We start from the raw sequence: 53,490 nt of genomic DNA on the forward strand, positions 1-53,490 counted from the left end.
GTTGGCCTGCAGCATTCCAAACGGAATCCTTTGTTCAAATCTTCATTTAAAGTCCCCACGGTAAGAAATGCTGCTATTACAGCGCCATACATGCACAATGGAATTTACCAGACGCTGGATCAGGTGGTCAACTTTTATAATCATGGAGCAGGTAACAAATTCGGATTTCGGGGTCTCTTTTTGTCGATTCTTCCTGACTCTTTAAACCTGAGCGCCACAGAAAAGAAAGACCTCATTTCGTTCGTCCACGCACTTACGGACACCTCAGGGACAAGTGCAAGGCCGAGGCATTTGCCAGAAATAAAAGGCAAGCATGCGGCCCTTAACGATCGGATCATCGGTGGAAAATTTTAATACCGCTATGTCATAAGAAACGGAGTGCATATGATCATTAAAATGGACAAGGTAAGAGCAATCGTAGTTATTTTTTACGGGCTATTTCCGCTTGCGATAAAATAAAGCTCTGTAAATCTTTCACATCTTGTTCACCCAAACGACGTCCGAAGTTGGGCATACCATTCCCTGTCAGAAGCCCATTTCGGACAATGGCCTGAAAATTTTCGTGGATATGATCTGGCGACCGCGCTAGATCTGGTAAAACACCGCCACCCCCTCCCACACCGCCATGGCATCGGTCGCAATATTGTTTGTAGAGTGTTTCACCATGTTTTATTTCTGCCTTACTTCCCTTGGGTTGGAGGCGAGTCAATGTCCGTTCCGGAACTGGTTCGTAGGATGGCATGGCTTGATTAGCTCCCAATGCAAACGTGTAAATCGTTCCGGGATGCAAAGTTGGGGTGAATTTATAACCCAGTCCAATCACTCCACCCCAACCAACAGCTATGGAAACATACTGCTTGCCGTCCAGTTGATATGTGATGGGCGGAGCTATTATACCCGTGCCGAGATTCATCTGCCAAAGTACAGTCCCGGTCTTTGCATCATAGGCACTAAAATCGCCCGTGGCGGTGCCCTGAAAGACCAAGCCAGTAGTAGTTGTGAGAATTCCCCCGTTCCAGCCAACCGGATGGTCTACACTCCAGACCTCCCGCTGCGTGTCAGGCCTCCAGGCAATCAGCTTGCCCATCTGTTTGGGCGCTTTGGATTCCGTGCGGAGCGGACGTGTATTGTCGTGGCCGATTCCCACATTCCATCCCGTTCCACTGCCCATTCCACCTACTTTGTTCATCGTCCAGGCCGAATCATGACCGTAGACCATTGAGTTGGTTTGTATGGGGATGTATACCAGCCCTTCTTTTGGATTATAAGCCATCGGCTGCCAATTGTGCCCGCCAATGGGAGAAGGGAAAATTTCGGCATTTTGGCTTGTATAACGACTGAAATCACTTTCAATTGGTCGCCCCGTTAATGAATCAATTCCCGTTGCCCAATTCACAAAGGTGTATGGTTTGGCTGAAATAAACTGCCCATTCGTTCGGTCAATTACATAAAAAAACCCGTTTTTGGGGGCCTGCATAATCACTTTTCTCAGCCGGCCTCGAATGGTAATATCAGCCAAAATAAGATGCTGCGTGGCGGTAAAATCCCAGGATTCGCCCGGTGTGGTCTGATAATGCCAGACTAGCTCACCTGAACTGGGGTTAAGCGCCAGAATAGATGAAATATAAAGGTTGTCGCCGCCCCCTGGACTGCGGTGCTGACGGTTCCATGGCGAGCCGTTGCCCGTGCCCACATAAAGCAGATTCAGAAAAGGATCATAGGCCATCGCATCCCAGGCCGTTCCGCCACCGCCATATTCCCACCATTTGCCCGTCCAGGTTTTAGCGGCCTGAGCCAGCGCTTCCGATTCAAATCGTTTTGACGGATCTCCGGGCACTGTATAAGTTCGCCAGATTTGTTTACCCGTCATTGCATCATATGCCGTTACATAGCCCCGCACACCATATTCTGCTCCGCCATTGCCAATGATCACCTTGCCGGCAACAATTCGCGGAGGCCCCGTAACGGTATAGGCCCGGGCAGTATCAACGGTCTGCACAGACCAGGCAGGCTGCCCTGAACTGGCACGGAGGGCAATTAACCGTCCGTCCAGTGTGCCAACATATACATAATCTTTGTAAAGCGCGACACCCCGATTGACAACATCACAACAAGCTTTTTCTCCGTAGTAAGCCGGCACCTTTGGATCAAACTTCCATTGAAGTTCGCCCGTAAGGGCATTGATTGCATATACACGGCTCCATGAGCCCGTCACATACATTACGCCGTTTGCAACGAGCGGAGTGCTTTCGATACCGCGGGTTATGCCCAGGTTTATAGTCCATGCCAAACCTAGTTGTTTGACATTCTCTTTTGTGATCTGAGCCAGTGTGCTGTAACGGTCTTCGGTGTAGTTGCCGCCATAGGTGATCCATTCGTGAGGCGTCTTTTTTGCATTGATAAGTCTTCGGTCGTCAATGAAATGATCAGGCGGACTGTCGGCAATAAGAGCCAAAGTGCAGAGATATGGTAATAGAAAGAAAGTCTTACGGATAAGAAGTAATATACGAACAGCTGTTTCGCGGATTTCCATGAAAAGCACTGATTTATAGTTCAACCAGACAACTCACATAAATTTTTAACCAGAATTAAATACAAATGAAAGCTTAATCCAGCCCATTTTGGCGCGAAGTACGGTCCGGAATATCCGTTGAGTATAAAGAAAAGAGAAAGCGTTGAATCAACTGCTGTGATAGCCTGGCCTAAGAGACGATCATTGGTGCAAGCTTAGTAAAATAGATCCCCATGTGCAAGAAAAACAGCAGGAAATTTTTATGTAACCTATTGATTATTAGTTCAATAACTATCGATTCGGAAATTTTCTAAAACGTTGTAAGCCCCAAACAAAAAACCGCTCGACAATCTATTGATTATCAAGCGGCTAGCTTTGTTTTCTGTGGTGATGGACGGAATCGAACCGCCGACACAAGGATTTTCAGTCCTTTGCTCTACCGACTGAGCTACATCACCAGGCTCAATTGGTTCCCTTTGGGACTGCAAAACTAGAAGTTTGGTTTTGCTTTACAAATTATTTATTAAAATATTTCTCAATTTGTTTGCCATAGCAACTTACTTCCCTGATTATCTACATTTTACGTTTGCAGCCTTATATTTTATCCCAAAAACATTTGCACCAACTTACATTTTTACCATATTTGTTAAGGTATGCTTGCATACTAATGGTGGATTTCAATGATGTAACAATGGCGATATTTCAGCAAATACTATTTTTAGCCGTTTTGGGGGCGGTCGCCTGGCTGGGTTATCGAAGGATCAGTCTTATCCGGTCGACCATCCTGCTGGGAAAGCCGGAAGACCGCTCGAATCGTCCTGGTGAAAGACTTTCTACAATGCTACGCATTGCTTTTGGCCAGAAAAAAATGTTCGACCGGCCGCTGATCGGCGCCCTGCACTTTGCGGTCTACATCGGCTTTATTCTGATCAATGTTGAAATACTGGAAATTGTGCTTGATGGCATTCTGGGCCGGCATCGGATTTTTGCGCCGTTTCTGGGCAGCTTCTATCCCGTATTGATTGGCTTTTTTGAATTTCTGGCAGTCGGTGTGCTGCTGGCTTGCATTATCTTCCTTTTGAGGCGCAGTGTTGTGAGGGTGAAGCGTTTGCAGCCTGAGCGGCATCGTGAAATGAATGGCTGGCCAGAACTGGACGGGAAATTGATCTTAGTTTTTGAAATCGTTTTAATGATCGCGATTCTAACGATGAATGCTGCGGATTTGGCGCTTCAGGAGCTTGGAAACCCACATTATCCGCAAACGGGCGACTTCTTTTTTAGTCAGTTTCTCAAACCATTATTTACAGGATTGAATGAAGATACACTTGTCATTTATGAGCGATTTGCGTGGTGGTTTCACATTTTAGGAATCTTCGTTTTCGCTGTTTATCTCACCTATTCAAAGCACTTACACATTGTTTTAGCTTTTCCCAACACTTATTTCTCGCGGCTGACGCCTAAGGGAAAAATGAACAATATGCCGGAAATTACGGCGGAAGTAAAAACAATGCTGGGCATCGAAACAGCTTCGATGGACGAGGCAGCGGTAATTCCGGACCGTTTTGGCGCAAAAGATGTGCAGGACCTTTCCTGGAAAAACCTGATGGATGCTTATTCCTGCACGGAATGCGGACGTTGTACGGAGGCTTGTCCGGCTAATATTACGGGCAAAAAGCTTTCCCCGCGCAAGATTATGATGGACACGCGCGATAGGCTGGAAGATGTAGGCCGGAACATGCAGAAAAACGGCGGACAGTTTGTAGATGACGGAAAAAGCCTCATTGATGATTATATATTGGTGGAAGAAATCAATGCTTGTACAACTTGCAATGCATGCGTGCAGGAATGCCCGGTGCTCATTAATCCTTTAGACATTATCTTGCAATTACGCAGGCATAAGGTGATGGATGAAGCGCATGCGCCGGCAAGCTGGAACGTGATGTTCCAGAATATGGATACCAATCAGGCGCCCTGGAAATTTTCTCCCGGCGACCGTTTCAACTGGGCGGCTGGCCTTGAACCAAAAGAATAAATGAGCGAATTGACATATAAAGTGCCGACAATGGCCGAAATGGCGGCAAATAACGAAGCTCCCGAAATTTTGTTTTGGGTTGGCTGCGCTGGTTCGTTTGATGACCGTTATAAAAAAGTGACGGTCGCTTTTGTGAAAATATTGAATAGGGCTGGCGTAAAATTTGCTGTGTTAGGCACCGAGGAAAGCTGTACGGGCGATCCGGCTCGGCGGGCCGGCAATGAGTTTACATTCCAAATGCTTGCGATGTCCAACATTCAGGTGCTGGATATGTATGGGATCAAAAAAATCGTAACGGCCTGCCCGCATTGTTTTAACACATTAAAAAATGAATATCCCGAGCTGGGCGGAAATTATGAAGTGATCCATCATTCCACTTTTCTGCAGCAGCTTATTGACGAAGGCCGCGTAAGGATTGAAGGCGGTGAAACGTTCAAAGGCAAAAAGATTACCTTTCATGATTCGTGCTATCTGGGGCGTGCTAACAACATTTACGAAGCGCCGAGGCATGTTTTGGAAGCATTGGATGCAGATTTGGTAGAAATGAAAAGGTGCCGGACCAAAGGACTTTGCTGCGGTGCGGGAGGGGGACAAATGTTCAAAGAGCCTGAACCCGGAAAAAAGGACATTAATATAGAAAGGATTGAAGAAGCCCTTGCAACGGGAGCCGAAACCATTGCCGTTGCCTGCCCGTTTTGTATGGTAATGATGACAGATGGCGTTAAGAATAAAGAAAAAGAAAGTGCTGTTAAAGTTTACGACCTGGCGGAACTGATCGCACAGGCAGAAGGGTTGTAATAACTGTCTGCTGCATAGTAAGATCGTTTTTAGCTTTAAAATTTTGAGTTATGTACATTCCATTTAGTGATATAGATTTCCAAGCAAGAGTCTGGATTTATCAGGCTGACCGTCAGCTTACTGACGCCGAAGTGGGCATTTTAACCGAAACTTTAAAAGCATCTCTCGATGGCTGGGAAGCACACGGAAAACCGCTTACAGCTTCCGGAAAAGTTTTTGAACACCGGTTTGTAGTGATTGCCGTTGATGAAAACGACGAATTGCCCAGCGGATGTTCTATTGATAAGTCTGTACATTGGATCCAGGCGGTCGGCCATTCGATGCAGATCGATTTCTTTGATCGATCCGTGGCCTATCTGGGAGCTGATAATCAAATACATACAGTTCCTGTTCCGAGCATTAAGCAAGCGGTTACAGATGAAATCCTGCTGCCATCGACCATTATTTTCGATAATCAGGTTGCCACAAAAGCGCAATGGATGAACCATTGGAAAACGCCCGCTGCAAACTCTTGGCTCAATCGCTACTTTTCGGCGAAATCCAGCGTTTAAGTTTAAATGGTTAGTTTTGTCAAATAAACGATAACGGTCCGGAATGAAGTTTTTTTGGTTTGTCTCAATTTTCGCTATCTGTCTGACAATGTTCGGCTGCGACGAAAACGTGGTTTACAAAGCGCATGAAGACATTGATGACGGACTTTGGTATATCAAAAACAAGCCGACTTTCAAAGTTGAAATAACGGATACAACAGCGACTTACAACATGTATTATTTGCTTCGCAACACATTGCAGTATCCCTATTACAACCTTTACTTAACCAAAAATTTCATCGGCCCCGATCAAAAGGTCATATCTAACACATTGGAAGAAGTTTTTCTGTCTAATGAAACAACCGGAAAACCATACGGCCACGGGCTGGGCGACCTTTTCGACCATAAAATTCCCTTTCTTAAAAATTACAAATTTCCCAGGTCAGGCACTTACACATTCATTTTGACACAATCCATGCGCCAAAATCCGCTTCCTTTTGTGATGAGCGTCGGTGTAAGTGTCGAAAAAGTGGGAGCTAAATAATCCTAAATCTCGGGGTTATTAGGCGAAGGAGTCGTTCCATCTGATCGCTTCCTTGGTTTATTGCGATATCTGCGATAAGGTTTTTTCTTAAACTCCTTTTCAACAGACTGCGCTATCATTGCTTCTTTTTGATCTTCCTGCACTTCATGCACAGGCTCGCCCAACAAAAACCCATAAGGCTCCATACTTGGAATAGTATCAAAAACAACTTTAAGAATGGCCGTAACTGGTAATGCAAGAATTAATCCTGCCAATCCCCATAATTGTCCTCCCAGGAACAGTGCAATGATGGCGGCCAGCGGATTTACACTCACTTTTGAGCCCACAATGTTGGGGGTGATAAAATTGCCTTCCAGGAATTGTACAAAGCTCATCACACCAATCACACCAACCGCATACCAGGGTGAATCCATGGTAACGACGGCCAATAACGCAGGAAGCACCGAGCCGATCAGGATTCCTATATAAGGGATCAGGATCAGGAAGCCTGCCAGAAAACCGAAGAAAATTGCGTGCGGAATGCCCAAAATCAGTAATCCGATGCTATTTAAAACTCCTACAATAAGAATTACAAGGAACAGTCCGGACAGATAACTCTGGATTACTTCGTATATTTTTTTCAAAAGTGCATTCAGTGCTTCATTAGGAACATTGGTGATGGCTTTGTGAAAGAACCGTCTGAAAAAGTCGCGGTAAAGCAGGAAAAAGAAGATGTAAAGCGGAATTAAAATGAATGTTGAAATGGCACCTGTGGTGGTAACAAGTGTGTTCAGCAGCACTGCCCTTCCTTCACTCAGCGCATTGATCAGATATTTCTTTGCCTCGCTCACCTGTTGGCTGCGGCTAATGTTGAGATAACGCTCCCCCATCGTAAGCGTTTGATCCAGAATCGTTTCCGCCTTTTCTGTAATCCTCGGCAGCTCTTCTGCAAAACTGCCGATTTGCAGCGAAACAACATATACAAGCACCACTATGACGATGAAAAGCGTCAGAATGCTCAACAAAATAGACCCGATCCGCGGCACACGGTGCCTTTCAAGCCAGGCGCAAACGGGATGTAGCAGAATGGCCAGCAGAATGGAAAATGCAATGGGGATAATCGTTTCGCGAAGAACAAAAAGAATGTAAACGGTTGCAATAAGGGCGACGAGGATGCTTGCCAGTTTTAGGTAAAGAGGGGTTTCTTTATCTTTGTTTGGAAGAGGACGTAAAGTGGAATTCATGAATAAACTAATGTATCTGTGGTTTGCTGTCAAAACGGTGTTCTGTACTTGCCAGCCTGATCATAAGATCAATGATTTCGAGAAAGTGCGTTCCCATTACAAAATTAGCAAAATAGGCAAGCTTCCAGCAGTTGCTTCCGAAAGTTCGGGCCTTGCAAATGGCTCAGCGCCTGGTTTGTTCATCACGCACAATGACAGTGGCGGCAAGCCCGAATTCTACGAATTTGACCTTTCGGGAAAACTCACATCAACTATTAACATTCCGAATTCTAAAAATGTGGATTGGGAAGATTTGACGAAAGACCCGAAAGGCAACTTATATGTGGGCGATTTTGGCAATAACGGGACTCCCAGAAACGAGTTTGAAATCTATAAGATCAATGTTAGCCAGAATGCGACCGAGAAAATTTCATTTCGTTACTCCGATCAAAAATCGGTGGCGGGCGTTTCTGGTAAGCCAACATTCGATTGTGAATCTCTTTTTTACTATCAAAACAATGTTTATCTATTCTCAAAAAATTGGGAGAAAAATAAGTTTGTGAAGCTTTACCGCGTTCCGGCTGAGGCTGGAACTTACACCATAAGCGCCATTGACAGCATTAAAATCAACACGCAAGTGACCTCGGCCGACATAAGCCCGGACGGTAAGACTTTCGCTTTGCTGACTTATGGTAAAATCCTGTTGTTTCGAATTGAAAATAACCGCATTGATTTCAGTAAGCCTCAGGGCTGTTTTCGGCTGGTAAAAAAGCAAAATGAAGCGCTGATGTTTTTGAATAATACCGATATGCTTGTCACCAATGAGCAAGGCGATATCTACCGGATTACTTATAAGTGATATTATGTTTCTGTTAATAATGTTGTAAAGCATGTAATGTCAACATCACATCTGCTAATTTCGAACCGCGTTTTAATAAGAAAAACATGAGCACCGCCAAATCTGCCGCGTCAGCCCCCAAAGTTCTAGTTGTTGACGACGACTCTGATATTGTTGAACTTCTCGAATATAATTTAATCAAGGAAGGATATTCGGTAGTTACTGCTTCCAATGGCAAGAAAGCAATCGAAATCGCCAAGACTTTTATTCCCGATCTGATATTGCTGGATATTATGATGCCACAACTCGATGGCATTGAAACCGGCCGCATTTTGCGCAGCAATCCCGAAATCAAAAACACATACATTCTTTTCTTAACAGCCAGATCGGAGGAATATTCTGAGGTTGCGGCTTTTGATGTGGGCGCTGACGATTACATTACCAAGCCTATCAAACCCCGGGCGCTGATGAGCCGCATTAATGCACTATTCCGTCGCGAAGCCCAGAAAGCAGAATCAGGTGACCAGATCGACATTCTCGACCTGACCATTAACCGGAAAAATTACACAGTTACGCAAGGTTCTGAAAAGTCAATTGTGCTTCCTAAGAAGGAATTTGAACTGTTGTTTTTTCTTGCTCAGACGCCTAATAAAGTCTTTAACCGGGACGAATTGTTGCAAAAAATCTGGGGAGCCGACATTTACGTTCTGGAAAGAACCGTCGACGTTCACATCAGAAAGTTACGCGAAAAGTTGGGTGACCGTTACATCAAAACCCTCAAGGGCGTTGGTTATATGTTCAGTAACGAGCAGGAATAACATTATTTTTCAATCAGGTCGGGGTTAATCTCCGGCTCGTCTTTTTTGTCTTTATCCTTATCTTTCTTTTTACGGAATGCAAGCTTGATATTCACTTCACCGTTTTCATCAATCGCGCGAAGAAAGATTTTAGAGCCTTGTTTTTTCTCTTCATTATTTGGATCAAGCACGTAAGTTGAGTCCCGTTTTTTGAGGTTACTCAGTGGGATTTGAATGTTGATGTCGGTTTTCTTGCCAAAACTGTAAATGCCATCAATGTAAAGCGTGACCACATTGGACTCGATTTCCATGGGCGCGATCTCGATCTCCTGGCCGCTCAATTTGAAGTCGTTACGAATGGGCGCAAATTTCACCCGTTCGAAATTACGCCTTTTAAAAATCAGCTTTTTCATTTTCATGAATGGCTCGAAATTCAGGATATAGGCATTGGTAAGGTCAATCCGCAACAAGCCTTTCATTGTGGAGGGAACAAGCCGGACATTGTTATTAAGCCGCGATTCGAAGCTGAAATCCGTGTTCAAGATCCCTTTTAAATTCTGGTGCGTAAGGGTTTTTTGTCCAAAATCATCAAAAGAGTAAAAAACAGAATGCACATCCGCATTCGATATTTTGCCCCGCATGGCAAGGTGAGGCAACTGGCTCGAACCCGAGTTGTCCATTTCGCCGGCAATCCTGACATTACCGGCACCAAAAGCCTTCATGACAAAATACTCAATGCTTACCGCATTGTTTTTAATTGTAAACTGGCCCTTCACATCTCTTGCTGTGAAATTCTTGTAATTGAGCTTCTTAGCATCCAGTTTGGCCACAATTTGCATTTGGTCTATGGCATCGTCCAGCAATTCAACCAGTTTCAGCTTCTTCTTGTTTTTCTTAACAACCTGTCGTGGCGCAAGCAGCGTTTCCAGCCAGTTCATTTTCCAATTTGGAATATTAATGTCCACATTCGCCCGGAGCGGCTTGGGGGACCCGAACAGATAAGGTATCAAATCGAGCACTTTTCCCCTGATGTACAACATATTCTGTCCGTCGGAAAGGCTTAGATCGGGAAACACAAATGCTTTCTCATTGAATGTGAAATCCCCCTTTATTTTTTTCAAATGAACCTGCCGGGGCAAATAATCCATAGAAATGTTGTTAATCGAGACTTTCCCACTCAATTTCCCATTAAAGCGGTCGCGGCGTGGATCGTAAAAATTCTTTAAACTGCCGTCAAAATTGAATTCAATCTTAGCACTTCCGTTTTTAAAACGATAGCGCGCCGGGTCCAAAAGCTGATCGAGATTAGTAGAATCCGCATCAATGTTTCCGTTGATCCGGGCAACCGGGTTTTGAAAATTGGTAACGGCAATGGACATTCGGAACGGGATCGTCTCGAAGTTGCCTTTAACGTCCTTTGCAGTCACACGCGAATTAAGAGGCCCGGGCACTTCTGTTGTATCAGCTTGATTGGTAAAGTTACCTTCTGCCTGCATATTCCTCAAAACACCAACCGGCAGACTATACTGAAACGTGTCCGTCTTGAAATATACGTCAACATGGGGCTGCACCAAACTGGCAATTTGCCCCTTGACACGCACCTTCGTATCTACTTCGGTTTGAATCCCAATGGAATCAATTTGCTCCTTGATCCTCCGGTTTAACAACGGAAGGGCATTTTTGATGGGAATTTTCTTGGCCTCAAAATTCAATGTAAATTGTTTTACAGAATCAGCAAAGTCGAATATTCCATTGATCCCTATCTGGTCATTGGTAGCACTCTCCAATACAGACGGATAAATTTTCAGCTGTTTCTTGTCGGCGTCATAAGCGAGTGCAAGTCCCAGCCTGGCTTCCTGATTCATTAAAAAACCACCCTTCTTGGGCTTGAAAGTGAGCTGATTAAACAAAATGGCACCATTAAGGCTTGCATTTGTAGTTGAATCGGTGGTTGTAATGATATTTGTCACGTCATGGATCAATGCGCCGTAAAATTTCTGCTTAACCGAGTCGGAATAACTGACTGCAAAGTTGACAAAACGCATATTGCCCAGCTTTTTCATGATGTCGCCATTTCCCTTAGGATCCTTTTTCTTCTTATCCTTCGAATCATTTTTGAAAATGCTGAGATTGGAATAGCCGTCCTTTTGAACAAACAATTTCATCGTCCCATTTTCCAGAATAAGATTTTTGATCTTGATATTTCCTTTATAAAAGCCGGCGAGATCCAATGCAATGTGCATTTGTTCGGCTTCCAGAAACGGCTTTTTATGAACCTGATAAAGGCTGTCGGTAAGTTTAACGCTTGTTAATGTGAAGTTTAATCCAAAAGAGCCGCTGAAAGGCCGGAATTTAAAGTCTTCAATTTCAAGATTCCCATTTAGATTCTCATTGACGAATCCCTTTGCTTTTTCGAAAATGTTATCCCTGTTTCTGTAAACCCATATCTCAACTGCTCCGAAAAGAAAAAATGCACACAGGGCAATTATTCCAAAGATTTTTAAAATTCTTGCAAACATGAAAAGAGGGATTTAACACGATTAACGCCGACAGCTTGAATATCAAAATCCGTATCTGCCATTAAACAATTTATTAATAACGTGCCAGCACATATACGTTTACAACGAACGATTGTATGTTAATGGTTTCATCCTCGTTATTCACCGCAAAATATAGTACTTTTGCGGACTCTTTTCGAACATTGAGGTTGTCGTTTTCAAACTATTGCTGTCAAAAATGCTATTAAGCGAACAGGAAATATTGCGCAGACAGAAGCGCGAAGAACTAATGCGGTTGGGCATTGAGCCTTATCCTGCCGAAGAATTTGTGGTTAACACGTACGCCGCAGACATTGTTAAGAACTACGAAAACAATAAAATAGATTATAAACACGTCACAATGGCCGGACGGCTGATGGGTTTCCGGATTATGGGAAGCGCTGCATTTGCCGAGTTTCAGGACAGCACCGGACGTGTGCAATTATATTTCCGCAGGGACGATCTTTGTCCCGGGGAAGACAAGACGCTTTATAACACGGTCTTTAAAAAACTGCTGGACATTGGCGATATCATTGGTGTTCAAGGCTTTGTGTTTACCACGCAAACCGGCGAAATATCTGTGCACGTTCAGGAGTTTAAGATTTTAAATAAATCACTTCGCCCGCTTCCCGTTGTAAAACGTGATGAAGATGGCAATATTCATGACGGTTTTACGGATCCGGAACTGCGCTATCGCCAGCGTTATGTGGATTTGATCGTGAATCCGGAAGTCCGTGAGATTTTTATCAAAAGAGCCCGGATCATTACGACCATGCGTTCGTATTTTGATTCAAAAGGCTGGCTCGAAGTGGAAACGCCTGTTTTGCAGAGCATTCACGGCGGTGCGGCTGCCAGGCCGTTTGAAACCCATCACAATTCTCTGGATATGAAACTGTTCCTGCGAATTGCGACGGAACTGCATTTGAAAAGATTGATAGTAGGCGGTTTTGAGGGGGTTTATGAATTTGGAAAGCTGTTCCGAAACGAAGGAATGGACCGGACGCACAACCCTGAGTTTACGACCGTTGAATTATATGTTGCTTACAAGGATTACCTGTGGATGATGCGCATGACCGAGCAGTTGCTCGAGCAAGTCGCCATTGCAGTTAACGGAACGCCTATTGCAAAATTCGGAGAAACAGAGCTGGATTTTACCGGCCCTTATCCTCGGTTGAGCATTACCGACGCCATCAAACAATACACGGGTCTGGATGTTGACGCACTCGATGAAAATGCGATCCGCGAGCAGTGCCGAGCGTGGGGAATGGAAGTGACGGAAAGCATGGGAAAGGGAAAGTTAATTGACGAGATTTTTGGCGAGAAAGTGGAAGAAAACATTATTCAGCCAACTTTCATCATTGATCACCCGGTTGAAATGTCGCCATTAACGAAAAAACACCGCACCAAAAAAGGCATGGTCGAGCGTTTTGAGCTGTTTGTAAATGGTCGAGAGATTGCCAATGCTTACTCTGAGCTGAATGATCCTTTGGAGCAGCGCGAGCGTTTTGAAGATCAGCTTAAACTGAAAGAACGCGGCGATGACGAAGCCATGGAAATGGACGATGATTTTCTGAGATCGCTTGAATACGGCATGCCGCCAAGTTCAGGAATCGGAATTGGTATTGACAGGCTTACGATGTTGCTGACCAATAATACGAGTATTCAGGAAGTGATTTTCTTCCCGCAAATGCGTCCTGAACGCAGGGTGGAAATGGCCAAAGAGCTGGATTACATCAATGCCGGAGTTCCGGCTGCGTGGGTTCCTGCGTTGCAAAAAATGAACATTCTTACGATTGAACAATTGAAAGCAGCTAATCCGAACAAGATATTTAACGATCTGGGGGGAATGCGCAAAAAGCTCAAAATCGAAGAGAAAATGCCTCTTTTGGACGACGTTAAGGCATGGATAGCCTAGTTTATAAATGAAAAATGCCGTCCTGATAGAACGGCATTTTTCATTTCCTGCAAAAAAAATACGATTATATCTTTTTTACCTGCACAGCGTTTAGTCCTTTTTTACCTTCAACGACTTCGTATTCCACTTGGTCATTTTCACGGATAGTAAGTCCTCCCAATCCTGTCACATGGACAAAGATGTCTCTGTTTGTGTCGTCTTCAACGATGAAGCCGTATCCCTTAGCTTCATTGAAAAATTTTACAGTACCTGTTGGCATAATGGTTGAATAAAAAAATTGAAATAAGGTGAAAATACAAAAGAATTGTAAGCGTTTCAATCAAAAGCCCAAAGTGCTTAACCAAATAAATTGAGGGAGGCTCAACGCATTGGTAAAAGAAACTTGGAATTTTTCATCAAGACATCTCGATTATAATGAACAACTTACAAAATCTTCAATCACAAAGAAACAAAAATTGTTTGTAAAACAATTTATTTGAATAAAGAATTTGAAAATTTACGAGTTAGCGGTATTTTGCCATTTCGCCTTGTTTTAGAGGAAATTTGGAACACTGAATTGTATATGCGGGTAAAAATCCTTAATTATGAAGTAATTATTGGAAAAAAGGTATGAGCAAACTTCGGTATTACGTTGAAGACCAGATATTTGGTGTATGCGCAAAATTGGGCGAAAAGCTTAATTTCCCGGCTAGCAGCGTCCGGTTATACTTTATATATGCCACTTTCATGACCTTCGGATCGCCCATTATTCTCTATCTGGTGCTTGCATTCTGGATGGAACTGCAAAAACACTGGCGCCGTCACAACAGTCCTACGATTTGGGAACTGTAGTTTTATTCATATTAATCCCGGTCAACTGACCAAAACGGTGCTTTCCCAGCACAAAATACTCCCACACAATGCTCCTGTAATAAAGCGGAGCGCGATATGAGGTTCTTTTTGTTGTTTTAATAAGCGAAGGAATCATCCTGTAAAAGGCGAAATGCGCTCTTATAATAGCAATAACGTCCGGCCACGCACCAGTCGCCATGAAACGTACGCTTGAAATTCCGTCTAATAATAACCTGATAAAGACCGTTTTCCATCTTCTGCCTTTGGGAAGATTTTTGAAAAGCATAATCAGGTTGTTTCGGTAATTCAGAAAAGTTTTTCTTGGATTGGACTTATGTAAAGTCCCGCCTCCTACATGATAAACCACTGATTTTCCGCAATATGTGATCCGATACTGCATATTCAGCAATCGCCAGCAAAGGTCGATTTCCTCCATATGCGCGAAAAACGATTCATCGAAACCCGCAGCACGATGGAAGGCGGATGCACGCACAAACAGACAAGCGCCCGTTGCCCAAAACACATCCTGCTCGTCATCAAACTGGCCCAAATCCTCTTCCCTTGTATCAAAAATGCGTCCTCTGCAAAACGGATAACCCAGATAATCCATATAGCCACCGGCTGCTCCTGCATATTCAAAGTGCGTTGGCAGGTCATAAGCACGGATTTTTGGCTGGCAGGCCGCAATTCTGTCATCAGAGTCCATAAAAGAAATCACAGGTTGAATCCAGTTCTCTGTGACCTCAATATCGGAGTTCAGTAAAATGTAGTAATCTGATGTAATGCGCTGTAAAGCATCATTATAGCCCCCCGCGTAACCTTTATTTTCGGAGATTGTCAGCGTGTTCAATTCGGGATATACTGCGTTCAACCAATCGAGCGACTGGTCCGTGGACGCGTTGTCAGCTATCCAAACTGCATAGCCTTCTGAATACTTTAAGACGTTGGGGAGGAATTTTTCGAGGTGGTGTCTGCCGTTATAATTCAGGATGACAATCGCAACAGTCGGAGCCATTAATGATGTGGTTATTTCATAAACCCTCCCAGGTCAAGTCCTGGAATGTTAGGAAGCACACCATCCGTTGCTTTCTGCAAGTGCTCTTTAATTTTTGGTTCAATGTCGTCCAATGCTTTGTTGACTGCAGCAACAATCAGATCCTGCAACATTTCCTTGTCATCGGGATTAACAAGGTCCTTATCAATATCCAAGCCAATTAATGCTTTTTGTCCGTTTACTGTCGCTTTCACCATTCCGCCGCCCGACTCAGCAACCTGAGTAATGGTAACCAATGAATCCTGCGCTTCTTTCATGCGAGACTGAAGGTCTTTCATTTTGCCCATGAGCCCCATCATATCCGCCATATTACCAAACATATTCGTATTAATTAAGTTATGCTATTTATAAAACTATTTTACCGGAAATGGTTCCTATCGTAAAAGCATAAATGTACCACTTTTTTCAACAGTTTGATTGATGTCGTCCACGAAAGTCATTTTGTAAACATACGATCCTACGGGTGCATTTGCCCCGTTAATCGTTCCATCCCAGCCAGTTGCGATATCTTCGGAATGAAAAATAACCTCGCCCCAGCGGTTCATAACAGAGAAGTTAAACGACTGAAGCTGGTTAGATTTGGCTTCAAGAATATCATTGTAACCATCGCCATTCGGGCTGAACGCCTGCGGGACAAAAACGCCCGCACTTCTTTTGTAGTTAATGATGTTCGACAAGCTTTCGAACCCGCCCGGAGTAGAATTTGCCCGAACCTGAAAGTTATACTCCAGATCGCTCTGTGCATTCACCTTAATGGTATAATTTGAATTCATTTGAACCGGAATCACTTCCTCGGCAGTGCTGGATCCGGCCTGGATAACATCATAACTGGAAGCGCCCGCGAGGATTGGCAATTCAGTTGTCCAGTTAAGTGTAGTCAGATTTTTTGTCAGCAAAATCGTGCACATTGGCTCCGAAGAAGGGACTTTTTGTCCGCAGGAATTCGTATAACTTATCTTATAACAGTAAGATAGCTCATTCGTTTTTACGTCCGGATCAGAATACTCACTTTGATTAAAAAGTGTAATTATTTTCTTGAACAATGTTGCACCTGCCTCCGCTTTTTCAATAGTAAGGTCATAAGTGCTGTTTGGTCCGGCACCCGGAACATTTGCTTTGATGGTTACCGAACGGTCGCCGTCAACAGTAACTGCCGCATCCTTAATAGGCTTGGGGGAAGCAATTTCAGCCTTTACACCAACCGGAGCGGATGTTGAAGTTACGTCCTTGATCTTGGCAACAACCTGATATTCCGAAAAGCTGCCGCATTGAACATCCTCGTCTGTATAAGTAATGTCATTTATGGAAGTGAAGGTTTTAATGACCGTTCCATCCCGCAAAAGGTCGTACGATGTGAAGTCAGCTGCATCCGGATATTTGCTCCAAGTAAGGATATTTTGTCCGTCTTCTGACCGACCAGTTAACGTCATGCTGCTATAAACAGGGCTGTCGTTTTTACCGGAACACAAATCCTCCGAAGACAATTTCACCTGATACACCTGGCTTGTAGCCATATTTTTCACATCAAAGGGCTGTAAACCGCCGGATGACCTTCTTCCGGCCACAGTATAGTTCGAACCATTGGTGCTGTAACTGATGTCCGTATAAACACCACTTATGCCCTGATAATTGATCCTGAGTGTGCCATCACCCCTCATTTCAACTGACTTTATTGCAATGTCATTTAGCTGAGCCTGTTGAAAAGTAATGGGAAGCGAAGTGGCGCGGCCTTCTGCGCATCCTTTTCCAACATATAATCCGGTTAACAAAGCCGTTGGGCTACTACTAACATCTGCATAATTGTGCTCGATCACCAATGGACTTCCTTTCTTCCAGATCTCTGTCTTTCCGTCGCCCCATTCAATTTTCACCTCATCGTAGGCTTTCAGGATCGCATCGTCAATTAAACTCAGAAAGATTTTTCCGCCACCGCATGAAGAATACTGAGGCGTAATTACTCGCGTTTCAAACACCTGGACAGTTTTACAAGCGTAAAATTGGCCTGATGATAATGCACCTTGCTGTAAAACTGTATATAACCCAGGAAGTGAGTATGTGAAAACAGGGCCTGGTGCGATTTGTGGAGATCTGCCGTTGAAATTAGCATCGTAGCCTACCAAAATCGGATTCGGGACGGTGTTCGTAACCCGGATCGTCATGGGCGCACAACCTTCTGTTTTATCAATTGTGAAACCTCCCCCACCGCGGTCGCAGAGTCCCTGGGCCTGTAGTGTTTTGCTGAAAAAAATTAAAATAGAGAAAAGGGATAGTAATGTTAATCTCATAAGTGTGCAATATTAAGACATGACCTTTTAAAAGACCTCATACCGACATGGAGCGATATGAACTATTGATGGTTGTAACAGCGTTACAAAAATAATTTATTTCAAAATGAGAATGGCTCTTAAATATTAAACGGGATTGCATTGAAAGTATTATTCTGATTCACAAGCCATTAGAAAAATCCTATCGGATCAATAAAAAACTCCCATTTCTCGAAATTTGCTGGCCCGAAGCGTCCGTCATCTCGATTTTATACAAATAATATCCACCTGGTGCCTTCTCGTTTTTGATATTTCCATCCCAACTTTCTGAACTGTCTTCTGTTTGGAAAACCACTTCGCCCCAGCGTGTGAAGACCGACATATTAAATGTAGATACAAAATAAGCTTTCACTTCAAACCGCTCATTATAAGCATCCCCATTGGGTGTAAACGCATCCGGGATCAGGACAATGGGATCTCTTCGCAATGATAACACATTGGAATAACTCAGCATATTTCCGTCGGTTGACTGGGCTTTAACCTGAAATGAAAATGCAGATTGTGACCCTATATCGAGCAAATGGCTGGTTTCCAACTGTTTCGGAATTTCGTCCTGAACCGTGCCTGCATCATCCATCTGAATTATATTATATGATGCAACGCCAGCCGTAAAAGGAGAATTAGCATTCCAAAGGACATCCGTAACCCGGTTTTGCAGGAGGATCGAACAAACTGGCGCGCTGAACGCCGGCGCTCTCAAGTTACAGGCGTTTTCATATGTAAACCGATAGCAATACGAGCTCTCAGAAGTGTTCACATCCACATCATCGAACAGCAAACTTTGGTTGTCCGGCTGGGAAATCTGTTGAAAATCTTGGCTTCCCAATGCTGCCCGTTCAACGATCAGGTCGTAACTGCTGGTAAGACCTTCGCCGCTTAATGCAACTTGAGTTGTAATCGTATGGTCGTCTTTAACGGTTACACTTGCAGTAGTAATCGTTTCGGGAGACGAGCTTTTTGGGGCAATGCTGAAAGGCGTGGAATAGGACCGGACGTCCTTTTCAATGATCGCAACGATCTCGTATTGATAGGTAGTCCCGCATTTTACATCGGTATCAAGATAAGAAAGTTGGTCGGAAGATGTAAAAATAACAGATCCATCGCGCTTTAACTGATATTGCAAAAGATTGTCGGTGTTGGGATAATGTTCCCAGGACACAGAAATGATCTCATCCAGCGAAACGGCCCCTTCTTTAAGCACGAGGCTGCTTACCACCGGACTGTCGATCAAATTTTCACAAAAGTTTTTTGAGGACAACTTAAAACGGTAAATCTGCTGTGGATTAAGGCCTGTAACGGTCGCTGACTGAGCGCCATCGGACTGGCCGCCCTTGCCCGTCGTAACAAATTGTCCATCCCCTTTATCAATCCAAATTTCTGTTGAAATCCCCTCCATTCCGTCATAAAGGATCTTTGCTTCACCGGAAGGAAGCATTTCCACGCTTCTTATCCTGATTTTCGCGAGGGATTGCGGCGCAGTCTGTTTGGTTAATGTGGTTTTCAAGCTTTGCGTACAAGCGCCGGTGGCATATTTGCCCTGAACCGTTATCGCGGGAAAATTTCCGCCCGACGCATATTTATGATCGTAGAAAAGCGCACCGCCGTTTTTGATGTTAACCGATTGATTTACCCCATCACCCCAAGTAATGTCAATAGCATCATAAGCCAGCGAAATGCTGTCACTAATGATCGTAAGCCTCACACGGCCATTGGCACAAGTCATCAATTCAGCCTTTGGAGCGCGGTTTTCTTTCACGATAACATCCTTGCATAAACTGAAACCGGCCACATCTTTTATGCTGCCATATTGCAAAATGGTATAAGTTCCGGGCAGATTGTATACATGTGAAAGTTCAAAAGACCGGTCCTTTTCCTCTGGTGGAGCTGTGCTGTTTTTGTTGAAATCGTAAGCGTAAGTGACATTTTCCGCATTAACCATCTGATCTGTAATGTTCACTGTCAGTGGTGCGCAGCCTTCGGTAGGTGTTACCAGAAATTTACCGGTAGTGCCGCAGAAGCTTTGTCCGAAAACATTTTTATCAACAAACAAAAATGCGCTTAACAGGAACAATAACAGTAGATTAATCTTCATAGATGAGTAAAATTATCTCAGAATGACGGGCTGGATAGTTCCTGCAGATCATTGAAACGGATAAGCTAAAAGCTTTGTTAAGATGCAATGGAGGTTCAAAAATAGAACTTTTCAACATTAAGAATGTACCTTTGCAGAGTAAAAACGAGTTTTTGTTTAAAACTATTTTTCGTCAACCTGATTAATGAATAATAATAGCATTCCAATAGTTCTGGATTCCATAGATGAGGCCATAGAGGCTATAAAAAGAGGGGAAATGATCATTGTCGTAGATGATGAAGATCGTGAAAATGAAGGCGACTTTATTTGTGCAGCCGAGCTCATAACCCCTGAAATTGTCAATTTTATGGCCCGCGAAGGCCGTGGTTTGATCTGCGTTCCCATTACCGAAGAGCGCTGTGCAGAACTGAACCTCGAAATGATGGTGGGTACTAACACAGCCCTGCACGAAACAGCATTCACTGTGTCAGTTGACTTACTTGGTCACGGCTGTACGACAGGAATTTCTGCCAGCGACCGTTCAAAAACCATTAAAGCACTTGTCGACGCGGACACACTGCCAGAAGATCTGGGACGCCCTGGCCATATTTTTCCCTTGAAGGCAAAAAAAGGCGGCGTTTTGAGAAGAACGGGCCACACAGAAGCTGCAATCGATTTTCCAAGATTGGCAGGATTATCTCCTGCGGGCGTTTTGGTAGAGATTTTGAACGAAGACGGCTCCATGGCCAGACTTCCTCAATTGCGCGAAATTGCCAATCGGTTTAACCTTAAACTGGTTAGTATCAAGGACCTCATCGAGTACAGACTTCAAAAAGAATCCCTCATAAAGCGCGAAATCGGTGTAGATATGCCGACCAAATGGGGCCATTTTGACCTGATCGCCTATCGTCAGATTAACACGGGCGATCTGCACCTCGCATTGGTGAAAGGAACCTGGGAAAAGGATGAGCCTGTGCTTGTGCGTGTACATTCATCCTGCGTTACCGGCGATATCTTTGGCTCGTGCCGTTGTGATTGCGGCCCACAGTTGCATGCCGCCATGGAAATGGTGGATAAAGCAGGGAAGGGAGTGATCGTGTACATGAACCAGGAAGGACGTGGAATCGGGCTTTTAAATAAATTAAAGGCTTATAAGCTGCAAGAAATGGGTCGCGATACGGTTGAAGCCAATCTGGAACTTGGTTTCCCGATGGATGACCGCGACTATGGCGTTGGCGCTCAGATCCTGCGTGATCTGGAAGTGACCAAACTACGTCTTATCACCAATAATCCTAAGAAACGGGCTGGACTAATCGGTTATGGCCTTGAAATCGTTGATTCCGTGACTGTTGAAATTCCTTCCAATCCGCACAATGAGAAATATCTCTTGACCAAAAGAGATAAAATGGGTCATAATCTGAGCAACCTGACAATGCCGGTAAATAAAGGATGACGAATGTTCAAATTGTAAAGACTGAGGGCGACATGGAAAAGTGTCGCAGGGCCATTCAGGCTTTAAGGCCCCAGCTGGGGGATGACATTTATCTGGAAGCGGTGAAAAAGACGCTTGCAGATAACCGTCAAATTATATTTATTGAAGAAAACGGTGAGGCTGCTGCAGTTGCGGTTTTTGAAACCGGATACAACCTTTTTAGGGGAAATTATATTTATATTGACGATCTTTCTACTTTGCCCGAACAACGTGGCAAAGGATATGCAGGCATCTTGATCGACTGGATTCTGGATTATGCCAAGAAAGAGGGTTATGCCCAGGTTCATCTGGACTCCGGCGTGTCTGAGGCGCGTACCAATGCGCACAGGCTTTATCTGAACAAGCGGTTCCAGGTCACAAGCCTGCATTTTGTTACCAATATCTGATTTCCTTAAGATTTGATCTAAAATTTATACTAAGAGCGAAAGTATTTTATGAATATTAATCAGGTTTTTGAAGCATTCGACACGTTGCGTGTACTGGTTATCGGAGATGTCATGCTGGACTCATATGTCTGGGGAAAAGTGGAAAGAATCTCGCCGGAAGCTCCGGTTCCAGTGGTTAATGTTCAAACCCGTGAGTATCGCCTGGGTGGTGCCGGCAATGTGCTCTTAAATGTACAATCCCTTGGCGCAGAAGCCATTATATGTTCGGTTATTGGAACCGATAGTTCGGGAGATTTGCTTCAAAGCAGCTTGAAAGACAAAGGGCTGAACTGCGAAGGCTTAATTCGCAGCGAAAGCCGGATAACCACCATTAAGGAACGCATTATCGCTGGTTCGCAACAAGTTGTCCGTATTGATACGGAAACAGATAAGCCTGTTTCACAAATTGAAACAGAGCAATTGATTGCGAAAGCGAAAGAGCTCATCCCGAGCTGTAATGTGATTATTTTTGAGGATTATGACAAAGGTGTGCTCACTCCCGAGTCTATTTCCGAGATCACTGCGTTTGCCAACGAGCACAATGTTCCAACTGTTGTGGATCCCAAGAAACGCAATTTTCTCGCTTACAATAACACCACATTATTTAAGCCCAACCTGAAAGAACTGCGCGAAGGTTTAAAAATTGAGTTCGATGTGGACAACCCGGATGAACTTCGCGGCGCTGTACAACATTTAAAAGAGGCCCTGAATGTCAGAGGTGCCTTGATTACACTTTCGGAGCGCGGCGTTATCATTGATTTTCAGGATGAAGTGCACAAGTTACCTGCGCATATCAGACAAATTGCGGATGTTTCCGGCGCTGGCGACACGGTTATCAGCATTGCGGCTTGCTGTGTTGCGTTGGGTTTGCCACCCAAAATGATTGCTGCCGTTTCTAATCTGGGTGGAGGTTTGGTTTGCGAGCTCGTTGGCGTGGTGCCAATTGATAAGGAATTATTAAAAACCGAAGCGCTCAACTTGATTATCGCACCAGCTTACTAACAAGTCATTTTCGTTCGTTCGCATTTTAAGCACAGGCTTACCAGTTGATCCCTGACTGGCCCAACCCCATTCTTCTTGTAAATTTGGATGAAAGCTTGGACCTGCTGGTAATGTAACGCACGCTTGCGCCAATGTAAGGAGTCGTTGCTGGCGTGTAAGATGTAAGGTTTTCCCGGGCGCTGTTGAATGTTTTGATCTGCCGAAAAGTGCTTACCCCTGCTTCCAAAGACACATTAATAGCCGTAAATAAATGCGCATTAGCGGAAATCCCCGTCTTGATCTGACGATAATTTTCTCTCCTAAGCATCTTTTCCTCAGGCATTTGTATTTGAAAACCGCCGCTATAACCACTCAATCCAGCCAGCAAATCCACATTAAACCATTTTGTCGCTTTGTAATTTGCATTAGCCATAAAAGGCAGCAATGCGGATACCCGCCAATGTCTTCCTAATCCCTTATTTACCCCAAAAACAGGCACAAAACGCAGTTTTTGATTGTAAGCCAAAACGGAGCCATACAAAATCTGAGTCCGCAAACCGAGAATGTGCATCCGCGCCGCGCCGCCCCAAAAGAAGGGCTGCGGACTGAAAAAAGTCTCATTCGTCTCCGTCATGCCCAAACCGCCTCCATAAACCCAAAGCCGGTCCTTAATGCTGGCTTGAAGCCTGATCACACCCAATGAAAGCGTTTTATATCCGTTTTCCGGGCTGTTCTTTCCATCTACGGTTGGCTGGATCTGATTATATTGGGCCAGCATAACCGTATGCACTGCCCGCAGGTCAAACTTTTTTCTTAAACTATAACCCAGTTGCACCTCGCTGTGAATAGGTATAATCCCCAAAAAACCAGTCCTTGTCACACCATAATCCTGCGTTCCGTTCATGCTGGAAGGCACGGCGTAGTCTGCTTTTAATGTTAAATTGGGATAAAAAAGGCGGCTAAGCGAGAAATGCTGGGCTTGCGCGGCACTGAAAAACAGGAGAAGCGAACAGGTTAGCAGACTTCGGGAATGGATCATGCGGAAAAGTCGGGGTGGCTGATTTTGGCAAATAACGTGAAAAGGCAGAGGCTATTGTATTTAAGAAAAGATCGGAAGGGAACATTGATAGTACAATTCTTGTGAAAGCGGGTAATAACGGTCACGATTTGTCTTAACTAAAAAACAATGTGCATGCATCCTGATATGAAAACAACATTACTTTTCTTATTCATTTTGTTATCCAATGTTGCCATGGCGCAAATTGCTGAAACCTACGCTGAAAAACTGGGTTACCCAAAAGGGAAAAAAGTGTTGATCATCCATGTGGATGATGTGGGCATGTCATATGAATCAAATCAGGGTGCGATCAAGGCGATTCGGAATGGTATTGCCAATTCGCTGAGCGTAATGATGCCTTGCGGTTGGGTGCCCGGTTTTGTTAATTATTGGAAGGAAAACAAGGATCTGGATGCCGGCCTTCACCTTACAATGACTTCGGAATGGAAAGACTACCGCTGGGGACCCCTTGCCGGGAAGCCGAATGTAAAAGGGCTTGTTGATCCCGAAGGTGCGATGTGGCGAAGCGTGGCGGATGTGATCAAAAATGCATCGGCCGACGAGGTGGAAACGGAAATCCGGGCGCAGCTGGATCGTGCGCGGGCAATGGGTTTTGAGCCTACGCACATGGATTCTCACATGGGGACGCTCTTTGCAACCAACGAGTTTCTGGAACGCTACCTGAAAGTGGGTATGCAGGAAAAAATTCCGGTTATGTTCCCGGGTGGGCACAATACGGCCATTCAGGCTGAGGAAAAAATGATCGCAGAGCGATTTCAGATGACGCAAACCATTGGAAAACAACTCTGGGACGCCGGACTCCCTGTGCTCGATGATCTGGAAAATACAAGTTATGGCTGGAAAGGACCGGAAAATGGAGACAAATCAGAAAAAGCTCTGCAAAAGTATAAGACTGAAAAGTACATTAATGCCATCAAAGCGCTTAAACCGGGCCTGACAATGGTCATTATGCATTGCACCATCCACTCGGAAGTTTTTCCACATATTTCCGATTCAGCGATAACGCGCGAAGGCGATTATCTGGCAATGATTGATCCCGAATTGAAAAAATACATTGAAAAAGAAAGCATCATTCTTACCACCTGGCGAGAAGCAATGCAGCGGCGGCAAAAAGTGAAATGATTGGGAATTGGCAATTATTCTTCAATCCCAATATGTGCATACACGATTTTATAGAAATCTGGCGGCAGGAACGGCTTTACAAGATAATCGCTGAAACCGCTGGCCAATGCTCGTTCGCGCTCGTCCTGAAATGCGGATGCAGTAAGCGCCACAATAGGAATTTGCGGATCGCGCTCGCGGATCAAACGGGTTGCTTCAAAGCCATCCATAACCGGCATTCGCAAGTCCATAAAAATGAGGTCAAACTGGTCTGAAAAATATTTTTCTACGGCTTGTTTACCATCCGACGCCAGATCGTAGGGTATGCTCTTTCTTTTCAAAAGGTTGGTAGCGAAAATCAAATTCGTAGCATTGTCATCCACAACAAGCACTTTGGCAGTTGTGTTTAGTGTTGGTGTCAACATCTTTTCGGGCTTCGCAGGACCTTTTACGATAGCTGAATAGGGCAGCGCGATTTTAAATGAAAATACAGATCCTTCCCCGAGTTTGCTGGCAAGCATAAGTTCACCCCCAAACAAACGGACCAATTCCCGGGAAATGGCCAGCCCCAGCCCTGTCCCGCCATCCTGCCTTTTAACCAGGCTCCTTACTTGCGTAAATATTTCAAAAACGTTAGCTTGCTGATCTTCCGAAATGCCTATTCCTGTGTCGGAAACAGCAAATTCAAGCTTAATGATGCCATTATTAGTACGCTCCAGTTCTGTTACCGAAAATCGGACAAAGCCAGAATCAGTGAACTTAATGGCATTATGAATAAGATTTGTGATCACCTGGCTCAACCGGACCTGGTCGCCGCGGAGCTGCGGGAGATTAGGGGACAAATCGGCTGTCAGTTCGAGACCTTTCTCGCGTGCTCTTGGCAGGAAACTATTGTAAAGGTTTTTAAAGAGGTCTTCAATATCGAATGTGGCATGATGGAGCTTAACGTGGTTAGAATTAATCTTGTTGAAATCTAAAATGTCATTCACAACCGCCATTAAATGAATGGACGAGAATTTCAATGTTTCTATCAGCTCCATTTCCTCCTCACTCCGCGATTTATTCTCTTCCAAAAGATGTACAATGCCCACAATGCCATTGAGCGGCGTTCTGATCTCGTGGCTCATCGTAGACAGGAATTCTGATTTTGCCAATGTGGCGTCTTCCGCAATTTGCTTCTGCCTTTCCAGCAGATCATTTTGCTCGGCCAGGGAAAACAGATAGAAAAATTCGTGCTTGTTCCGGCTTTCATGAAAATACATCATGAAGGGAAACAACATTTGTCCAAGAAAGAAAAATAATCCTCCCTGACTGAAAAAGTTAAACAAATAATCGGGATGGCGGTAATATAATGCTGTTGGAAAAATGGTCAGGACAAACAATGTCAGGATAATGCTGTAATGTACAGGCCAGCGGAGCACGAAAAACGAGAACATGAGGCCAAGCGTCATGTTGAGGCTGGCACGGTCGTATGAGGCATGCGGCACTTCGGCCAGAATGTAAGCATGCACGGGCACCAACGCCAAATTTGCGTAGAATGATGCTTTCTGGGCGCTGAGCTTACCGCCAAAATGAAGAATAAGCAAAAACAGGGTGATTCCGCTCAAAACCAGTTCCGCAGCTAAAACTTCGGGAAATGCCGGATCATCACGCAGAAAATAGAGGATGGATGTAGCAGGATAACCAACCAGATAGGCAACACAAAAAATAATGTTGCCCCACCTCGACTTCAACTCACTCTCCTTTTTCCATAGTTCGTTGAACTCGTCAGTATAAGTAGTATTATTCAAGAAAGAGCAATTTAAATGCGCTGATAATAAGGTTGAGTCTGTCTTTATGACAATTATTCAAATTTACATAAATAGCAAAAAATAAGGGCATCCAAATTAATGAATACCCTTATTTAAAGTAATAACTTATCTAATGCTTACAAATCAATCGCTTCACCGTAAGCTGCTTCTGTTGCACCTTTCAATGCCTCAGACATGGTTGGGTGCGGGTGGATCGCGCGCATGATCTCGTGAGATGTAGTTTCCAATTTACGGGCTACAACCACCTCTGCGATCATTTCCGTAACATTCGCTCCAATCATGTGAGCGCCAAGGAACTCGCCGTATTTGGCATCAAAAATCACTTTTACAAAACCATCGGTAACCCCGGCTCCAACAGCCTTACCAGACGCTTTGAAAGGAAATTTACCCACTTTAATGTCATATCCGGCTTCTTTTGCTTTCTTTTCTGTGAATCCGACAGATGCAATTTCAGGCTGGCAGTAAGTACATCCCGGAATGTTTCCGTAGTCCAATGCTTCTGTTTTATGTCCTGCAATTTTCTCTGCGCAGATAATTCCCTCAGCAGTAGCAACGTGTGCCAAAGCAGGGCCAGGCGTACAGTCACCGATCGCATAAAATCCTGGAACGCTGGTTTCATACCATTCGTTTACCGTGATTTTACCCTTATCTGTTTTGATTCCTGTTTCTTCAAGACCAATGTTTTCAAGGTTTGCAACGATTCCGGCAGCCGAGAGAACCACATCCACTTCAAAGGATTTTTGTCCATCCGGAGTCTTAACAGAAACCTTGCAACCGTTTCCTGAAACATCAACCGTTTCAACAGTCGAGTTAACGTAAGTTTCGATGCCCAGCTTCTTATATTGCTTTGCGATTTCTTTTGAAATATCCTCGTCTTCAACAGGAACAAGATTTGGCAGGAATTCAACAACAGTCACTTTCGTCCCCATTGAAGCATATACGTAAGCGAATTCCATTCCAATCGCACCCGATCCAACCACCAACATGGAAGCTGGCTGCTTTTCAAGGCTCATGGCTTTGCGGTATTCAATTACTTTCTGACCGTCGATTTTGATATTCGGCAATTCACGGGCACGTGCGCCGGTTGCGATGATAACGCCTTTTCCAGCTGTGTAATCCGTTGTTTTACCGTCTTTGTCTGTAACTGCAACTGTTTTCTGTCCTTTTACTTTGCCAGTTCCCATGAGGACGTCGATCTTGTTCTTTTTCATTAAAAAAGAAACGCCTTTGCTCATGGTATCTGCAACGCCACGGCTACGCTGGATCACTGCACCAAAATCAGCAGCAGACTCACCAACATTGATCCCGTAATCTTTTGCATGCTTAATGTATTCAAAAACCTGGGCACTTTTCAAAAGTGCTTTGGTAGGAATGCAGCCCCAGTTAAGGCATATTCCACCTAAACTTTCCTTTTCAACAATTGCTACTTTAAGTCCTAATTGGGAAGCGCGAATGGCTGCGGGATAACCTCCCGGGCCGCTGCCAATTACTATCACATCATATGCTTGAGCCATTTTCTGGTATTTTTATTGTACGAAATGGGTTGACAAAAATTTCCTGCAAAGTTAAGACGATTTGCCGGAAAGACTACATGTACAACACCTCGTATTTGCCATGAAACTGAGGGTTATTGCTAATTGTTGTAGCTTTGTTGCCCGCGGCCTGGCATTGTCAGTCTGAGCGGACCGGGCCGCCGGGCGGCCGAAGACGCGTTACTTGCGAGTGACATGCCTTCGTCTCCGCTCAGGCTGACAAGTAAGGTGACACCCAGGCAACATTTTTTCAACTTAAATTCAAAAAATTCAAATGACTGCAGAGCAATTGAAAGACTTGAAGGCCCGTGTAGAGGCTTTGGGGAGGTATCTTTGACTACGATAACCGAAAAAAACAACTAGAAGATCTTGAACAGCAGACCGTTCAACCGGAGTTCTGGAACGATTCAGAACGCGCCGAAAAAACAATGCGGGAGATCCGCGGATTAAAATTCTGGACAAACGGATATGAAGAATTGTCGCGCCTGCGTGATGATCTCGACACGATCTGGGAGTTCTACGAAGCTGATGAAGCGACGGAAGAAGAAGTTGACGAGGAAGGCGAAAAGCTATCCAACAAGCTGGAAGAAGTCGAATTCCGGAAAATGATGGGTGAAGAAGGCGACGAACTGCCGGCTGTTATTGAGATCAATGCAGGCGCTGGCGGAACCGAGTCGCAGGACTGGGCATCCATGCTCATGCGCATGTACATTATGTGGGCTGAGAAAAATGGTTACAAAGTCCGGGAAGTGGATTTGCAGGATGGCGATGTCGCTGGCGTTAAATCAGTTACATTGGAAATCGACGGCGAATATGCTTACGGAAATTTGAAATCGGAAAATGGTGTCCACAGGCTTGTCCGCATCTCGCCATTTGATTCCAATGCAAGAAGGCATACTTCATTCACGTCAGTTTATGTTTATCCGCTGGCTGATGACAACATTGAAATTGATGTTAACCTTGCGGACATTACCTGGGATACGTATCGTTCCGGTGGGGCGGGTGGCCAGAATGTAAACAAGGTGGAAACCGCAGTACGTTTGCACCATAAGCCATCCGGAATTATCATTGCCTGTCAGCAGGAACGGTCGCAGCTAATGAATAAAGAAGTGGCGATCAGGCTTTTAAAGTCACGGCTTTATCAAATTGAGTTGGAAAAACGGAATTCTGCCCGTGCAGAAGTGGAAGCATCCAAACGAAAAATCGAATGGGGCTCGCAGATCCGCAGTTACGTGCTCGACGACCGCCGCGTCAAAGACCACAGAACCGATCACCAGACATCCAATACAGATGCAGTCTTAAATGGTGAAATCAACGATTTTATCAAAGCTTATCTGATGGAATCGTAAGATTTGGATATTTATAAAACCTCCTGGCAATGTCCTCGTTAATGGATATGCTTGGAGGTTTTTTTAACTTGCCTGCATTGTCAAGACATCAAATGTATCCTACGATCCACTACCAAAAACTCGGTCACGGCCCGAAAACCTTACTAGCATTCCACGGCATTGGCCAAGATGGAGCAAGTTGTTTCCAGCCTTTTGAAGCTCATTTAGGTGGCATTTACACAACTTATGCCTTTGATTTATTTTTTCATGGAAAGAGTAATTTTTCAAAAGCTGAAGTGGTAACCAAGGAACTTTGGCAAAATCTTGTTCACGAATTTCTTGTAAAGAATAACATTCAAAAATTCGACGTCGCCGGTTTTAGTATGGGAGGCAGGTTTGCCTTGGCTACACTGGAATTGTTTGCTGACAACATTGAGAATGTCTTCCTAATTGCCCCTGACGGTGTTTCGGAGCATCCGCTTTATGGAATTGCAACTCGTTTTTGGCCGGCTAGGCAGCTTTTCCAATGGTCTATGCGAAAGCCTGAACCATTTTTTGCTGTGGTAAATGCCCTGAAACAAGCGGATTTACTTAATTCCAGTCTGCACAGATTCGTCGAGCAAGTACTTAATACGCCTGAAAAAAGGCAGATAATATATAATTCCTGGGTTAACTTCCGGGATCTCAGGTTTGACATTACGGCTTTACATCAGTTAGCGGTCGCTAAAAACATTCGGATTTACCTTTTTATGGGTGAGTTTGACACACTATTGAAACCCACTCATGTCAGAAAACTGGCGGCACTTCTTCCGTCTGATCAATATATTATCTTAAAAAGCGGCCATACGAAGCTGGTGGAGCATGCGGCTTCGTGGATTTGTGCTTTATTTAAGTAAATTGAGCAATCTTAATCCGTTATATGCAGCAAGTTTTACCAAAAAATGATACAAACTGGCGCCTCAAGGCCATTATGGGCGGCTCGGCCGGAAATTTAGTTGAATGGTATGACTGGTATGCTTACTCTGCATTCTCCCTCTATTTTGCCAACACTTTTTTCCCGGATTCCAATCCAACCGTCCAGCTCATCAATACAGCTGGAATATTCGCTGTAGGTTTTTTAATGCGGCCGATCGGAGGATATATTTTTGGCAAACTGGCGGATACAAAAGGGCGGAAAGAGGCGATGACATTGTCCGTTTTGCTAATGTCATTTGGCTCGTTACTCATTGCATTTCTGCCTGGTTACAACAGCATTGGAATCGCTGCTCCTATTTTTCTCCTCATTGCCAGACTTTTACAAGGACTCAGCGTGGGCGGCGAATATGGCACTTCTGCTACATATCTGAGCGAGGTTGCAACCAAGGAGAGAAGGGGATTCTATTCGAGTTTCCAATATGTAACATTAATTGGCGGCCAGTTGCTTGCACTAGGATTACAGCTTATCCTCCAAAATATTTTCCTGACCGATCAGCAAATGCACGATTGGGGATGGCGGATCCCGTTCGTATTCGGGGCAATTTTATCATTGGTTGCGCTTTATTTAAGAACGCATTTAAATGAAACAGAAGCTTTCGTAACTAAAGACGCAGCGGTTAAAAAAGAAGGCTCAATGAAAGAGCTTCTGAAACATCCGAGAGCAATAATGGTCGTAATCGGGCTGACGATGGGTGGGACGCTTGCATTTTACACCTATACAACCTACATGCAGAAGTTCCTGGTGAACACGGTGGGTTTAACAAAATACCAATCTACAATCCTCACCTTTTGCTCTTTACTGATCTTCGCCTGCCTGCAACCCGTTTTCGGTGCTATCAGCGACAAAGTGGGCCGGAGACCATTGCTTATCGCATTTGGCGTGCTCGGAACGATCTTTACTTACCCGCTTTTGAGCACATTAAGCCATACTACGAACATGTGGGCAGCTTTTGGTTTGTTAATGGCGGCGTTGATCATTGTCAGTGGCTACACATCCATCAATGCAGTCGTGAAAGCCGAGCTGTTTCCTGTTGAAGTGCGGGCGCTTGGTGTAGGGCTTCCCTATTCGATTACGGTTGCAATATTTGGCGGAACAGCTGAATATTTTGCGCTTTGGGCAAAGAACCTGGGCCACGAAAGTTACTATTACTGGTATGTCACGGCCTGCATATTTATCTCGCTCATTATTTATTTTAAAATGAAGGATACAAAGCACACTTCTCTTATTGATTAAGCTCTTGGAAAAGATAAATTATCTCTTGACATAATCCATTCAAATATATAACTTTCTGAAAACCAAAACTTTTAGAAGTTATGAACATGATGAATCGAATCGAGCATTGGGGCGATACGCATCATCCGGCCTGGCTGGATATAGTTCGCATTGCTTTGGGAGTGTTTCTATTTGTTAAAGGCATCAGCTTTATCAGCGACACCACGCGCTTGTCGAAGCTAGTAACCGGGCTTGATCTTCATTTGTATACGGTTGCATCCGTGCATTACGTAGCTTTCGCGCATATTTTTGGTGGATTTCTGATCGCCCTTGGGTGCTTAACACGCATATCGGCGATCATCCAGATTCCTATTCTGCTTGTCGCCGTATTTTTCGTCAATTTCCGGACAGGGTTCTCGTACTTGAACTCCGAACTATGGCTTTCCATGATCACATTGATCCTGGTTATCACATTCGCCATTGTAGGTTCCGGTCGGTTTTCAATGGACGAATGGATGAAAAATCACGACAACTAGTCCTCAGATAAGCTCGGGTGCGGTTTTATACAAATATTTTCTTTTGTATTCCAATGGTGTCATATCGGTCACTTTTTTGAAATGCCGGTAAAAATTGGAAACATTATTAAAGCCGCACTCAAAGCAAATCACTTCCGTCGCTAATTTATCCTCAATTAAGAACCGGCATGCCTGGCTAATGCGGATTTCCACGAGAAAGTCGTTGTATGTTTTCTTTGTCATCAACTTGAAATACCGGCAAAAGGAAGTTATACCGAGATTTGCAATGGAGGCCACGTCTTGCAGGGAAATGTCGTTTCTGTAATTTGACAGCGTATAGGCGTATATTTTGTTCAATCGCAGCGTTTCGGAATCGTTGGATTTGTAGAATGCATGTGCTGATGCAATAGTTTCCAGATCGCTGGCTTCCGCAAGAATTTTTAGAATGGAAAGCAATGCGATTAAACGGTCGAGGTTTTGCGCGTTCACAGCTGCTTTCATTAATGGAATAATTCCCTCTTTTGCTTTACCTTTTATCAAAAGTCCCCGCCGGGCTTTCTCATAAAGTTTGGGAATCTGATAGGCTTCCGGCAAAAGCAGCAGCTCGCTTCCGAGGCAATTAGGCAAAAAGTGAATGATGATCACCTCCACCGCCGTGTTACTTGTGCCTTCCTCCACGCGCCATGTATGCGGCAGATTTTCACCCAATAGGATCAATTCTCCGTCCGAAAAATTACTGATATTATCGCCAATAAACCGCACTCCTGCGCCCTTAATCAGATAATGCAGCTCTAATTCAGGATGATAATGCCATACTGTGCCGAAGCCGGAGTCTTTGTCGTGACGGATACTAAAAGAAGTCCGGGATGCAATCGGAACTTTGTGAAAATGCGGTTTCATTTTTAAATTTCATTTCGACAACATTTCATTGCCAACGTTCAATTTAAAAAGAAAATTATTGCAATATCTATCTACGTTTGTTCCAAAAACTTTGAAATAGTTATATAAAATCCAGCAATCGTTTTAGTTTATCAAAAGTTACTTTTTTAAGTAAACTTCAAAGTCGCTGATTATCGCTAAATGAATTGATCTTGTTCAAAAACATTTCCTTAGACGCCGGGTCTTTGTACCGGTTCATCTGACCAAAGATCTCGCTTTTCAGATTCAGGAATAGATAAGCCTGAAAATTGTCCTCCGTCTCAATGTCAACACGTTCGTCCCAGATCTTCGCAAAAACACTCTCCGTAATCGTTTCAGCCTCTTTCTCATCTTTCAAAAGCACCGCACAAAACTTCACTGCGGGAAAATAAAAGTATGAGCAAAGTTGCGTGAAAGCAGCCTCATCTCCTTGTTTGATTTGATAAAGAATTTGTTGATTTGGAAAATTCATAGCTTTAATCGTAAGGGTAGAAATGGCTTTTACCTAACCAGATTCTTTTTAAAAATGCTCGTAATGCCCAATTCAGTCTGGATCCGATCAACATTTTCCAGCAGCTGATCCATTTGATCCTGCAACTCAGGGGTCAAAGCGTCAACCGCTCTTCTTGTGTAAGTGGAAATCGGGAAACCGCGGCGTTTAAGGCTGTACTTAGCAATTGTCGGGTAAGCTGAATGGACAATTTCCATAGAGTCTTCAAGAAATTGCTGCACCTCGGCAAGTTCGTTTTCAACTTCCGAGTCATTGTAATGATCACAGATCCAAACCACAAGCTCAGGAAAAATATTTCCCTGGATACAGGATAAACCAGCCGCGCCAGCACGTAGCGACGACACCGCATTAACCATATATGCGTCGTAAAGTCCAAACTTATGCCCCTTCGCAACAGCGATGCGACGCTTCACTTCATCCAAATCCAGACTGGTGTCTTTATGATAAACAATCCGGCCGGTTGCCATCAATGTTTGCAATATTTCACTGTTAATCAGTCTTTTATAAGGAACCGGACATTCATATAATCCCAGAGGAATATGATCTGTCAGCGAGATCAATTCTAGGACACGATCTGTAAATACTTCATCTGTTTCTGTTTCCGCGGCCATAAGACCGGTAATCACAATAACAGCCTGCACACCGGTGTCGTATATACGTTTAGTAAATGCTGCCTGTTCAGCAACACTGCCTGGAAATGTTCCGGTCGCAACCACCGGCACCCGGCCCGCAACCTGATCCACAACCGTCTGTGTCACATCCAGGCGCTCCTGCTCGGATAATTCGAACATTTCACTGGACAAGCAATTAGCAAATAAGCCTGTTGCACCGGCTTCCAGATAAAAGTCGGTTAATGCTCTTAATCCGACATAATCTACTGCTCCTGATTTCAGAAACGGGGTTAACATAACGGGAATAAATCCTTGGGGCAAAGAGTTAGAGGAGGGTGTTGCGTAGTTCATTTTCGATCGTGTCAGAGTTATATGCTATTAGTGTTTGTGTGCCAGAACTTCTTCTTCTGGCTGTGTTTTGCCTTTTAATCTCGTTAAGAGCATACCTGTCAAAAATATAGTGAGCGTGCCTACGACCATGATCATGTTCTGGTGCAGCGGATTGCGCAGATATTCATATTTGTCGGGAAGTTGCGAAGAAAACGTCATCCATATTATGACTACAATCCCGATTAATGTCGCAGTTAATGCTTCCGTGTTTTTGGTTGATCTGGAAACAATGCCTAATAAAAACAACCCGAGCATTCCACCTGCAAAAATTCCTGAAAGCATCCACCACACATCCAGCACACTTTTGACGCCGATCATCGCAATTCCAGTGATCATTCCCAGCAGTCCGAAAACCGTTGTTGCAATGTACAGGAGCGTCATTGACTCTTTTTGAGAGAGGTTTGATTTAATATATTTTTGATAAATATCAACAGAGAAAACTGTCGCAGAAGCATTCATACCCGAACTGATCGTGCTCATGGCAGCAGACATGATTGCGGCAATAATAAGCCCCAGCAAGCCCACAGGCACTTTTGTTACCATAAAATGCGGCATTACCTTATCCCCGTAATCGGCCGGCGTTAATGTGGAAGCCAATTGAGAAATAGCTTGTGACGAGCCGTTGGGCAGTCTTTCCGTTGCCACTTGCATTCTTACAATGTTCAGCAGCTCGGGATTGCTTTGGTAATAGGCGTAAAGGCAGGACCCAAGTAAAAAGAATATCAGCGAAACAGGCAAATAGAGATAAACACAGAGCCAAACCGAGCTGGCTGCCTCTTTGATCGACGAAGTTGTATGATAGCGCTGAACGTAATTCTGGTCCATGCCGAAGTTGTTCAGGTTCATGAAAAACCCATATAACAAAACGACCCAAAAAGACGCCTCCGTAAAATCCGGTGCAAAACTGCCCAGGCTGAATTTGTCATTTGCCTTGCCAATTTCCATGATCTTCGGAAAACCACCTTCCATACCCGATATAACCAGGTAAAGAATCACGAATGCACCCACCGTCTTGATCACACCCTGCACAACCTCCGTCCAAATAACCGCCTCCATTCCGCCCATCACCGTATACAGCACAATGCAAATTCCCACAACGATCATAATGGTTGACATGGGGTAGCCCGTAAGCGCTTGAAGGCTTAACGCAATTCCAAAAAAGATAGAACCCATTCTTGCCAATTGTGTAAGCAGGAAGCAAACTACGGCGTAAGATCTCGCCCACGGACCAAACCGCTCTTCCAAATGCGTGTAAGCAGAAACGGCTCCGGTGTTTCTGTAAAAAGGAATGAAAAATTTGGTAGCGACCCAGGCAGCGAATGGCATTGATAAACTGAAAACAAACGAATTCCAGTTGCTTCCATAGGCCTTTCCGGGAACGCCGAGGAATGTGTTGCTGCTTAAAAAAGTGGCATAAATCGAGATCCCGATGGCCCAGCCGGGGATTTTTCCCGATGCTTTCGTAAACTGATCCGCATTGGTATTATTTCTTGAAAAATAAATGCCGACACCAACCATCCCAACCAGATAGGCAATAACGATAACCAGATCGACGAAGGGTAAGGATTTCATTAAACTTTTCGGACAATTATAACTTTACCACAAAGAAACAGGATCAAACCACTGCATTTGTATGGTTTTATATCCTTTTATTGTACGATATTACCAAAGGAGGCACACTATCAAAAATTTACATGTGATTATTCTACTATCTTCTTGTCTTTGAAGAAATAGCCGATGCCGATTGTCGAAACGATAATGAGGATGATCAGTATGATTTTAGTCGCCAAACCTTCATTGGGATGCTCCAGAAGATAGCGAATGTCCCGGGCTTCACGTCCAGCCCAAACCGCCAGAACCGTTCGCGGGATCATCCCCAGCGTTCCGCCAGCCAGCACTTGCTTAAACCGGGCACCAGCCATTGCAAAAAAAAGATTGGTAATGGCGAAAGGCAGAACGGGCGAAAGTTTGGCAAAAAATATTAATCTCAATTCATTTTGATAAAATCTGCGCAGCAATGTGTTCACCTGTGGATAAACCTGGATCAGGTAACTTCGGATGGATGAGGCATGTAAAAAATTGGCAGATCCGTATATGATTGCTATTGCGCCTAGATTCAGTCCGAAAAGGAGCGGCAATGCAGTCCAAGCCAGAAAATATCCGTAAACCAATGCAAGAAATGTAGGCGGAGTGAGCGCAACAGAAGATGCCAATGTCAGTATCAGCGTGGCAACAACCCACCATTCAAAAGGCCAGTTGCGCAGCTCACTCTCGTGACCGACTGCCCAGGCAGTTACAATGGAGGTGGTAACAAGCGGAACTACAGTCAGTAAGATGCTCACGACGACCGGTAAGGATAACTTTTTGGGGGAGGACGTCTCCACAGCTTTTTGGTTTAAAATTTCACTTCGCTCCGCGTATAATGATAACCACTTGTTTGGTTAAAAGGTTTTTCCTAATCTTGACTAATATGAAATTCGCAACAAAGGCCATACATGCCGGCGTGGAGCCGGACCCAACCACCGGCGCCATTATGACGCCCATTTACCAAACGTCCACCTACGTGCAGGAAAGCCCCGGCAAGCACAAAGGTTACGAATATTCCAGGACCCATAATCCCACTCGCACCGCATTGCAAAAAGCGCTGGCTGCATTGGAAAACGGCAAACACGGCATTTGCTACGCCTCAGGATTAGCGGCAACAGACGCTGTTCTGAAACTCTATAAGCCCGGCGATGAAATTATCGCTACCAACGACATTTACGGCGGCACTTACCGCATCATGAAGCGGATTTACGAGCCGTTCGGAATGGTTTTCAAATTTGTGGATATGAGCAATGTTGCTAATGTGCAAGCCGCAATTTCTGATAGGACCAAAATGATATGGATTGAAACGCCGACTAATCCGCTGCTCAAAGTTGTTGATATTAAAGCCATAACAAGCCTATGCCGCGAAAAAGGCATCCATAGCATTGTCGACAACACGTTCGCATCGCCTTATTTGCAAAATCCGTTGGATATGAGTGCGGACGTTGTGATGCATTCGGTGACAAAATATTTAGGCGGACATTCGGACACGGTTATGGGCGCACTCGTAACCAATGATGACGAACTGGCAAAGCAATTAGCATTCATACAAAATGCCAGCGGAGCGGTTCCAGGCCCACAGGATTGTTTTTTGGTTTTGAGAGGAATAAAAACATTGCATATCCGCATGCAAAGACATTGCGAAAATGCACTGGAAGTGGCAAAATGGTTGGAAGCGCATCCAAAAGTTGGTAAAGTTTATTATCCTGGCTTGCCTTCCCATTCTTCCCACGAACTGGCTGGGAAACAAATGCGTGGTTATGGCGGCATGCTGTCCTTTGAATTAAAAGGCGATGTTTACGAAGAAGCGGTGCGCGTAATGGAAAATCTTGAAGTTTTTTCTTTGGGCGAGTCGTTAGGCGGTGTGGAGTCGCTCTGCACGCATCCGGCAAGCATGACGCACGCAAGCATTCCAAAAGACGAAAGGCTCAAAACCGGCCTGAAAGATACTTTAATACGCCTTAGTGTGGGAATTGAAGACGTAGAAGATCTGATCGCCGATCTGGAACAGGCCATTGGCTAGCTTTCTGTTTGCTTTGCAATCAAAGTTCAAAAACCTTACTTTTGACATCACATTTTTTTCAGGCACTAAAATATAATTGTAATGGAATTAACAGGAACAGTCATTGCTTTGCTTCCCGAAGTAACAGGCCAGGGAAAGAACGGAGCTTGGCGTAAGCAGGAATTCATTCTTGAAATCCCTTCTCAATATCCAAAAAAGGTTTGTATAGCGCTTTGGGGCGATAAAATTGATCAGGCTAATCTCCAGATAAACGATTCGGTGACTGCATCAATTGACGTGGAAAGCCGCGAATACAATTCCCGCTGGTACACGGAGGTGAAAGCATGGAAAGTAGACAAAGCCGGCAGCGGCAATTCGGGTTCAAACTCCGGAGGCCAGCCATTACCACCGGTTACAACATTCAGCGAAGACGAGTCCGACGATCTTCCCTTCTAATTAACATAATAATTCCCGGCTTAGCGGATTTTGTTTTACACAAAAACACACGCAAAGCCGGGAATTTTATTTTAAAAGTTAATTGGATTGATAAGCCATCGACATGGTAAACTTGTCGATCATTTCCTGCGGATGGACTTCTAGTATGCGTGCAAGCACCATTACTACAAGTGTATTCGAGGCTATTTTTCTGGGAATTCCGGCGAATGTTGCAAAAAGATCAACGGTAACCGATTCTTTTTCATCCAGAAGCTTCATCAATTTCTGCTCCTTATCGCCATATTGAAAACGAATGTCGCGCTCGCCTCTCCCCCTGCGCATAATTTCTTTCATTTCCCTGCTTGCCTGGATGGATTTGTCGTCAACGCGAATGTAAGCCTGGCGGTTTCCCGTGTCATCCACAACATAATGCGGCTTATCAATGCTCCTGTTAATTGTCAGCACCAGCACGTCGCGGTCCGGACTTACCGGAATCCTTTCTTTTTTGTAGCTGATTTTGGGATAAATGTATTTGTCGATGGCCTTTGTGAGCGTGTACTCATCTTCCTCCGCGTCTTTAAGGCCTTTTATCGTTTTGTCGTCTCCCACCCCGACGAAGAGTTTTCCACCACCGGAGTTGGCAAATGCGACAACTTCACGGACAATCTTTTCCGGGTGATTGGACTTCAGTTTGAATTCCACATGTTCACCCTCACCTCTCTTAACCAACTCTTTCAACAATCGAAGCTCCATCGGTTGGAATGGATAGATATCTGAATTATGACAAAATCACTTTTGGTAACTTCCTCGTCTTTCTATTTGATAACGCTAACAATTTACATTCCTTTTGTCAGATTAAAAAAATATTGAACGGCGGATTTCATAAAAATATCATTCATAATCATAAAAAAAACGGCACCGTTGAGGTGCCGTCTTCTTTATCTAGTATTCATCTTCGTTGAAAAAGAAATCATCTTTTGTGGGATAATCGGGCCAAATTTCTTCGATGCTTTCATAAGGCTGACCATCATCTTCAAGCTCCTGAAGGTTTTCAACTACTTCTAACGGAGCGCCTGTTCTGATTGCAAAGTCAATTAGCTCGTCTTTGGTAGCTGGCCAGGGAGCATCTTCAAGATACGACGCGAGTTCAAGAGTCCAGTACATAATATTTTCGCCTATTAATAGTTACTTACTTTTCTGCAAAAGTAAAAAATTTGACATCTTTTAAAAGCTTAAAGCGAAAAAAAAGAAAAATAATTGCTTCCCCCAAAACTAAATTTTCACCCAACAAACAAAGACTTAATTATCAGTCGGTTACAATATTCAGGAAGCCAATAAAGTCGCAGCCGATATCCCTAAACCTTTGTGGATCCTACGAATCATTTCAAGCGTCAGCGGCCGTTTACGGTTTAGCACTTCCGATACCCGGCTGGGACTTCCGAAATAATCGACCAAATCTTTTCTCTTCAATCCGTTCTCTTCCATTTTAAGTTTAATCGCCTCAACCGGATCTGGCGGCTCAATGGCAAAATGCACCGATTCATAATCCTCGACAAGGATGGAGATTAATTCTAGTAATTCTTCTTCAGGGCTATTCTCATCGCTGTCGACCAACGAATCAATGACTTTAAGATAATCGCGGTATTCAGCATCCGAATGAATCGGTTTCAGTTCGGACTTAATTTGGTGTATTGTTTTCATGAACGTCAAATATTTTTAATATCCTTAATCTGATCGTATTCTTTATGTGTGCCAAGAAAGCGTATAAATGCCCATTGCAGATTATATTTAAACAATACGATCAGCCTGTACTTGTTGTGGCAGATATTGAACACGACTCTGTTATTACCAACCGTATCGCTTTTCGGATTTTCGGCAATTAGCTCGTTTGGTGATGTATAGCTGGCATTTTTAATTTTATCATGCCAATATTTAAGCTCTTGCTCCGCGTCCGGATATTTTTCCCAAAATTCTCTCAATGTTCCTTTTGTAATAATTCTCACAGGCACACCATTATAATTCCCAAATTGGTAATAAATATACAAATATGGTAATATTTAATATGAACACAAATTCGGGTTCTCCAATCCTGAAAACCTTTTTGTAATTTTCCCGATCATTATAAAAGCAATCATATGACCATTGAAGTTTGCGCTTATTCGCTGGAATCTTGTATTAATGCACAGGCTGGCGGTGCAGGGAGGATTGAATTATGTGGTGGATTGGGCGAAGGCGGCACAACGCCAAGTGCCGGTCTCATAGAAGTGGTGAGGCAACATATTGACATTGATCTGTTTGTAATGATCCGGCCAAGGGGCGGAGATTTTGTCTATGATGTTTTTGAGGAAGAAATCATGCGTAAAGACATTGACCTTGCCAAAAAATTAGGCGCAAATGGCGTTGTATTAGGCATTTTGACCAGTGATGGCCAGGTGGATGTCTTGCGTACGAAGGCACTCGTAGACTATGCAAAACCCATGAAAGTCACTTTTCACCGTGCATTTGACCTCACCCCGGATCCGATCAAAGCTTTGAAAGCAGTCATAGAAACCGGCGCTGAACGAATCCTTACTTCTGGCCAGAAACCAACTGCCGTTGAGGGCATTGCATTATTGGAACAACTTGCAAAAGAAGCCGGAGATTCGATTGAAATCATGGCCGGGGCCGGCGTTAACCATGACAACGCAGCCCAATTGGCCGCAGCCGGCGTGCATGCATTACATTTAACCGCCAAAGCATTTCGTCCAGGCAGACAAAAATATTTCCCTGCGGACATTTCTATGGCCGGAGGCGTTCCAGACGAACATTCGGTCATGTACAGTGACCTGGCGCTGGTTGAGGCCATTGTGCAAGTAGTTTCCTAAGGACGCGCGACTTTTAAAATTGCGCCACCCAATTCTCCCTCTATGAAGTATTTGAAAGCTTTTGTTTCACTCGTTGCGACAATTTGCCTTGTCTATTTCCTGAACAAGCCGCTCGGCCCGGCTCCCGCGTTAGGGCCGTTTTTGAGTCCGTTCACGGGTTTCGGGCAGAATGGTGACCGGGTCGTTGAAAAGAATGGCGAAACGATCCTCAAACTAAATGGACTGAAAGACGAGGTGACCATCCGTTTCGACGATGCCGGCGTCGCACATATTTTTGCCAAAAATGATTTTGACCTTTTTTATGCGCAGGGCTTTATAACTGCAAAAGACCGGCTTTGGCAAATGGATTTGCAGATCCGTGCTGCCTCCGGGCGACTTTCCGAAGTGCTGGGCAAAGCAACATTGGAAATGGATCAGCAAAGCCGTCGGCTGGGAATGGGATATGGCGCGGAAGCCAATATTAAAGTCGCGATGGAAGACCCAAAAACCCGGGAAGCATTGCTTGGCTACACAGCGGGCGTAAATGCTTACATTCATCAGCTCGCGCCAAAAGATTATCCAATCGAGTTCAAATTGCTCGGCTACAAGCCGGAAGCATGGAAACCGATCAATACCATGTATATGCTGGAACAGATGACATTGACATTGGCCGGGCGATCCAATGAGCTTAATATGAGCAATGTCCTGAAAAAATATGGTGAAAAAGTAGTTAATGATCTGTTTCCTGATTATCCAATGTTCGAGGAGAGCCCGGTGATCCCTGCCGGCACGGATTGGGATTTTGAGCCGCTAACGATCCCTAAAAAACCCGAAATTATTAGAAGCGGCGACAGTTTGGCGCATTTTAAAAGCACACCGAATTCATTATTACAAAGAGAGCCGAAACAGGAAGGGATAGGCAGCAATAACTGGGCAGTAAGCGCCGAGAAATCCATTACCGGCTATCCCATTCTCGCCAATGATCCGCACCTTGAACTGACATTGCCTTCCATTTGGTATCAGGTCCAGCTGCATTCGCCGTCTATGAATGTGTATGGCGTGTCGCTTCCCGGCATTCCCAGTGTGATTATAGGTTTCAATCAGCATGTGGCCTGGGGTGTTACCAATACGGACGCTGATGTTTTTGATTTATATAAAATTAAATTCAAGGACCAATCCAGAATGCATTATTGGCATAATAATCAATGGAAACCGACCAAGAAACGGATTGAAAGTATCATGGTTAAGGGCCAGGCGCAGCCATATCAGGAAGAGGTCATTTACACACATCACGGCCCGGTTACGGAAACGGATAAGAGCTCCGGAAAATATCCTGAATTAGCCGTGAAATGGATCGGGCATGAGGCCGGAAACAGCTTTATGACGTTTTACGAGCTCAATAAGGCTAAAAATTATGACGACTACCGAAAGGCACTGACCTTTTATGTGGGGCCTGCGCAAAATTTTGTTTTCGCGGATAACAGCAAGAACATTGCGCTTACTGTAAACGGAAAACTGCCTTTGAAATACAAGGAACAGGGGAAATTCGTCCTGGATGGCACTAATGCAGCCGATGACTGGCAAAGCTGGATTCCGGCGGCTCAGAACCCTTATGTTAAAAACCCAAAAAGAGGGTTCGTAAGCAGCGCAAACCAATCTTCCACAGACCCTTCGTACCCCTATTTTATCAACTGGGTTTTTGCACCAACGGAACGCGGCGTGCGCATCAATGAACGCCTGAAAGCCATGACACGCGCAAATGCCGATAGTTTAAGAATGTTACAAAACGACAATTTCAGTGTTTTGGCCAGAAACATTTTACCCAAATTACTGGAAACTCTAAAATCAACCACATTAACCCCGGCCCAAAAAGCGGCTGCAATCACATTGGCCAACTGGAATTACCAGAACACGCCTGAGTCGGTCGCCACTTCTATCTTCGAAGAATGGATGCCTTTGTTAAATGCTAAAATATGGAATGATGAATTTGGCGAAGGCCTGGAATATCCTACGCGCGACCGAACATTATATATGATTTTAAATGAGCCCAATAAAAAATGGTTCGATAACATTACTACGCCAGAAAAGGAAACTTTGGCCGACCTCACCGCAGCCAGCTTTAAAGCCGCCATCGACACATTAACCGTCCGGCACGGGCCGATGAGCCAGTCGTGGCAGTGGGCACAAGTAAAAGGCACGGAAATCAGGCATTTGAGCAGAAGCCTGAAACCATTCAATGCACCGGCTTTGAAAGTGGGCGGTGGCCGGAGCATTGTGAATGCCATCACCAAGCGGAATGGGCCTTCCTGGCGGATGGTGGTTGAACTGGGGCCGGTTCCACGGGCTTACGGCATTTATCCAGGCGGACAATCGGGGAATCCCGGGAGCCCTTATTACCTGAATTTGCTTAAAAAATGGGAAAATGGCGAGCTCAATGAGCTGGTTTATCTACTTGAACCATCCCAAAAGCACCCGCGTATGATATCCAGTGTGAAGCTTCAAAAACCTTAATCTCCGCCGCTATGAATTTCTTTATCATCATATTGGTCACGGCATTACTGCAATTATTCGGCCCGTGGTGGGTTGTAGCAATCGTGCCTTTTTTAGTTTTTTTAATCAGACACACCAGCGCTTCTAATGCTTTCTGGACCGGATTCGCTTTAATCACAGTGCTATGGATGGCTTATGGCTTTTATTTACATTTTGTCTCCGATGGCGCCATGTCCGACCGGATTGCGGGAATATTCTCTTTGCCCAATGGCGTTGTGCTCCTGCTGGTTTCAGCATTGATAGGCGGGTTAACGGGCGGTTTGGCTGGATTATCCGGGCAGCTGGTCCGCAGGATATTCATTGCGGACGCAGCGAAAAGCGTATCATTATAAAACTTGGCGGAAATATTACACAGAGCCTGATATTCATTGTACTTAAACACAAATTATTATCTTTGCGGCTCGTTCAAAAAAACAAAACTCAAAAAACGTGAACAACAATACTTCATTAATTTGGAACATCGTGCTTTCCCTGGCTGTGGCGGTGTTATTCTTTTTACATTTTTCAGGTAAACCTTCCGGAGATGCAGGTTCAGCAGCAGATGGTGGTGTAGTGGCAGGTCGTAAAACTGTGTATGTTCAGGTTGATTCTTTGTTGAAAAACTACGAATTCTTTAAGGATACAAGAAAAGAGCTGGAAAATAAAAACTTCCAACTTGAAAATGAATTGAATACAAAAGGCCGTTCATTGCAAAATGAGGTTGCGTTTTTTCAGCAAAGAGCACAAACAATGACGCCTGAGCAAGCGCGTTCAACAGAGGCGCAATTGATGAAAAAACAACAGGATTTAGTTGCTTACCGTGACCAGTCTGCACAAGCGTTGGGCCAGGAAGAGGCTAAGAAAAACGAAGAGCTTTATAAAAACATCCGTTCTTACATTGAGAAATACAACAAAGAGAATGGTTTTGAATATGTTCTGGGTTACTCATTAGGCGGCGGGATTTTGTTTGCCAATCCATCTTTGGATGTAACACAAAAAATCCTTGACGGCTTGAACAAAGAATACAAAGGAAGCAATACATCGAAAGCTGATTCTACTAAAAAGAAGTAAGCCATATTAAAGTAAAAATGAAAGCAGGCCGCTAAATGTTTAGCGGCCTGCTTTTTTATGTTCCTCAGGCTAATTCAAACTCACCTATTAATAATCGGATTTGGCTGCGACCTTGCCGCTTTAATAAATAGCATTATTCCCTCCGCTAATAATTAAACTTAATGTCCGCAGTTCTCAAACATTCACGGCCAATCTGGCTTTTGGTTGCTATGTGTTGTATAGCAACATTGGTATTCTTCCTATTCGATGCGGCGCTAGACATTCCATTTATCGATGACTATAATGCATTGCTGGATTTCATTATCCAATATCTGAGAGCTGATTCCATAGAAGAAAAGCTGCATTTCATTTTCCGGCAGCATAACGAGCACCGGATCGTATATGCCCGGCTGGTGGTCTTGCTGGACTATTATGTTTTCGGGTGTACCAATCTACGGCACCTTATCTTAATGGGAAGCGCCAGCCTGTTTTTGATGACCGGCATTTTTTGTGTTGAAGCGTATAAAAGCTGTAAAAACATTTTGGCCATTGTTCCAATCATCCTGCTATCGCTTCATTTCCAGCATATGGGCAGCTTGCTCTGGGCAACTAGTTCGCTGCAAAACCTGGCCGTCATTGCGCTTGCTTGCGTAGCAATCTGGCTGATGACGCGGAGCAACGTTTTCATTAATTGCATCGGGATTGTCTTCGCTTTCCTAACCACATTTGCGAGCGGGACAGGGCCAATGATATGGCCGGTTCTCTTTTTGATCGCAATAACGAGCCGTAGTATGGCTAAATGCCTGGTTACGCTGCTTTCAGGAACGGCCTCTGTTTCACTTTATTTTTATTCCTACCATCTGCCAACATCCGGGAACACAAGCATTTCGGAGAACCTGGTGAAAATGCCCCAAGCGATCCTGGGCGTAATCGGAGGCACATTTGACATTCAGGAAGAAGGCACCCAGCTCATTCCGATCATTGCGGGATTTATGGTTATTTCAACATTTAACTTTTGCCTCGGCAGAACCGGGTTAAGGGCGCTAAGACGTGACCCCGGCAGCCTGTTCCTTGTTGGCGTGTTTTTGTTTGGGCTGCTTTCGGCCATTGCTATCAGCTTTGGCAGGGGCTCTTACGTTGAGAACCGGTATAAAGTGATCTCCACATTGTGTTTGTTGGCCACTTATAATATGGTGTTATTACAACTTTCACGCAGGCATATGGACCTGTGCCTTAACCTGATCAGTATGGCCTGTCTGAGCCTTTGGTTGGTATTTTTCTGGCGTTATTACCCCGAAATGCTGGAATATAAAACTGTAAGAAAAGCAGATTATTTGTCCTTGAAAAACAGTCCGCAAGACTTACTTACGCCTTTTCAGCAAAGAATGAATGCATTGGAAGAACTCGGCGTAAAATCACCCGATAATCCTCTGATCCAAAATACCTTTTTATCCAGCATGCAACGGGATAACGTGAGCCTACCATCACTGAAAATCCTGAAAAGGAAGCATAAATATGCTGTAAAGTGGCAGGGGGATCCCGGTTTGCCGGAAGAATCTTACCTTGTGCTAAGATCAGAAAAGGGGAGCTTTGTATTTCCGGTTCGAAAGGAGTTGAACCAGTTTTCGGCCAGCATTCTGTACGATTGGTTACAAAAAGGGAGATACACCGTTTCAGTATATCTCCCTGATCAAACTTCTTTTATTTCAATTCAAGACACCATTGTTGTCGATAAGAATGTAAAGCCGTGGCTTTCTTCCACCTGGTTCAACGATGCGTATGCACCTTAATGTTATACCGCTGTTGAAGAAAGCTTAGCGCCGATATATTCGCGGTTCATACGTGCAATGTTCTCCTGCCCGATCTCTTTGGGGCATTCAGCAGAGCACGCGCCGGTGTTCGTACAGTTTCCAAATCCTTCCGCATCCATTTGTGCCACCATTTTCTCAGCACGAATGCTTCTCTCAGCCTGTCCTTGCGGAAGCAACGCCAATTGAGAGATTTTAGCAGAAACAAAAAGCATTGCAGAGGCATTCTTACAAGCCGCTACACAAGCACCGCAAGCAATACATGCTGCTGCTGCAAATGCCTCGTCCGCAGCCACTTTCGGAATGGGCAGGCTATTCGCATCCTGGGCATTGCCAGTGTTTACCGATACAAACCCTCCCGCAGAGATTACCCTGTCGAAAGCATCACGGTCTACCACAAGATCCTTGATCACCGGGAAAGCCTGTGCTCTCCATGGCTCAACAACAATCGTGTCTCCATCACTGAACGAACGCATGTGCAGCTGACAGGTTGTAACGCCTTTCAGCGGTCCATGTGGCCTGCCATTGATATACATCGAACACATTCCGCAGATTCCTTCGCGGCAATCGTGGTCAAATGCTACCGGCTCCTTGCCCTCCTCGATCAGTTGCTCGTTAAGGACATCAAACATTTCCAGAAAAGACATATCCGGAGAAACGTTGTCCAGACTGTAATTTTCAAAATCTCCTTTTGTATTGCTATTGCTCTGTCTCCAGACTTTAAGCTTAATATGCATGTTACCTGCACTCATTGTTGTAATAGTTAACGGTTAGCAATTAACCAGTAATATTGAAACAAGCTGATAGCCAGCTGCAAACAGCCGGTAGCCGACAGCCATTATTTATAACTTCTTTGGGCAATCTTGATATTCTCATAAATCAGCTCCTCCTTATGAAGCTCCCACTCTTCCTGCGCTTTATGCTCCCACGCAGACACAAACATGAAGTTTTCATCATCACGCAATGCTTCTCCTTCTTCCGTCTGATGTTCTTCACGGAAGTGACCGCCGCATGATTCTTCACGCGTAAGTGCATCAATGCACATTAACTCACCAAGCTCGATAAAATCAGCTACACGTCCTGCCTTATCCAGTTCAGGATTGAACTCGTCTTTTCCGCCCATTACTTTCACATCTCTCCAGAATTCTTTACGAAGTTCACGGATTTCAATGATTGCTTCTTTCAAACCCTGCTGATTGCGCGCCATTCCACATTTGTCCCACATGATCTTACCCAGGCGGCGGTGGAATAATTCAGGAGATGTTTTTCCCTGGATCGACATTAATGTATCGATCCGGTCTTTCACTTCTTTTTCAACCCTTACAAATTCCGGATGATCCGTTGGTATTTTACCTGTTCCAATTTCTTTGGCCAGATAAGAACCAATTGTGTAAGGAATTACAAAATATCCGTCAGCAAGTCCCTGCATCAGCGCAGATGCACCAAGGCGGTTCGCACCGTGATCAGAGAAATTAGCTTCCCCTAATGCATACAAACCTGGCACAGTGGTCATCAAATTGTAATCAACCCAAAGTCCACCCATCGTGTAATGCACCGCAGGATAGATACGCATAGGCACTTCGTACGGATCTTCACCCGTGATTTGCTTATACATATCGAAAAGGTTACCATATTTTTCTTTTACAACAGCCTTGCCCCAAGTCGTGATATCTTCTTTGGAAGCGTTTGCGATGTTGTTTTTGTTAGCTTCTCCTCTTCCGTAACGTTCCACAGCAGCTGCGAAATCAAGGAAAACGGCCAGTTTGGATGATCCTACGCCATATCCGGCATCGCATCTTTCTTTGGCGGCACGGGAAGCGATATCACGGGGAACAAGGTTACCAAATGCAGGGTAACGACGTTCCAGGTAATAATCTCTTTCTTCTTCTGGGATCTCATTTCCCGGGCGCGTATCATTTTTTGCTTTTGGCACCCAGATCCGACCATCATTACGAAGAGATTCGGACATCAAAGTGAGCTTCGATTGGTGCTCGCCTGAAACCGGGATACAAGTCGGGTGAATTTGTGTAAAACAAGGATTACCAAAATATGCACCGCGCTTATGGGCTTTCCATGCAGCGGTAACGTTGCTACCCATTGCATTGGTCGACAGGTAAAAAACGTTTCCGTAACCACCCGTGCAAAGTAATACAGCATGACCGCCGTGACGCTCTATTTCGCCTGTGATAAGGTTTCTTGCGATAATACCGCGGCATTTGCCATCGATATTCACCACATCAAGCATTTCATGGCGATTATACATTTGCACTGTCCCCATGCCAACCTGACGCTGCAAGCCCGAATATGCACCCAGCAGCAACTGCTGGCCCGTTTGTCCGGCAGCATAAAAAGTACGTTGCACCTGCGTTCCACCGAAAGAACGGTTGGAAAGCAAACCACCATACTCACGTGCAAAAGGAACACCTGCTGCAACGCATTGATCTATAATATTTCCGGAAACCTCGGCAAGGCGGTGTACATTTCCCTCTCTCGCACGATAATCTCCTCCTTTTATTGTATCATAAAAAAGACGGTAAACCGAGTCCCCATCATTCTGATAATTTTTAGCAGCATTAATCCCTCCCTGTGCAGCGATCGAGTGCGCACGACGTGGAGAATCCTGAAAACAGAATGCTTTTACCTTATAACCCATTTCGGCAAGTGTTGCAGCAGCCGAAGCGCCTGCGAGACCTGTTCCTACTACAATAATTTCAAGATTACGCTTATTGGCAGGGTTTACAAGCGGAACCGAAGACTTGTATTTACTCCATTTTGTTTCAATCGGCCCCTGTGGTATTTTGGCATCCAGACTAGATGAAGTTGCCATATATTGAATGTTATTTAAATCGAAAAGTTAAATTGAAAATAGCTGCGGCTACTTGCAGCATTTAGTTGACCCAACCCAGATAAATCGAGATCGGCATGAGTGCAAAAAGAATTGGGATAACAATTGAAAAAGCCGTTCCCAGGAAATTGATAGCACCGTTGTATTTGATGTGGTTCAACCCCAAAGTCTGGAATGCACTTTTAAATCCGTGCAACAAATGCCAGAACAACGAGATACAACCCAACACATAAATGATCACCACGATTGGATTTTGGAAAATATCCAGCATCATCTGGTAAAGATTCAGCTCTTCGCCTGTCGCAAACTGGTTAGACCGGTTAGGGATCCAGAAGTGTGCAGTATGAATTACCAAAAAGATCAGTAACAGCGTGCCAAGTAACCCCATGCTTCTGGAATACCAGGTGCTGTTTGCCGAAGGATTATTTACAGCATACTTAATGGGGCGGGCGTCTGAATTGTTTTTCCAAAGAATAAATCCATCCGCGATATGAAGAACAAATCCGGCGATCAGGCCGATCTCAAGCGTACGAACAATGGGATTTGTACCCATAAAATGCCCCCAATGCGTAAAGGTTTCCCCTCCGTCATTATAAAAAATCATGGCATTGATTGTGGCATGAATCACCAGAAAGCTTATCAAAAATAATCCGGTAAGAGCCATCAGAAGTTTCTTACCAATGGAGCTCGTTAACGTTTGTGAAAACCACGACATATCAAAAACGAATCGTTTTAGTGCAAAAAAATTAGGTATATTTAGAACCTTTCAAAGGTATATCACAAACCCATGCAAGGCAAAAAAACCAGTCCATTTTTGTAAAGCGGGTTATTATTTATAATCATTATGAAGAATTAGTTAGTCACAAGAGTGCCAGATGCTGAATCGCTGGTTACATTATAAAATTTTATCCCAAACTGACCGCTGTCCGTCAAAAACATACACATTTTTGATAGAATTTTTCGTTCACATTTCTATAACGGCGATCAATTAAATTACTCGTATGCGTCCTTCTTTACGACTTCTTCCAATCATTGCACTTTTGTTCTTGCTATTTTCTGTTTTTAATGCGCACGCAACGCACTTCCGTGCGGGAGAGATCACGGCCAGAAGGATTTCATCACTTACTTACGAAATACGTTTATCAGCCTATTTCGATGTTTCGCCAGCCGGTATACAAGCTGCGGAGGCTGCCAACGACATTAATTTTTATTTTGGCAGCGAAGGGCCCAGAAAAGTGGATCGGGTGAGGGCAACCATACGGAACATTGGAAATAATACGACGTTCAATGAGTACGTTACGATATTCACTTTCCCAGCCGCCGGAAGTTACGAGATCTCGGTAGAAATGGATAACCGGAATGCCAACACGCTCAATTTGCGGGATGGGATGCAAACGGACGGAATCAATTTCTTCGTGCATACGACACTGGAAATCAACACAAGCATTGGAACAAACCAGACGCCTGTCCTGTTAAATGCACCCATTGACCTGGCGGCCGTAGGACAACGATATATTCACAATCCCAATGCATTTGACGCGGACGGGGACAGCTTGTCTTTCAAACTTTTCACGCCTCAAAGCGGTGACGGAAGAGGGAACGGGCTGAACATTCCTTACAAAGATCCTAATATGGTGACTCCTCCTGGCAGAACGGAGGCCGGAGCATCTCCTGCAACATTTAGTATTGATGCGGTAACGGGGGATTTGATCTGGGATGCGCCTGTAACCAAAGGTCAGTATAACGTTGCCTTTGTTGTTGAAGAGTGGCGTGATGGTGTGCGGATCGGCCAGATTGTGCGCGACATGCAGATCCTGGTGGAAGATGCCCGCAATGCAAGGCCGACGATTGATCCATTGCCTCCGATTTGCGTGGTGGCAGGAACGCGAATTAATCAGCAGATTAAAGCCGTCGACAAAGATGGAAACCCGCTGATCCTTACCAGTACAGGGGGTGTTTACCAAAGTTCGCTCATCAAGCCCGCATTGGCTACTTTCACTGCTCCTTCACAGGCAGCAGGACAGGTTACCGGACAATTTGTATGGCAAACAGGCTGCGACCACATCCGCCTCGAACCTTATGATGTGCTTTTCAAGGTGGAGGACGCGCCAGCGCCCGGCACCAATCCAAATCTCTTCCGAAAGCTGACGGACATGACCACGCTCAGCATTAAAGTTGTGGGGCCAAAAGTGCTGGGGCTAAGGGCTGTGGCAGCGACAGATCCAGCCGGAACGGCCTACAGGCTTAACTGGACGGCCTATAATTGCCCCGTCCCCGGTGCGCGGATTGTGATTTATAGAAGAGAAGGCTGTTCTGACATTCCGGTTGAGCCGTGTTTAACAGGCATCCCGGCAGGATCAGGTTACGAGGAAATCGGAAGGGTTGCAGTGGATCAAACTACATATCTCGATAATAACAATGGTGACGGACTCCGCGCCGGCATTTCTTACAGTTACAGACTTGTTGTTGAGTTTCCCCGTCCAGGGACTAACATTAATGAGCCGGGAAGTTTAGTAGGCGGAGGAGAAAGTATTGCTTCTGACGAGTTTTGCTTGAATTTGCCCATGCTTGCACCGGTGATCACCAATGTTACTGTCGATTCAACCAGCGAAACAAGAGGGGTTATCACGGTAAAATGGACTAAACCTGCTGCTTCATCCGGGCTTCCTGCACAATACCGCCTGTTCAGGGCAGTGGGACAGAATGGAACGGCTTTCACACAGATCGCCACCATCAATACAAACCTTACCCCAGGTGCCCCTGACACTATTTTCGTAGACCGCGGGCTCAACACACTGGCTAACCCTTATAATTACAAGCTCGAATATTACGCCACACAAGGCGGGCAGCTTGTGAAAATGGACGACATTAAAACAGCCAGCTCGGTAAGACTCGAACAAGGCGCCGCAGAACCCAACCGCATCCGGCTGAACTGGTCGGCACTGGTGCCCTGGGACAATGGCAACCGCACCCACAGGGTTTACCGGGAAGACAAAACAAGGCCCGGAACATTCAACCGCATTGCAGATGTCCCCGTAACAGGCCCGCAGACTTTCTCCTTTACAGATGATGGATCCGATAAATATGCAGCCGACGGAACTGTGAACACAACCATTGTCAGCGATTCCACTTATTGTTATAAAGTTGAAACCGTTGGGTCTTATAACAACAGCCAGATCAAGCCATCCATACTTTACAACTTCTCGCAGATCCTGTGTGTTTCCTCCTCGGACACAACCAAGCCCTGTCCGCCGGTGCTGGCCATAGATTTGCTCAATTGTGATTCACTGCAAGCACACCCGGAAGCTTTTTGCAGTCCTACCGGTTTGACCAACCATCTTTCCTGGACTTACCCGCAATCCGTCGATGGCAAAGAATGTGACCCGAATGTATCGGCTTACCGCATTTACTATGCCCGTTACGAAGGCGATACGCCAGCATTGATAGCCACCGTTACCACGCCCCCATCGCCGCTGGCAACCACATTCAACCACGAAGGGCTTACTTCCTTTGCAGGCTGCTATT

At 44.6% G+C, this 53,490-nt stretch carries 48 protein-coding genes and 1 tRNA gene (1 of these 49 only partly in view); 25 read left to right on the forward strand and 24 right to left on the reverse strand.

Going from position 1 to position 53,490, the window contains the following annotated elements; all coding sequences use genetic code 11:
* Positions 1-354, forward strand: partial view of a cytochrome-c peroxidase gene (locus B5X68_RS24380; protein WP_082217372.1) — the final stretch only. The gene continues 1,584 nt to the left of window position 1, outside the view; only the last 354 of its 1,938 coding nucleotides appear in the window; its start codon lies off the left edge, out of view; its stop codon occupies positions 352-354.
* A gap of 67 nt (positions 355-421) precedes the next feature.
* On the opposite strand, the gene B5X68_RS24385 is transcribed toward B5X68_RS24380, so the two are convergent.
* Entirely contained in the window at positions 422-2,533 is a 2,112-nt protein-coding gene (locus B5X68_RS24385) for a PQQ-dependent dehydrogenase, methanol/ethanol family (RefSeq protein ID WP_082217373.1), read from the reverse strand.
* A gap of 364 nt (positions 2,534-2,897) precedes the next feature.
* Positions 2,898-2,970, reverse strand: a tRNA-Phe gene (locus B5X68_RS24390).
* A 233-nt stretch (positions 2,971-3,203) separates the two neighbouring features.
* On the opposite strand from B5X68_RS24390, the gene B5X68_RS24395 reads away from it, so the two are divergent.
* The 4 genes from B5X68_RS24395 to B5X68_RS24410 are packed head-to-tail and all read left to right on the forward strand — an operon-like array spanning position 3,204 to position 6,416.
* Complete coding sequence (locus tag B5X68_RS24395) at positions 3,204-4,544, forward strand: 4Fe-4S dicluster domain-containing protein (protein ID WP_082217433.1); 1,341 nt, start codon at positions 3,204-3,206, stop codon at positions 4,542-4,544.
* Positions 4,545-5,342: a (Fe-S)-binding protein gene (locus B5X68_RS24400; RefSeq protein ID WP_082217374.1), complete on the forward strand. Its 798-nt coding sequence runs from the start codon at positions 4,545-4,547 to the stop codon at positions 5,340-5,342.
* A gap of 50 nt (positions 5,343-5,392) precedes the next feature.
* Positions 5,393-5,893 carry a hypothetical protein gene (locus B5X68_RS24405; protein WP_082217375.1) on the forward strand — a complete coding sequence of 167 codons (501 nt, stop codon included), beginning with the start codon at positions 5,393-5,395 and terminating at the stop codon, positions 5,891-5,893.
* A gap of 43 nt (positions 5,894-5,936) precedes the next feature.
* Positions 5,937-6,416 carry a gliding motility lipoprotein GldH gene (locus B5X68_RS24410; protein ID WP_082217376.1) on the forward strand — a complete coding sequence of 160 codons (480 nt, stop codon included), beginning with the start codon at positions 5,937-5,939 and terminating at the stop codon, positions 6,414-6,416.
* 2 nt (positions 6,417-6,418) lie between these two features.
* Here B5X68_RS24410 and B5X68_RS24415 read toward each other — a convergent pair whose 3' ends face one another.
* Positions 6,419-7,639, reverse strand: coding sequence for an AI-2E family transporter (locus B5X68_RS24415; RefSeq protein WP_082217377.1), 1,221 nt, complete (start codon positions 7,637-7,639; stop codon positions 6,419-6,421).
* Between B5X68_RS24415 and B5X68_RS24420 the strand changes: the two genes are divergently transcribed.
* Together B5X68_RS24420 and B5X68_RS24425 are read left to right on the forward strand one after the other, a co-directional pair.
* Positions 7,638-8,477, forward strand: coding sequence for a hypothetical protein (locus tag B5X68_RS24420; RefSeq protein ID WP_082217378.1), 840 nt, complete (start codon positions 7,638-7,640; stop codon positions 8,475-8,477). The two genes, B5X68_RS24415 and B5X68_RS24420, sit on opposite strands and share 2 nt — an antisense overlap.
* 86 nt (positions 8,478-8,563) lie before the next feature.
* The gene (locus B5X68_RS24425; protein ID WP_082217379.1) at positions 8,564-9,274 is read left to right on the forward strand and encodes a response regulator transcription factor; all 711 of its coding nucleotides are present in this window, start codon (positions 8,564-8,566) and stop codon (positions 9,272-9,274) included.
* Between the two features lie 2 nt (positions 9,275-9,276).
* On the opposite strand, the gene B5X68_RS24430 is transcribed toward B5X68_RS24425, so the two are convergent.
* Positions 9,277-11,772, reverse strand: a complete 2,496-nt coding sequence (locus B5X68_RS24430) for an AsmA family protein (protein WP_082217380.1) — start codon at positions 11,770-11,772, stop codon at positions 9,277-9,279.
* Between the two features lie 217 nt (positions 11,773-11,989).
* Between B5X68_RS24430 and lysS the strand changes: the two genes are divergently transcribed.
* Positions 11,990-13,705: a lysine--tRNA ligase gene (lysS, locus tag B5X68_RS24435; protein ID WP_082217381.1), complete on the forward strand. Its 1,716-nt coding sequence runs from the start codon at positions 11,990-11,992 to the stop codon at positions 13,703-13,705.
* Between the two features lie 64 nt (positions 13,706-13,769).
* Here the strand turns inward: lysS and B5X68_RS24440 are convergent, their stop codons facing one another.
* Positions 13,770-13,964, reverse strand: a complete 195-nt coding sequence (locus B5X68_RS24440) for a cold-shock protein (RefSeq protein ID WP_026629450.1) — start codon at positions 13,962-13,964, stop codon at positions 13,770-13,772.
* Positions 13,965-14,314: 350 nt separating this feature from the next.
* Between B5X68_RS24440 and B5X68_RS24445 the strand changes: the two genes are divergently transcribed.
* Positions 14,315-14,536 (forward strand): PspC domain-containing protein, encoded by a 222-nt coding sequence (locus tag B5X68_RS24445; protein ID WP_082217382.1) that lies wholly within the window; start codon positions 14,315-14,317, stop codon positions 14,534-14,536.
* Here the strand turns inward: B5X68_RS24445 and B5X68_RS24450 are convergent.
* The 4 genes from B5X68_RS24450 to B5X68_RS24465 all read right to left on the reverse strand — a co-directional run bounded on the left by B5X68_RS24450 (position 14,517) and on the right by B5X68_RS24465 (position 20,006).
* Positions 14,517-15,551: a glycosyltransferase family 2 protein gene (locus B5X68_RS24450; protein WP_082217383.1), complete on the reverse strand. Its 1,035-nt coding sequence runs from the start codon at positions 15,549-15,551 to the stop codon at positions 14,517-14,519. The two genes, B5X68_RS24445 and B5X68_RS24450, sit on opposite strands and share 20 nt — an antisense overlap.
* Positions 15,552-15,562: 11 nt before the next feature.
* Positions 15,563-15,910 (reverse strand): YbaB/EbfC family nucleoid-associated protein, encoded by a 348-nt coding sequence (locus B5X68_RS24455; RefSeq protein WP_082217384.1) that lies wholly within the window; start codon positions 15,908-15,910, stop codon positions 15,563-15,565.
* Positions 15,911-15,964: 54 nt separating this feature from the next.
* Positions 15,965-17,875 (reverse strand): T9SS type B sorting domain-containing protein, encoded by a 1,911-nt coding sequence (locus B5X68_RS24460; RefSeq protein ID WP_229208552.1) that lies wholly within the window; start codon positions 17,873-17,875, stop codon positions 15,965-15,967.
* A 181-nt stretch (positions 17,876-18,056) separates the two neighbouring features.
* Positions 18,057-20,006, reverse strand: a complete 1,950-nt coding sequence (locus tag B5X68_RS24465; protein ID WP_082217385.1) for a T9SS type B sorting domain-containing protein — start codon at positions 20,004-20,006, stop codon at positions 18,057-18,059.
* Positions 20,007-20,190: 184 nt separating this feature from the next.
* Between B5X68_RS24465 and B5X68_RS24470 the strand changes: the two genes are divergently transcribed.
* From B5X68_RS24470 to B5X68_RS24480, 3 genes are read left to right on the forward strand one after another with little or no spacing between them, the layout of a single operon-like run.
* Entirely contained in the window at positions 20,191-21,438 is a 1,248-nt protein-coding gene (locus B5X68_RS24470) for a bifunctional 3,4-dihydroxy-2-butanone-4-phosphate synthase/GTP cyclohydrolase II (protein WP_082217386.1), read from the forward strand.
* Positions 21,439-21,470: 32 nt separating this feature from the next.
* Positions 21,471-21,863, forward strand: a complete 393-nt coding sequence (locus B5X68_RS24475) for a GNAT family N-acetyltransferase (protein WP_229208553.1) — start codon at positions 21,471-21,473, stop codon at positions 21,861-21,863.
* Positions 21,864-21,911: 48 nt separating this feature from the next.
* Positions 21,912-22,904: a bifunctional heptose 7-phosphate kinase/heptose 1-phosphate adenyltransferase gene (locus B5X68_RS24480; RefSeq protein WP_082217388.1), complete on the forward strand. Its 993-nt coding sequence runs from the start codon at positions 21,912-21,914 to the stop codon at positions 22,902-22,904.
* A 37-nt stretch (positions 22,905-22,941) separates the two neighbouring features.
* Here B5X68_RS24480 and B5X68_RS24485 read toward each other — a convergent pair whose 3' ends face one another.
* Entirely contained in the window at positions 22,942-23,922 is a 981-nt protein-coding gene (locus B5X68_RS24485) for a hypothetical protein (RefSeq protein WP_082217389.1), read from the reverse strand.
* 165 nt (positions 23,923-24,087) lie between these two features.
* Between B5X68_RS24485 and B5X68_RS24490 the strand changes: the two genes are divergently transcribed.
* On the forward strand, positions 24,088-25,083 hold the full coding sequence (locus tag B5X68_RS24490; RefSeq protein ID WP_082217435.1) for a polysaccharide deacetylase family protein: 996 nt from the start codon (positions 24,088-24,090) through the stop codon (positions 25,081-25,083).
* 14 nt (positions 25,084-25,097) lie between these two features.
* On the opposite strand, the gene B5X68_RS24495 is transcribed toward B5X68_RS24490, so the two are convergent.
* Together B5X68_RS24495 and lpdA are read right to left on the reverse strand one after the other, a co-directional pair.
* Positions 25,098-26,852 carry a response regulator gene (locus B5X68_RS24495; protein ID WP_082217390.1) on the reverse strand — a complete coding sequence of 585 codons (1,755 nt, stop codon included), beginning with the start codon at positions 26,850-26,852 and terminating at the stop codon, positions 25,098-25,100.
* Positions 26,853-26,989: 137 nt separating this feature from the next.
* Positions 26,990-28,387, reverse strand: coding sequence for a dihydrolipoyl dehydrogenase (gene lpdA, locus B5X68_RS24500; RefSeq protein WP_082217391.1), 1,398 nt, complete (start codon positions 28,385-28,387; stop codon positions 26,990-26,992).
* Positions 28,388-28,679: 292 nt separating this feature from the next.
* Between lpdA and prfB the strand changes: the two genes are divergently transcribed.
* From prfB to B5X68_RS24520, 4 genes are all read left to right on the forward strand, one after another.
* Positions 28,680-29,754 (forward strand): peptide chain release factor 2 gene (gene prfB / locus B5X68_RS24505; RefSeq protein WP_141110403.1). Its coding sequence is split into 2 segments (ribosomal slippage): positions 28,680-28,739 and positions 28,741-29,754, totalling 1,074 coding nucleotides; the frame shifts between segments, so codons are not numbered across the junction.
* A 41-nt stretch (positions 29,755-29,795) separates the two neighbouring features.
* On the forward strand, positions 29,796-30,629 hold the full coding sequence (locus B5X68_RS24510) for an alpha/beta fold hydrolase (protein WP_229208554.1): 834 nt from the start codon (positions 29,796-29,798) through the stop codon (positions 30,627-30,629).
* Between the two features lie 23 nt (positions 30,630-30,652).
* Positions 30,653-31,942: an MFS transporter gene (locus tag B5X68_RS24515; protein WP_082217392.1), complete on the forward strand. Its 1,290-nt coding sequence runs from the start codon at positions 30,653-30,655 to the stop codon at positions 31,940-31,942.
* An 80-nt stretch (positions 31,943-32,022) separates the two neighbouring features.
* A complete protein-coding gene (locus B5X68_RS24520) occupies positions 32,023-32,457 on the forward strand; it encodes a DoxX family protein (protein WP_082217393.1) in 435 nt (144 codons plus the stop codon).
* A gap of 3 nt (positions 32,458-32,460) precedes the next feature.
* On the opposite strand, the gene B5X68_RS24525 is transcribed toward B5X68_RS24520, so the two are convergent.
* The 5 genes from B5X68_RS24525 to B5X68_RS24545 all read right to left on the reverse strand — a co-directional run bounded on the left by B5X68_RS24525 (position 32,461) and on the right by B5X68_RS24545 (position 37,250).
* Positions 32,461-33,336 (reverse strand): AraC family transcriptional regulator, encoded by an 876-nt coding sequence (locus B5X68_RS24525; protein WP_082217394.1) that lies wholly within the window; start codon positions 33,334-33,336, stop codon positions 32,461-32,463.
* A 157-nt stretch (positions 33,337-33,493) separates the two neighbouring features.
* Complete coding sequence (locus B5X68_RS24530) at positions 33,494-33,826, reverse strand: RNA polymerase sigma factor (RefSeq protein ID WP_082217395.1); 333 nt, start codon at positions 33,824-33,826, stop codon at positions 33,494-33,496.
* Between the two features lie 29 nt (positions 33,827-33,855).
* Complete coding sequence (locus B5X68_RS24535) at positions 33,856-34,827, reverse strand: dihydrodipicolinate synthase family protein (protein WP_082217396.1); 972 nt, start codon at positions 34,825-34,827, stop codon at positions 33,856-33,858.
* Positions 34,828-34,854: 27 nt separating this feature from the next.
* Positions 34,855-36,438, reverse strand: a complete 1,584-nt coding sequence (locus B5X68_RS24540) for a sodium:solute symporter family protein (protein WP_082217397.1) — start codon at positions 36,436-36,438, stop codon at positions 34,855-34,857.
* 128 nt (positions 36,439-36,566) lie between these two features.
* A complete protein-coding gene (locus tag B5X68_RS24545) occupies positions 36,567-37,250 on the reverse strand; it encodes a TVP38/TMEM64 family protein (protein WP_229208555.1) in 684 nt (227 codons plus the stop codon).
* 86 nt (positions 37,251-37,336) lie between these two features.
* On the opposite strand from B5X68_RS24545, the gene B5X68_RS24550 reads away from it, so the two are divergent.
* A complete protein-coding gene (locus B5X68_RS24550; protein ID WP_082217398.1) occupies positions 37,337-38,476 on the forward strand; it encodes a cystathionine gamma-synthase in 1,140 nt (379 codons plus the stop codon).
* Between the two features lie 81 nt (positions 38,477-38,557).
* On the forward strand, positions 38,558-38,911 hold the full coding sequence (locus B5X68_RS24555; RefSeq protein ID WP_082217399.1) for a DUF3127 domain-containing protein: 354 nt from the start codon (positions 38,558-38,560) through the stop codon (positions 38,909-38,911).
* Between the two features lie 78 nt (positions 38,912-38,989).
* On the opposite strand, the gene B5X68_RS24560 is transcribed toward B5X68_RS24555, so the two are convergent.
* The 4 genes from B5X68_RS24560 to B5X68_RS24575 form a co-directional block, all read right to left on the reverse strand.
* On the reverse strand, positions 38,990-39,643 hold the full coding sequence (locus B5X68_RS24560; protein WP_082217400.1) for an AlbA family DNA-binding domain-containing protein: 654 nt from the start codon (positions 39,641-39,643) through the stop codon (positions 38,990-38,992).
* 189 nt (positions 39,644-39,832) lie between these two features.
* A complete protein-coding gene (locus tag B5X68_RS24565) occupies positions 39,833-40,054 on the reverse strand; it encodes a DUF2795 domain-containing protein (RefSeq protein ID WP_013927448.1) in 222 nt (73 codons plus the stop codon).
* A gap of 159 nt (positions 40,055-40,213) precedes the next feature.
* Positions 40,214-40,591, reverse strand: a complete 378-nt coding sequence (locus B5X68_RS24570) for a helix-turn-helix domain-containing protein (protein WP_082217401.1) — start codon at positions 40,589-40,591, stop codon at positions 40,214-40,216.
* 5 nt (positions 40,592-40,596) lie between these two features.
* Complete coding sequence (locus tag B5X68_RS24575; RefSeq protein WP_082217438.1) at positions 40,597-40,893, reverse strand: type II toxin-antitoxin system HigB family toxin; 297 nt, start codon at positions 40,891-40,893, stop codon at positions 40,597-40,599.
* 132 nt (positions 40,894-41,025) lie between these two features.
* Between B5X68_RS24575 and B5X68_RS24580 the strand changes: the two genes are divergently transcribed.
* The 5 genes from B5X68_RS24580 (at position 41,026) to B5X68_RS24600 (ending at position 47,102) form a co-directional block, all read left to right on the forward strand.
* Positions 41,026-41,754 (forward strand): copper homeostasis protein CutC, encoded by a 729-nt coding sequence (locus tag B5X68_RS24580; protein WP_082217402.1) that lies wholly within the window; start codon positions 41,026-41,028, stop codon positions 41,752-41,754.
* 42 nt (positions 41,755-41,796) lie between these two features.
* On the forward strand, positions 41,797-44,244 hold the full coding sequence (locus tag B5X68_RS24585; protein ID WP_082217403.1) for a penicillin acylase family protein: 2,448 nt from the start codon (positions 41,797-41,799) through the stop codon (positions 44,242-44,244).
* 11 nt (positions 44,245-44,255) lie between these two features.
* A complete protein-coding gene (locus tag B5X68_RS24590) occupies positions 44,256-44,615 on the forward strand; it encodes a hypothetical protein (protein WP_082217404.1) in 360 nt (119 codons plus the stop codon).
* A gap of 97 nt (positions 44,616-44,712) precedes the next feature.
* Entirely contained in the window at positions 44,713-45,333 is a 621-nt protein-coding gene (locus tag B5X68_RS24595) for an OmpH/Skp family outer membrane protein (protein WP_082217405.1), read from the forward strand.
* Positions 45,334-45,494: 161 nt separating this feature from the next.
* Positions 45,495-47,102, forward strand: coding sequence for a hypothetical protein (locus B5X68_RS24600; protein ID WP_141110404.1), 1,608 nt, complete (start codon positions 45,495-45,497; stop codon positions 47,100-47,102).
* Positions 47,103-47,104: 2 nt separating this feature from the next.
* Here the strand turns inward: B5X68_RS24600 and B5X68_RS24605 are convergent, their stop codons facing one another.
* The 3 genes from B5X68_RS24605 to B5X68_RS24615 form a co-directional block, all read right to left on the reverse strand.
* Positions 47,105-47,857 carry a succinate dehydrogenase/fumarate reductase iron-sulfur subunit gene (locus B5X68_RS24605; RefSeq protein ID WP_212568039.1) on the reverse strand — a complete coding sequence of 251 codons (753 nt, stop codon included), beginning with the start codon at positions 47,855-47,857 and terminating at the stop codon, positions 47,105-47,107.
* A gap of 101 nt (positions 47,858-47,958) precedes the next feature.
* Positions 47,959-49,947, reverse strand: coding sequence for a fumarate reductase/succinate dehydrogenase flavoprotein subunit (locus tag B5X68_RS24610; RefSeq protein WP_082217408.1), 1,989 nt, complete (start codon positions 49,945-49,947; stop codon positions 47,959-47,961).
* A 61-nt stretch (positions 49,948-50,008) separates the two neighbouring features.
* Complete coding sequence (locus tag B5X68_RS24615) at positions 50,009-50,680, reverse strand: succinate dehydrogenase cytochrome b subunit (RefSeq protein WP_082217409.1); 672 nt, start codon at positions 50,678-50,680, stop codon at positions 50,009-50,011.
* A gap of 286 nt (positions 50,681-50,966) precedes the next feature.
* On the opposite strand from B5X68_RS24615, the gene B5X68_RS24620 reads away from it, so the two are divergent.
* Positions 50,967-53,490, forward strand: a 2,524-nt coding sequence (locus B5X68_RS24620; protein ID WP_212568038.1) for a fibronectin type III domain-containing protein, incomplete at its 3' end; no start/stop codon positions are given.

The sequence above is a fragment of the Dyadobacter psychrophilus genome, from assembly GCF_900167945.1.
GTDB classification, from domain to species: Bacteria; Bacteroidota; Bacteroidia; order Cytophagales; family Spirosomataceae; genus Dyadobacter; species Dyadobacter psychrophilus.

Coding starts and splice junctions, on each gene's coding strand:
- B5X68_RS24385 (WP_082217373.1), bottom strand. CDS start 2,533: ATGGAAATCCGCGAAACAGCTGTTCGTATATTACTTCTTATCCGTAAG.
- B5X68_RS24395 (WP_082217433.1), top strand. CDS start 3,204: ATGGCGATATTTCAGCAAATACTATTTTTAGCCGTTTTGGGGGCGGTC.
- B5X68_RS24400 (WP_082217374.1), top strand. CDS start 4,545: ATGAGCGAATTGACATATAAAGTGCCGACAATGGCCGAAATGGCGGCA.
- B5X68_RS24405 (WP_082217375.1), top strand. CDS start 5,393: ATGTACATTCCATTTAGTGATATAGATTTCCAAGCAAGAGTCTGGATT.
- B5X68_RS24410 (WP_082217376.1), top strand. CDS start 5,937: ATGAAGTTTTTTTGGTTTGTCTCAATTTTCGCTATCTGTCTGACAATG.
- B5X68_RS24420 (WP_082217378.1), top strand. CDS start 7,638: ATGAATAAACTAATGTATCTGTGGTTTGCTGTCAAAACGGTGTTCTGT.
- B5X68_RS24415 (WP_082217377.1), bottom strand. CDS start 7,639: ATGAATTCCACTTTACGTCCTCTTCCAAACAAAGATAAAGAAACCCCT.
- B5X68_RS24425 (WP_082217379.1), top strand. CDS start 8,564: ATGAGCACCGCCAAATCTGCCGCGTCAGCCCCCAAAGTTCTAGTTGTT.
- B5X68_RS24430 (WP_082217380.1), bottom strand. CDS start 11,772: ATGTTTGCAAGAATTTTAAAAATCTTTGGAATAATTGCCCTGTGTGCA.
- lysS (WP_082217381.1), top strand. CDS start 11,990: ATGCTATTAAGCGAACAGGAAATATTGCGCAGACAGAAGCGCGAAGAA.
- B5X68_RS24440 (WP_026629450.1), bottom strand. CDS start 13,964: ATGCCAACAGGTACTGTAAAATTTTTCAATGAAGCTAAGGGATACGGC.
- B5X68_RS24445 (WP_082217382.1), top strand. CDS start 14,315: ATGAGCAAACTTCGGTATTACGTTGAAGACCAGATATTTGGTGTATGC.
- B5X68_RS24450 (WP_082217383.1), bottom strand. CDS start 15,551: ATGGCTCCGACTGTTGCGATTGTCATCCTGAATTATAACGGCAGACAC.
- B5X68_RS24455 (WP_082217384.1), bottom strand. CDS start 15,910: ATGTTTGGTAATATGGCGGATATGATGGGGCTCATGGGCAAAATGAAA.
- B5X68_RS24460 (WP_229208552.1), bottom strand. CDS start 17,875: ATGAGATTAACATTACTATCCCTTTTCTCTATTTTAATTTTTTTCAGC.
- B5X68_RS24465 (WP_082217385.1), bottom strand. CDS start 20,006: ATGAAGATTAATCTACTGTTATTGTTCCTGTTAAGCGCATTTTTGTTT.
- B5X68_RS24470 (WP_082217386.1), top strand. CDS start 20,191: ATGAATAATAATAGCATTCCAATAGTTCTGGATTCCATAGATGAGGCC.
- B5X68_RS24475 (WP_229208553.1), top strand. CDS start 21,471: ATGGAAAAGTGTCGCAGGGCCATTCAGGCTTTAAGGCCCCAGCTGGGG.
- B5X68_RS24480 (WP_082217388.1), top strand. CDS start 21,912: ATGAATATTAATCAGGTTTTTGAAGCATTCGACACGTTGCGTGTACTG.
- B5X68_RS24485 (WP_082217389.1), bottom strand. CDS start 23,922: ATGATCCATTCCCGAAGTCTGCTAACCTGTTCGCTTCTCCTGTTTTTC.
- B5X68_RS24490 (WP_082217435.1), top strand. CDS start 24,088: ATGAAAACAACATTACTTTTCTTATTCATTTTGTTATCCAATGTTGCC.
- lpdA (WP_082217391.1), bottom strand. CDS start 28,387: ATGGCTCAAGCATATGATGTGATAGTAATTGGCAGCGGCCCGGGAGGT.
- B5X68_RS24510 (WP_229208554.1), top strand. CDS start 29,796: ATGGATATGCTTGGAGGTTTTTTTAACTTGCCTGCATTGTCAAGACAT.
- B5X68_RS24515 (WP_082217392.1), top strand. CDS start 30,653: ATGCAGCAAGTTTTACCAAAAAATGATACAAACTGGCGCCTCAAGGCC.
- B5X68_RS24520 (WP_082217393.1), top strand. CDS start 32,023: ATGAACATGATGAATCGAATCGAGCATTGGGGCGATACGCATCATCCG.
- B5X68_RS24525 (WP_082217394.1), bottom strand. CDS start 33,336: ATGAAACCGCATTTTCACAAAGTTCCGATTGCATCCCGGACTTCTTTT.
- B5X68_RS24530 (WP_082217395.1), bottom strand. CDS start 33,826: ATGAATTTTCCAAATCAACAAATTCTTTATCAAATCAAACAAGGAGAT.
- B5X68_RS24535 (WP_082217396.1), bottom strand. CDS start 34,827: ATGAACTACGCAACACCCTCCTCTAACTCTTTGCCCCAAGGATTTATT.
- B5X68_RS24540 (WP_082217397.1), bottom strand. CDS start 36,438: ATGAAATCCTTACCCTTCGTCGATCTGGTTATCGTTATTGCCTATCTG.
- B5X68_RS24550 (WP_082217398.1), top strand. CDS start 37,337: ATGAAATTCGCAACAAAGGCCATACATGCCGGCGTGGAGCCGGACCCA.
- B5X68_RS24555 (WP_082217399.1), top strand. CDS start 38,558: ATGGAATTAACAGGAACAGTCATTGCTTTGCTTCCCGAAGTAACAGGC.
- B5X68_RS24560 (WP_082217400.1), bottom strand. CDS start 39,643: ATGGAGCTTCGATTGTTGAAAGAGTTGGTTAAGAGAGGTGAGGGTGAA.
- B5X68_RS24565 (WP_013927448.1), bottom strand. CDS start 40,054: ATGTACTGGACTCTTGAACTCGCGTCGTATCTTGAAGATGCTCCCTGG.
- B5X68_RS24570 (WP_082217401.1), bottom strand. CDS start 40,591: ATGAAAACAATACACCAAATTAAGTCCGAACTGAAACCGATTCATTCG.
- B5X68_RS24580 (WP_082217402.1), top strand. CDS start 41,026: ATGACCATTGAAGTTTGCGCTTATTCGCTGGAATCTTGTATTAATGCA.
- B5X68_RS24585 (WP_082217403.1), top strand. CDS start 41,797: ATGAAGTATTTGAAAGCTTTTGTTTCACTCGTTGCGACAATTTGCCTT.
- B5X68_RS24590 (WP_082217404.1), top strand. CDS start 44,256: ATGAATTTCTTTATCATCATATTGGTCACGGCATTACTGCAATTATTC.
- B5X68_RS24600 (WP_141110404.1), top strand. CDS start 45,495: ATGTCCGCAGTTCTCAAACATTCACGGCCAATCTGGCTTTTGGTTGCT.
- B5X68_RS24605 (WP_212568039.1), bottom strand. CDS start 47,857: ATGCATATTAAGCTTAAAGTCTGGAGACAGAGCAATAGCAATACAAAA.
- B5X68_RS24610 (WP_082217408.1), bottom strand. CDS start 49,947: ATGGCAACTTCATCTAGTCTGGATGCCAAAATACCACAGGGGCCGATT.
- B5X68_RS24615 (WP_082217409.1), bottom strand. CDS start 50,680: ATGTCGTGGTTTTCACAAACGTTAACGAGCTCCATTGGTAAGAAACTT.